Origin of the sequence: Rhodoplanes azumiensis (assembly GCF_042682915.1) — a bacterium.
GTDB classification, from domain to species: domain Bacteria; phylum Pseudomonadota; class Alphaproteobacteria; order Rhizobiales; family Xanthobacteraceae; genus Rhodoplanes; species Rhodoplanes azumiensis.
Map to the genome: position 1 here is coordinate 1 of NZ_JBHUIW010000004.1, position 57,015 is coordinate 57,015.

Consider the following 57,015-nt stretch of genomic DNA (forward strand, 5'->3'; position numbering starts at 1 on the left):
ATACTGCGCCCAGATCCTCGGACATCGGACGCGTTAACCTGGATTCGGAGCCCTGGCGCCGGATCCGGGATGCAGGAACCGCCGGACGGCGGCCAGCGCGGCGACGACGGCGCGGGTCGGACGGGCCGCAGGCTCCGCCCCGACCGGCACGAGCCCGCCCCCCGCCGGAGCGCGGGCACGCCTCCGGAGCGCGGGAACCCGTCCGGGGCCGGGCCACGCCCCGTGACGCGACGAGAGGCGCATCGGCGAACGGACGCGCGACGCCGAAACGAAATCGGCGTCATCGGCCTTGACGGTCGACGACGCCGGTCATCTCGCTCGACGCATGGCGGTCCGCCGCATCGCCGGCGGGCCGCCCGTGGGCGACCCGCATGGCCATGCTCAGAGTCTCACTTCGCCTTCGCCGGAGCGGCAGCGGCCGTCCGCGCCGGAGCCGGCCCGACCAGGATCGGATAATCCTTGATCATGCTGACGCCGTTGAGCGGCTTGGCGTTGCCCTCGTGGCAGGTGGCGCAGTTGGACTTCAACACGTCACCCATGGGCCCGAGCCGGTTCTCCGGGAACACCGGCTTCAGCGGCTCGAGGAACTCGTTGTTCAGGGCCCGGGTCATCCGGATCCCGTACCACGCGGTCGCCCGTTGCGGGGTGCTCTGATCCCAGGCCACGAACGAACGACTGTTGTGGCAGTAGGTGCAGTTGACGCCCAGCCCTTGCGAGACGTGCATCATGAACCCGTAGGTCGCTTCGGTCGCCTGCATGGAAGCCATGTCACGGCTGTGAAGCACGCGGGTGGCCGGCACGACGCGGAGATCCTCGGAGGCCTTCAGGAACGATCCGAAGGTCTCGTTCGGGAGCGACGAGAAGGCGGCCGTCTCCGACCCCTTGTTCTGGCTGATGCGCGTGCCGACGGTCCGGAACGCCCGCGGCGGCAGCGGCTCGGACCAGGTGTTCGCCGGCACCGGCTGGCCGCGATGGCACGCCCAGCAGGTGACGCCGGTGTCGGCCACGTGGATCTTCCAGCTGCCGTTGATGTAGCGGACCATCTCCAGCATGCGGCGGGAGACGATCTTGGTGTAGGGCCGATCCGCGGCGAGATCGTTCTCGTCGTGGCAGTAGGCGCAGCCCTGCTCGGGCGACACCCAGGTGGTGATGTCGGTCATCAGCCGCAGGAAGTCGTTGGCGTCCATGTCGCCGAGAACCTTCAGGTTCTTGTACTCCTGGGACGCCTTCCTGTTGGCCTTGTCCACCGCCGGAGCCGGCTCCGGCAGACGATTGGCGACCGCCTTGGCGGCGGCGGCGCGGGCCGTGATGTTCTCCTCCATGGCCAGGCCGCGGAAGCCGCGCTGAACCGACTGCACGGGCGAGAACTCGAAGGTGTTCACCACGAAGATCACCGCCAGGACAGCGGCGACGACCCCGATCAAACCGACCGTGAACTTGCTCATGGCAGGACTCCCGTCAGGGTGTTCGGATCCACGACGGGCGGGAACACTGCCGGGTAGGTCGGAACCAAGCCGTGCTTCACCCCCCACAGGAACCAGTTGTCAACCACGGTCCCCGAGAGGAGCATGCCGATGCCGCCGGTCAGCGGGCAAAGGACCGCGAACCACCACGCCCAGCGGTGAATGGACTCGGCCGTCGCGTTGAAGCCCATCGTCCACCGCCAGAACAACGCACCGCGCTCGTAGGCGGTGCCGCGGTCGACGATCTGCTCGACCTCCCGCTCGCCGCCGAAGTGACTCATCGCCAGAACGGTCGCGCCGTGCATCGCGAACAGCACGGCGGAGCCGTACAGGAACGCGATCGAGAGCATGTGGAAGGGGTTGTAGTACAGGTTGCCGTAGCGGATCGAGAACGCCGCCGTCCAGTCGAGATGCGGGAAGATCCCGAACGGCACGGCCTCGGCCCAGCTGCCCAGCAGAACCGGGCGGATGAAGCCGATGACGAGGTACAGCCAGATCGCCGAGGCGAACGCCCAGGCGAGATGCGTCCCCATCCCGAGCACCCGCGCCCGCTTGTAGACGTGCCACCACCACAGCAGGATCGACACCGTGAGGAAGAAGCCGGCGATCAGCCACCAGCCGCCCTCGTTGAGCGGCGGAATGCTGATGCCGTACTTGGGCGCCGGCGGCTCGAGCGCGAGCCACGGCAGCTGACGGACGAACTGGATCGGATCCCAGTTCACCGAGGCCCACATGTTGAGCCCGATGATCTCGATCGCCACCAGACCGCAGAGCACCGATGCCACCCCGGTCCATCCGAGATAGATCGGACCGATCTGCGCGTCGCCGATCTTGCCAAGCCAGTAGGAGAAGATCCCCTTTCCCGTCCTGGCGCCCAGGCTCCCGGGCAGCGGGACGCCGACATAGGCGGGCCCGCGGACCTGAACCTGGGTGAAGATGTTTTGATACTCGGCCATGAAATGCCCTCCTAACGCCAGATCGGGAGGTCAAGCCACCAGTTCCACCACTCCGGCCAGCCGCGCGACCAGAACGGACCACTGATGACGATGCAGACGGCGCTCCAGAACGCGGAACTGAGCGCCAGGAACAGGCCGAGCCGATGAATGCCGAGCGTTCCGACCGAGTAACCGATCGTGTCGCGGAAGATCGTATTCTCGTGCTCCGCGCCCTTGACGACCTCGCCCTCTCCGGGATTGGCAGCCGAGAGGATCAGAGATCCGTGCATCGCCAGCGCGAGCGTCGTCGTAAAGAAGAACGTTATCGCCAGCATATGCGCGGGGTTGTAATGGAAGTGCAGGTACTGGTATCCGATATTGGACACCCAATCGAGGTGGCTCATGATGCCGTAGGGGAAGCCGTGCCCCCAGGCGCCCATCAGCACCGGACGAATGACGACCAACGTGAAATACGCGAAGATCGCGAAGCCGAACGCGACCGGGATGTGATAGCCCATGCCGAGCTTACGTGCGATCTCGGCTTGCCGGAGCGCCCACGACACGAATGCGCCGAGAGCGCAGACCGTGATCAGCTGCCACAAGCCACCTTCCTTGAGCGGGGCGAGCTTGAGCCCGTAGCTCAGGTCCGGCGGTGCGATGTTGATCTGCCAAATGTTGAAGGTCGGCCCGAGGGCCGCGCCGTAGACGATCAAGAGGGTTCCGAGTGTCGCGAACAGGATCGTCGTCACTCCGAAGAAGCCGACATAGAACGGCCCCACCCAAAAATCGAAGAGATCCCCGCCGATCAACGTCCCCCCGCGGACGCGATACTTTCGTTCAAAGCTGAGCATGGCCATGCTCTGTCCTCCGCTCAGGTAGCGCCGCAAGCGCCGCCCCGTTTTCGATCCCGGCTACGGGCGGGGCGCGAGGTCGCGCCACCGCCCGCCGACCGGTCTTGCGGCTCAGGTCAGCAGATTCGGCGTCATGATCGACGCCGCCTTTGCCGGGACGTTCTGCGGGAACTCAAGCCAGTTGAGGCGCGAGGTGCCGAGCAGGATGAAGTGGATCAGCAGCGCCAGAATGGTGAGGAACGTGAACAGCGCCACCAGAACACGCCGCGGATCGAAAAGAAGCCAGATCTTCCACATGTCTAACTCTCCCCTTCCTTAGACCAGCGACGTCACGACGTCCTGCAGCATCACCCAGCCGGCAGGAGCCTTCGCGAGCCACGGACGGAAGTTCCACGCGAGGACGTGGGCGATCGCAGCGACGACGATGAAGCCGACGAAGCTGGAAACGAAGATGGCGTGGAATTCCTTCGCCTCAGCCTCGGACAAGCCTGACAAAGACGTATCAGCCATGGAGATAATCTCCGATGAATGGCCTTGCGGCCGTTACCGCGCCCATCCCGCGCGGCTTGGGAAGTCGTGGCGAGCCACGACGATCTGTCGCCCGGCAGCGTCGGGCGAAGCTCTTGGAACGCCGTCATCCCATGAAAGCGAACGGGACGTACTTGCAGGCCGCCGCGCGCGCCTCGGCGATGACGGACCGGTCACCGGACTCCTTGCTCATGCGCGACGCACGTTGAAGGAGCCGACGTCCGATGGCCTCCAGCAGGAAGGCCACGAAGGCCGCCGCGAAGATCAGGCGATAGTCCATCGCCTCCTTCGCCGAGTGGCCCGCCAAGAGGCGCTGCGACAGGCGCTCCGTTCTCTCAGCCATGAGCATACCCTCCTGTTGAATGACTGACCGCCGGCACCTGCGGCGCACGGCGTGAATCCGTTGATGAAAAAGCGAGGCGTGGGGCCGGACGCGGAAGCGGGGTCATACCGTCTCTCCCATCGCCGCGGCGTCGACGCCGAGAACATGTCGTTCCGTCACCCGCTCCTCGCCGGCCGCCCGGGCGCTGCGCTCGGCCGCGTCGCGCAGACGCTTGGCGGCCGAGATGCGCACCAGCACGGGCTGCCGCTCGACCAGACGGTCGAGCGCCCGCTTGGCGGCGTCGTCCCACGGCAGCTCGCGGTGCAGGCGCGACGGCGTCGCCTCGACGGCGTCGAGCGCACTGCCGAGCGGCAGAATGTGGAAGAGCGCGTCGAACAGCGAATTGCAGACCTCCTGGATCAGGTAGGTCGCACCCGCATAGCCCATGAACGGCGTGCCGGTGTGGCGCCGCACGATCGCGCCCGGGAACGAGGCCGGGATGAAGGCGGCGCGGCCGCCGATCTCGGCCAGATACATGCGCTCGTTATAAGACCCGAACAGGACGAGCGGCGTCTTCTCGTGGATCGCCCTGCGCACCGCCGCGTTGTCGGGCTTCACGCCGGCCGATCGGGCGACCGCGAAGTGACACGGCAGGCCCATCTCCTCCTCGAGGAAATGACGCACACCGCGGGCGTAGGTCTCGGTCGCGACGATGCCGAAGCTCGCCGTGCCGAAGAAGTCCTGGGTCACCGAGCGCCACAGATCCCACAGCGGCTTCACGGTGGTGTGCAGCTCGCGGGCGATGAACGGCTCCGGATCGAGACCGAGGAGCTCGCCCAGCGCACGCAGGAACTTGGTGGTCGAGTGCAGTCCGATCGGCGCCTGCAGATAGGGGCGCTCCAGCGTCTCGCACAGCAGCCGGCCGAACTCCCGGTACAGGCAGACGTTGACGTCGGCGTCGGCGAGCCGCGGGATGTCGGCGAGATGCGTGCCGAGCGGGAACACCAGGTTCACCTCGGCGCCGATGCCCTCGACCAGGCGTCGGATCTCGGCGAGGTCCGACGGCATGTTGAAGGTGCCGTAGCACGGGCCGACGATGTTGACGCGCGGCTTCTCGCCGGGCTGGCGCGGCTTGCGGTCCGGCACCTTCCTGGAGCCGTACTCGCTCCACAGCCACGCCATCGCACGGTTGGCGCTCTGCCACTGGTCCTCGTCGATGGTGCGCGGCAGGAAGCGCTTGATGCCGGTGCCCTCGGGCGTCACGCCACCGCCGATCATCTCGGCGATCGAGCCGGTGACCACCACGGACGGCAGGTCGGGATCCAGCACCTTGTGGGCGCGGTGCATGGCGCCTTCGGTGCCGTGCTTGCCGAGCTCTTCCTCGGACAGGCCGGTGACGACGACGGGCAGCTCGTGCGGCGGCAGCGCGTCGGTGTAGTGCAGCACCGCGGTGACCGGCAGGTTCTCGCAGCCGACCGGTCCGTCGATGATCACCTGCAGGCCCTTCACGGCCGTGAACACGTAGACCGAACCCCAGTAGCCGCCGGCGCGATCGTGATCGAGGAGGAGCATCAGATCATCTCCTCCGCCTTGCGCTTCTTGGCCTGCGCGGCGAGCTGGCGCCGCACCTTCTCGCGAAACTCCGGCCGCGCCTTCGGCACGTCCTCGTGGACGCCGGCCGTGTCGCCGATGCCGACGCCGCGGAACAGCTCGGTCATGGCGTCGAAGCGCGCCTTGTTGGCCATCGCGGTGTTGACCACGACGGCGAGCGAGCCGGCGCCGGCGACGCCCATCAGCGGGCGCGCCGAGATCAGATTGGTGAAGTAGAGGGCCGGGATGCCCTGCTGCTTGGCGTGCTGGACGACCGGCGTCGTGCCGATCGCGAGATCGGGCGCGAAGGCGTCGACGGCCGCGATGTCCTGCTCGAGCGAGGCGCGGTACTGCACCTTGACGCCCTTCGTCTCGAGCCACGTCCGGTCGCTCTCCGACCAGCGGGTGCGCGGGCAGGCCGTGCCGACATACGGAACCTCGGCGCCGCTCTCGATCAGCAGGCGGGCGACCAGGAGCTCGGAGCCCTCGTAGCCCGACACCGTGATGCGGCCGCGCACCGGATTGGCGGCGAGCGCACTCTTGATGGCCGGCAGCATCCGCGCCTTCGCGGCGTCGACCTTGTCGGCCGAGACGCCGCAGGCGACGCCGATCGCGTCGAGCCAGGCCGCCGTGCCGTCGACGCCGACCGGCGCCGAGCCGACGATCGGCCGGCCGGCCGTCTCGAACTCGCGCAGCGAGGCCGTGTAGAACGGATGAATGGCGGCCACCACGGCGCAATCCAGCGCCGCATAGAGCTCGCGCCATTCGCGGGTCGGCACCACCGGGCCGGCGGCGAGCCCCAGCGGCTCCAGCATCATGCCGATGCCGATCGGATCGGCCGGGAACATCTCGCCGAGCAGCGTGACGGTCGGCTTGTCGCTGCGGCCGCCGCGCGGCGCCTGCACGGGGCCCTGCTCGGCCTCGTTGCGCGCATAGGCGAGCATGGCGCCGGCCAGCACGTCCTTCGCCTCGGCATGGGTCGGCACGCCGAAGCCCGGCACGTCGATGCCGATGACGCGGACGTCGTTGATGGTCTTGGGCAGGAGCTGCAGCGGCACGCCCGACGCGGTCGGGACGCACAGATTGATGATCACGACGGCGTCGTGGCGGGCCGGATCGGCGAGCTTGAAGACGGCCTCGTGGATGTCCTCGAACAACTTGCCGGTGACCAGCGTCTCGGAGTTGAACGGAACGTAGCCGACGCTGCGCCGCGCGCCGTAGAAGTGCGACGTGAAGGTGAGCCCGTAGACGCAGCAAGCCGAGCCGGACAGCACCGTCGCGGTGCGCCGCATCCGCAGGCCGACGCGCAGGCTGCCGAAGGCCGGGCACATCGACTGCGGCTGGTCGTGCGGGCCGACCGGATAGTCGGCCGCGTAGCGATCGAGCGTCTCGGTCTTGCCGGCGGCGGCCGCCGCCTTGCGCATCTCGTCGACCCCGGCGTGACAGCCGCCCGCGGCCGAGCCGACGTCCCCCGGCGCCGCCTCGGCCGGCGCAGCGGAACCGGTCGTCGCCTGATCGAGCGTCACGGCCGCGGCGGTGTCGTACACCACCTCGGTGCTGGCGCTGGTCGCGACTGCGGTATCGGGTCGGCTCGACGTCATGATGAAACGCTAAGTCTCCGGTCCGGGCAACGTCTCAGACGGTGTCGTAAATCACTTCGAGCGACGGCTTCGGCGCGAAGCTGCCGCCGCGCATGTCTTCCTGGGTCGCCGGCATCAGCACGACGTCGCGGCCGACCGTGTCGCTCGAGAACAGGCCGAGCAGCGCGTCCTGCGACAGCGGCTTCGGCCGTTGCGGCGGCGCCTCGGCGACGTTGGTCGCGAGCTGCTCGAACAGCGGCGCCCACTCGGTGCCGGGCCGGCCGACGATCTGATAGGCGGCGCTCTTGCGGCGGATGTCCTCGTTGGCGGGAATCGCGGCGAGCACCGGGATCCCGGCCTTCTCGGCGAAGGCCTTCGCCTCGCCGGTGCCGTCGTCCTTGTTGATCACCATGCCGGCGACGCCGACATTGCCGCCGAGCTTGCGGAAATACTCCACGGCCGAGCAGACGTTGTTCGCGACATAGAGCGACTGCAGGTCGTTCGAGCCGACCACGATGACCTTCTGGCACATGTCGCGGGCGATCGGCAGGCCGAAGCCGCCGCACACCACGTCGCCCAGGAAGTCGAGCAGCACGTAGTCGAAGCCCCACTCGTGGAAGCCGAGCTTCTCCAGCGTCTCGAAGCCGTGGATGATGCCGCGCCCGCCGCAGCCGCGCCCGACCTCCGGGCCGCCGAGCTCCATGGCGAACACGCCGTCGCGCTTGAAGCAGACGTCGGAGATCGTGATCTCCTCGCCGGCCAGCTTCTTCCGCGACGAGGTCTCGATGATGGTCGGGGTGGCGCGGCCGCCGAACAGCAGCGAGGTGGTATCGCTCTTCGGGTCGCAGCCGATCAGCAGGACACGCTTGCCCTGCTGCGCCATCATGTAGCTGAGATTGGCGAGCGTGAAGCTCTTGCCGATGCCGCCCTTGCCGTAGATGGCGATGATCTGCGTCGCCTTCGACGACGACGTCGGCACCGGATCGGGCTCGATCGCGGCTTCGGCGCGCAGGTGGGCGGGGTCCATCGGCATCGGAGCGTTCATGCGTACCCTCTCCAGTCCAGGATCATCTTGAGGCAGGCCGGATCGGTGAACGCGGTGCGGTACGCGTCGGGCGCGTCCGCGGCGGCGCAACGATGGGTGATGAGACCGTCGAGGGACAGACGCCCCGTCTCGACCAGGCTCTTCACGGCGACGAGATCCGGCTCGCGCCATTCGGCGGCGACCCGGAGGGAGATCTCCCGCATGAAAGCGGGCGGGAAGGCGAAGCCGAGCGGCTCGCTGTAGAAGCCGGCGAGCACGATCTCGCCCTTCGGCGCGAGGCGCGCGATGAGCGTGTCGAGCAGCTTGGAGTCGCCCGAGACGTCGTAGATCGCCTTGTAATCACGTCGCGGATCGTCGGCCGGGTCGATCACCCGGTAGCCCTGCGCGCCCTTCGCGCGACCGGCGTCGCGCTCCCACACGGTCGGCGGCTCCCCGCCCGCCAGCACCGCCAGTCGGGCGAGGAGACGACCGAGGACGCCGTGCCCGACGATCAGGTCCGGAGGCGTCCGATCGGCCCCCGCCATGGCGTGATACGCGGTCGCGGCCAACGCCATGAGGACGCCCAGCTCGTTCAGATCGTCGGCGATGGGCATCGCCTTGGCGCCCGGGACCACGACCCGGCGCGCGGCGCCGCCGAACAGCCCGCGGACGTCACCGAAGCAGCGCGCGCCCGGCACGAACACGTGCTCGCCGACCCGCCGGCCCGAACGCTCGCCCGCCGACGTGATGCGACCCACCGATTCGTACCCGGGCACCAGAGGATAGCCGAGCCCCGGAAACGGCGGCATCCGCCCCGACCAGAGCAGACGCTCCGTACCGGTGCTGATCCCGCTCCAGTCGATGTCGACGACCACATCCTCGTCACCGGGATGCGTGAGGTCGAGTCGACTGAGGACGAGGCGTTCGGGTTCCTCTAGGACGACCGCAACTGTGTCCATGACGTCTCCGAGCCAGACCGCAAGGAGGCTAAAACACCGACTTGGAGTGTCAGCCTACGCTTACTGCCCCCTATGTCAAGTCGTATTGTCATATCGCTCCAAGGAACCTAGGCTTCGGCGACAATCAATTGAATTAAAACGGGATTTCTAGTTGTCACGAGACGTGGACGGTGGAAGCCGGCAGCTGTCAGGAGGGCGCACAACACCTCCGGCGTTCGCGGGCGGCCTCGCCCCATCGCCATCAGGTAGAACCCGAAATAGGCTTCGCCCAACGGCGCCGCGCCGGGCGCCCCGGACATCGGCTCGGCGACGATCACGCGCCCGCCGGCCGGCAGGGCGCGGTGCACGGCGGCGAGCAGGGCCCGTACCGTCGGCTCGTCGTGGTCGTGCAGGACACGCACCAGCGACACGGTGTCGGCGCCCTCGGGCAGCGGGTCGGCGCGGAAGTCGCCGGCCCGGATCGTGATCCGGTCGGCCAGGCCGGCCGCCAGGACGTTCGCCCGCGCCCGCTCGGCGACGGCCGGCAGGTCGAACAGCATCAGCGACAGGCCGGGATGGCGGGCCGCGACGGCGGTGAGGAACGCCCCCTCGCCGCCCCCGACGTCGAGCAGGCCGCGCCGGCCGGCGAGCGGCGCCGCGGCCAGAACCTCGTCGGCGATGAAGCCCTGCGTCGCCGCCATCAGGCGCGAATAGGAGGCGACGGCCTCGGGCGGGAGGGCGCCGGGCGCGCCACGGCCCGCATAGGCCCAGAAGCGGCCGAGCTCGGGGTCGGCCTCGCCGCGCAGGAGCGCCACCGGATCGGCCAAGTCCCGGTAGAACAGTGCGTGGTGCTCGATCATGTCGGGCAGGCCGGCATTGCCGCGCAGCGCGGCGCCGTGGCGACCGAGCGCGAAGCGATCGTCGCCGCACGGCTCGGTGAGATCGAGGGTGGCGGCGGCGGCCAGCAGCCTTCGGGCGGCGTCCTCGGACAGCCCGGTGCGGGCCGCGATCGCGGCGATCGAGAGCGGCCCGTCGGCCAAAAGGTCGAACACCTTCAGCCGCACACAGGCGAACAGGATCTGCGAGTAGACGAAGCCGGCCACGATATCGAACAGCGCCCGGGTGCGGGCGCGGGCGATCGGGCGGGTCAGCGGGAAGGCGGCAGCGAGCCGTTGGAAGCGGGGCGACGCGAGCACGCCGTTGCGCAGCGCCAGCCAGCGCTCGCGCCAGACCGAGGACGGATCCCGGGGCGTCGGGTCTTTCACGTCGCCACTCGCCTCTCACGCGCCACCTCTCCCCCGGCGGGGAGAGGTTCGGGTCTCGCGGGCCGTGGTCGCGCGGCGGATCAGGCCGCCGCGGCGGCGAGGCGCTTCGGCACCAGCCGCTTCGCCTCGGACATGATGAGGGCGCGCAGGTCGCCGGCGCCCTGGCAGGGCGGAATGCCGGCGATCGCCTCCTTCACCAGGGTCTCGAGCCGGTGCATGGCGCCGTCGATGCCGAGGTCGCGCACCGCGCTCGGGCGGCCGAGCGCCGCGTCGCGGCCGATCGGCTTGCCGAGCTCCTCCTCGTCGGAGGCGGCGTCGCGCAGGTCGTCGGCGACCTGGTAGGCGAGGCCGAGCTTCGCGCCGACCACCTTCCAGGGCTCCGGATCGTGACCGGCGGCCGCGGCACCCAGCATGGTCGCGGCCGAGAACAGCGCCCCGGTCTTCTGCTCGTGGTACTCGACGAGGTCGCAGAACGGCTCGCACTCCCAGGCCTGGCCGGCCGCGATGCCGCTCGGCATGCCGACCGACTGGCCGACGATGCGCATGACATGGGGCAGCCGCTCGGGCGAGCAGGCGACGTAGGAGAGCTGCTCGAACGCCAGCACGATCAGGGCGTCGCCCGCCAGCACCGCGATCCGCTCGCCATAGGCGACATGGACCGAGGGCTTGCCGCGCCGCAGCGGCGCGTCGTCGAAGCACGGCAGGTCGTCGTGGATCAGCGAGGCGCAGTGCAGCAGCTCGATCGACGCGGCGGCCGCCTCGGTGAGGGCCGGCTGATCGTCGCCACAGGCCGCCGCAGCGGCGAGGCAGAGGCGCGGGCGGACCCGGGCACCGCGCGGGAACACCGCGTACCGCATCGCCGAGGCGAGCTTGCTGGGAGCGGCGGGGGTTTCGACCCGGGCCAAGGCGGCGTTGAGAGCCTGCTCGATCCTCGTGCTACTATCCATGCGTTCAGCCCCTGATGGCGAGCAAAGATATGTAATGATCCATTGTCACGTCGAACTGTCACGCAGTATAGACACATGGACACCGAACTCAACGGTATTTCTCCGGATTGGTGAGCGTGGCGCGTGAGTCCGCGATCGTGGTGGGGGCCGGCGCGGGTGGACTCGCCGCCGCCATCGATTTGGCGCTCGCCGGGATCGCCGTGACGGTCGTCGAGGCCGCCGCGACCCCGGGCGGCAAGCTGCGCGAGGTCGTGGTCGACGGCCGCGGCATCGATGCGGGCCCGACCGTCTTCACCATGCGCTGGGTGTTCGAGGCGCTGTTCGGCGCCGCCGGCACCAGCCTCGACCGCGAGATCACGGTGACCCCGCTCGACGTCCTGGCCCGCCACGCCTGGGACGACGGCGCGCGGCTCGACCTCTATGCCGACAACGCCCGTTCGGCCGACGCCATCGGCGACTTCGCGGGCGCCGACGAGGCGAGGCGCTTCCTCGCGTTCTGCGACCGCGCCGCCCGCATCTACAAGACGCTCGAAGGCCCGTTCCTGCGCGCCCATCGCTGCCGCTCGCCGTTCGACCTGGCCCGGCGGCTCGGCCTCGCCCGGCTGCCCGAGCTCGCCGCGATCTCGCCCTTCGCCACCATGTGGAGCGCGCTCGGGCGCCACTTTCACGATCCGCGCCTGCGCCAGCTGTTCGGGCGCTACGCCACCTATTGCGGCTCGTCGCCCTTCCTCGCCCCGGCGACCCTGATGCTGGTCGCCCATGTCGAGCAGCAGGGCGTCTGGCTGATCGAGGGCGGCATGCGGCGGCTCGCCGACGCGCTGGTGCGCACCGCCGAGCGGCTCGGCGTGACGGTCCGGCTCGGCACGCCGGTCTCCGAGGTGGTGGTCGAGCGCGGCCGCGCCGCCGGCGTCGTGCTGGCGACCGGGGAGCGGCTCGATGCCGACAGCGTCGTGGTCAACGCCGACGTCGCCGCGCTCGCCGACGGGCGGCTCGGCATCGCGGCGCGCGGCGCCGTGACGGGCGTGCCGCCGAAGGCGCGCTCGCTCTCGGCCGTCACCTGGTGCGTGATGGCGGAACCCGAAGGCTTCCCGCTGCATCACCACACGGTGTTCTTCGCGCCCGACTACCGGGCCGAGTTCGACCGGCTGATGCGCGAGCGCCGCCTGCCCGCCGACCCGACCGTCTATGTCTGCGCCCAGGACCGCTGCCAAAATCGACCTCGGAATCGGCGGCGCGACGGCGACGTCGGCGACGCGACGAACGGCCGAGCGAACCGACCGGAGCCGCTGTTCGTACTCGTCAACGCGCCGCCGACCGGCGACACGGCGCCCCCGTCCGCCGCGGCGGTCGAGATCGCCCGGCATGCCGCCTTCGAACGGCTGCGGCGCTGCGGCCTCGCGTTGCGCCCGGCGGGCGACGCCGTCGTCACCACGCCGGAAGATTTTCACCGGCGCTTTCCGAGCACCGGAGGCGCGCTCTACGGAAGGGCTTCGCACGGATGGATGGCATCGTTCCGGCGGCCGGGATCGCGAACGCGGATTCCGGGGCTGTATCTGGCGGGCGGCAGCACGCATCCGGGACCGGGCGTCCCGATGGCGGCACTGTCGGGCCGGCTGGCGGCGGCCGCCGTGATCGCGGACCGCGCTTCGACGAGCCGGTCGCGCCCGGCGGATATCTCTGGTGGTATGTCGACGCGCTGAGCCAGGACGGCCGCCACGGGCTGACCATCATCGCCTTCGTCGGCAGCGTGTTCTCGCCCTACTACGCCTGGGCGCGCCGACGCACCCCGGGCGGTCTCGCCGACCCGCACGACCACTGCGCCATCAACGTCGCGCTCTACGGCGAGCCGCGGCGCTGGGCCATGACCGAGCGCGGCCGCGGCAAGCTGTCTCGCGACGCGACCACCCTGTCGATCGGTCCGAGCGCGCTCGCCTGGGACGGCGAGACGCTCGTGATCACGATCGACGAGACGACCGTGCCGGTGCCGTCGCGACTCTCCGGGACCGTGCGGGTGCGACCGGCGGCGCTCACCGGTGCGACCTTCGCGCTCGACGACGCCGGGCGTCACCTGTGGCGGCCGATCGCGCCCTGCTCCGACGTGGAGGTGGCGTTCTCGAGACCCGCGCTCGCCTGGCGCGGCCACGGCTATCTCGACAGCAATCGCGGCGAGACGCCGCTGGAGAGCGCCTTCGTGCGCTGGGACTGGTCGCGCGCCACGCTCGCGGACGGCGCCGCCGTGCTCTATCACGCGATCCGCCGCGGTGCGGACGGCCCGGGCGGCGAAGCCGGTCGTGATCACGACGGACGTGATCACGACGGCGTCGACGAGCGCGCGCTGGCGCTGCGCTTCGACCGCGCCGGCACGGTCACGCCCGTCGAGGTGCCGCACCGCGTGGTGCTTCCCGACACCCTGTGGCGGATGCCGCGCGAGACGCGCAGCGACGTCCCCGACGGCATGCGGGTCGCGGCGACCTTCGAGGACTCCCCCTTCTACACCCGCTCGCTGCTCACCGGCACGCTGCTGGACGAGGAGGTGTCGGCCATCCACGAGAGCCTGTCGCTCGATCGCTTCGTCGCGCCTTGGGTGCAGGCGATGCTGCCGTTCCGCATGCCGCGACTGCGATGACGGGCGGCCGAACGCGGGCGTCAGCGCCAGCGGATCTCGAACGTGCAGGCGGGGGCGCCCATGGCTTCGCAGGCCGTCTCGGTGACGGTCGCGTTCCGATGCACCAGGACGCGGAACAGGCGCTCGAAGGTGGCGCCGTAATAGTCGCAGACCGGCGCGTCGGCCGTCGCGCCGCGGCACACCGGATTGCCGGCGATGGCGAAGCGCACCGGATGACCGGCCGTGGCCGTGAACACGCCGGAGCCGGCGAAGGTCCAGGAATGCTTGCCGATCGCGCCGAGCAGGATGCGGGCCGAGAGCCCGGCCGGCAGGATCTTCAGGATCGGCTGGATCGCCCGCGGGATGCGGTTGGCGAGCAGATACTCGGCGGTCAATTCGCCGGCCCGCCGGCCCGCCGCCCTGGCGGCCGCGAGACTGAGGACGTCGCGCACGACCGTGTGGATCGCCACGACGTCGCGCTCGTCGACCATGTGGTCGGGGGCCTGGACCAGATGTCGCGAGAGGTCGGCGAGAGCGAACAGGCGCGCCGTCTCGGCCTCGCCGACCCGCTCGCGCAACGCCTCGATCATCCGGATGATGGCGTTCGGCCCGATGCGGGCGATGACGGTGTCCGAGGCGGGGGGATGATCACGGCCCGGAGCCGCGATCGAAAGAGGCTCGACGACGCTCGTCACGGTGGTCACGACCCCTGAAACATCGGCGCTCCGAAACGGTCATGGCCGGGCATGTCCCGGCCATCCGCGTCCTGCTGGTCCAAAGGCCCGCTCGTGGATGGCCGGGACGCGCCCGGCCATGACGAGTCGGCGAACGAGGAGGGCCTCAGCAGGCGCGCACGGCCTCGGGCTTCTCGTCCTTCTTCTTCTTGCGGCCCTTCGGGGCGGCCTGCAGCTCGGAGGCCTGGGCCTCGGTGATGGTGCGGGTCTCGTCGAAGCCGAAGTCGACCTTCTTGGACTGCGGCCCCCAGTAGCCGACGCGGCCGAGGTCGTAGAACTTCCGCTCGAACGAGCTCTTCAGATAGGCCTTCATGCAGCCCATCATGTAGCGGCGCTTCTCGCGGTCCCGGATGAACGGATACTCCAGGAACATCTTGCGCATGTAGAAGCGGCGGTAGTTGTGCATCACGCGGTCGAGCAGCTCGGGCCGCGTCATCGCGTCCGGCTTCATGATCGGCGTGACGAAGTTGTACTTCTCGAAGTCGAACACCTCGACCTTGTCGCCCATGTCCTGGAACAGGTCGGAGAACGGCCACGGCGTGAACATCGACCAGTTGGCCATGTCGCAACCCCAGTCGCGGGCCATCTGGTAGGTCTCTTCCAGCGTCTCGCGGGTCTCGTTCTCGAGGCCGACGATGAACTGCGCCTCGGAGACGATGCCGTGCTTGCGCAAGAGCTCGATGGCGCGCTTGTTCTGCGCCACCGTGGTCTCCTTGTTGAAGAGGTCGAGCTTGAGCTGTGCCGCCGCCTCGGTGCCGAGCGAGATGTGGATCAGGCCGGCCTTGCGGTAGAGCGGCAGCAATGCCTCGTCACGCAGCACGTCGGTGACCCGGGTGTTGATGCCCCACTGGACCGGCAGCTTGCGGGCGACCAGCTCCTCGCACAGGGCGACGAACTTCTTGCGATGGATGGTCGGCTCCTCGTCGGCCAGGATGAAGAAGCCGACGCCGTGCTCCTTCACCAGCACCTCGATCTCGTCGACCACCTTGACCGGGCTGCGGACCCGGTAGGTGCGCCAGAACTTCCATTGCGAGCAGAACGAGCAGGTGAACGGGCAGCCGCGGGCGAAGTTCGGCACCGCGAGGCGCGTGTTCAGCGGGATGTAGATGTACTTGTTCCAGTCGAGAATGCCCCAGTCCGGGCTGAGGACGTCGAGGTTCTCGATCGGCGGGGCGGCGGCCGTGGCGACGATGGCGGCGCCGTCCGAATAGGCGATGCCTTTGACGTTTTCCGGGTTCTTCTTGAACTCGCCGGAATCGACCGCGCGCACCAGGTCGAGCAGGATCTGCTCCCCCTCGCCGCGGATGACCACGTCGATCCAGGGCGCCTCGGCCAGCACCTGCTTGTACATGAAGGTCGCGTGGATGCCGCCGATCGCCGTCACGGCGTTCGGGCACTCCTCGCGGGCGATCTGCAGAGCCCGCTCGGCCTTGTAGATCGCCGGCGTGATCGCGGTGGCACCGATCAAGTCCGGCTTCACGCGACGAAACTCGGCCCGGAGCTGATCCTCCGTGAGATTGTCCGTCATCGCGTCGACGAAGGTGACGTCGGTGTAACCGTTGGCCTTCAGGGTGCCGGCCAGATAGGCGACCCAGGCCGGCGGCCAGTTGCCGGCGATTTCCGCTCCGCCCGAGTGATAATTGGGATGCAGGAGCAAAATACGCATGGCGGACCTCCCGGGGCGTTGGACGCGCGTGCTGTTGCCGATGGCGCGCGGATCAATGCGAGTGATCGTCAATCACTATTAGACAGCAGGGACTGACAATCGAAATTGACAATTGTCATGCGGAGCCGTTTCGCGGGGCTGCCGCGGTTCAGGTTTCGAGACGCACGAAGCGCCCGCCGCGGTTATCGGCAGCGGCGCTCATCTCGCGCTGACCGAGGCGCTCGAACAGGTCGAGCACCCAGGCGATGCGGCGATCGAGATTCCACCACGGGGCGCGGGCGGGATCCGGGCGGGTGCGGCCGAGCGGGTGGGCCTCGACCGCCTCGACCAGGAAGCGGGTCTCGGGCAGCGGGTCGTTCGGCGCCGCCTTGGACACCAGCGGCGCCGTCGCGAACGCGCGGGCGAGCAGCTCGAGCTTGCGGCGGCCCGGCACATAGGCGCGTCGCGACACGGAATCGAGGCCGTTCGCCTCGATCACCCGGCCGATCTCGGCATACATGATGCGGGCCGCGAGGATGCCGGGGCGGCAGCCGAGCGGCAGCCGGGCGATGCCGGCCTCGGCACGCGTATAGAGCACGTCGGCGGCGGCGAGCAGGCGGGAGACGATCCGGGCGACGCGCTCGTCGAACACCGGATCGGCCAGCCAGGCGTCGGGATCGAGCCCCTCCGCGCGCATCCAGGCGAGCGGCATGTAGATGCGGCCCATCCGGGCGTCCTCGCCGATGTCGCGGCAGATGTTGGTGATCTGCATGGCGACGCCGAGGTCGCAGGCACGCGCCAGCGTGGTCGAGTCGCGCACGCCCATCAGCAGCGTCATCATGGCGCCGACCGTGGCGGCGACCCGCGCCGAGTAGGCGACGACGCCGGAAAGATCCTCGTAGCGGCGGCCCTCGGTGTCCCAGGCGAGGCCTTCGAGCAGCGCCTCGGGGATCGCCCGCGGGATCGCGTAGCGGGCCACCATGTCGGCGAAGGCGCGGTCGGTCGCCGTGGGCAGCGGCCGGCCGTCGTAGGCGAGCGCGAGGCGCTCGCGCAGGCGCTCGACCGCACCCTTCTCGCGGCCCTCGCCGTCGACCTCGTCGTCGGCGAAGCGGCAGAAGGCATAGAGCGTGTAGGCGGGCGAGCGCACCGCGCAGGGCAGCAGCAGCGAGGCCGCGAAGAAGGTGCGCGACCCCTGCCGGATCATCGCCCGGCAGGCCGCGACGTCGTCGTCGGAGGCTTTAGGATTCTCGAGCCAGATCGGCACCATGGGGCACCACGCAGTCGAGCACGCGGGCGGACGACAGGACGCCGGGCAGGCCGGCGCCCGGATGGGTGCCGGCACCGACCAGGAACAGCCGGTCGACCTCCTCGCTGCGGTTGTGGGGACGGAACCACGCGCTCTGGGTGAACACGGGCTCGAAGCTGAACGCGGCCCCGAGAACGGAACGGAGTCGCGTCTGGAAATCCTGCGGCGTGACGATGCGGGACGTGACGATGGCGTCTTCCAGCCCGGGCAGCACGGTGCGGCCCAGGAACTCGGCGATGGCGCGGCGATACGGCTCGGCGGCGTGCGCCCAATCGATCCCGCTGGCGAGGTTCGGCACCGGCGACAAGACATAGAAGCCGTCGCACCCCTCCGGGGCGAGTGACGGATCGGTCGCGGTCGGGTGATGCAGGTAGAGGCTGAAGTCCGGCGCCAGCACCTTGCGGTCGAAGATGTCGCGCAGGAGCTCCTTGTAGCGCGGCCCGAGCAGGATCGTGTGGTGCGGAACGCCGCGATACTGTCGCTTCGTCCCGAAATACCAGACGAACAGGCTCATCGAGTAGCGCGCATTCTCGAGCTTCTTGTCGGTCCAGCGGCGCCGCACCTCGGCCGGCAGGAGCTTGCCGTAGGTCCAGGCGGCATCGGCATTGGAGACGACGATGTCGGCGGCGAGCGTCTCGCCCGAGACGAGCCGCACGCCGGTGGCGCGGCCGCCCTCGACCGTGATGGCCGAAACCTCCGAATTATAACGGATGCTGTTGCCCTGGCCCTCGATCAGCCCGACCAAGCCCTTGACCAACGCGCCGGTGCCGCCGCGCGGGAACCAGACGCCGAACTTCGACTGCAGATAGGTGATCAGGCAGTAGATCGAGGTGACGGCGAACGGATTGCCGCCGATGAACAGCGGATGGAAGGACAGCGCGATGCGCAGCCGCGGATCCTTCACGTAGCGCGCGGCGAGGCCGTGCACGCTGCGCCAGCTCTGCAGCCGGATGAACTCCGGCAGCACCTTGGCCATCGAGGCGAGCGAGCCGAACGGCACGTTGGACAGCTTCTCGAAGCCGACCTCGTAGATGTCCTTGCTCTTGGCGAGGAACCGCTCCCAGCCCTCGACGTCGCCGGGGGCGAGGCGGGCGATCTCGCGCCGCATGGCGTCGAGGTCGCTGCATTCCGTGTAGGTCTCGCCGTCGTCGAAACGGATCCGATAGAACGGATCGATCGGCTCGAGCGTGATGTCGTCGGAGAACTTCTTGCCGGCGACCGACCACAGCTCCTCGAACACCTTCGGGAGCGTGACGATGGTCGGCCCGGCGTCGAACGTGAAGCCGTCCTGGCGGAACACGGAGGCGCGGCCGCCCGGCTGGTCGAGCTTCTCCAGCACGGTGACGCGGTAGCCGCGCGCACCGAGCCGGACGGCGGCGGCCAGGCCCCCGAACCCGCTCCCGATCACGATGGCATGTGGCGCGCGAACCCCCGGTCCGACCACGGGCGAAGGCGGCCTATCGAGTGTCAAGCTGGACATCACGGTCGACTGTAACAGCTAATTGACAGTCGAGCTAGGCCGGAGGCGGGCCAAACGCGGTATTCGTGCTTCTACGCATGCGTCATCGTGAACGCATTCCGACCGGGCCGGAGGCCCGGCCGACCAGGCGCGTCGGCCCGGCCCCGGCCCCGGGGCGGAAAGCCCCGGGGCGGAAAGCCCCGGGCCGGAGAAAGAAAACGGCGCCGTCGGGCGCCGTCAGGGGGTCGGCGCGGCCGTCTTCCGCGGCCGCGGTTACTCGTCCGACGCGCCCGCCCGGTCAGGCCGGGATCTGCTTCTGCTCGGCGGCGCGCTTCGCCTTGATCGCCTTCAGCACCTTCTCAGAGGTCGCCGGCAGCGACGTGATGCGCACGCCGACCGCGTCGTAGATGGCGTTGGTGACGGCCGCCGCGGTCGGCACCAGGCTCGGCTCGCCGACCGCCTTGGCACCGAACGGCCCCGTCTCGTCGAAGTTCTCGACGATGTCCTCGTCGATCTCCGGCATGTCGAGCGAGGTCGGCAGGATGTAGTTGGTCAGGTTGCAGTTCACTTGGCGGCCGGTCTTGTCGAACAGGATCTCCTCGTAGAGCCCGAAGCCGAGCCCCATGTAGACGCCGCCGTCGATCTGGCCTTCGACCAGCATCGGGTTCACGGCGGTGCCGCAGTCGTGCGACGCCGTGATGCGCAGCACCTCGACCTCCCCGGTCTCGTCGTCGACGTCGACCTCGGCGATCTGGGTCGCGTAGACATAGGTGCCGAACGGCTTGCCCTGCCCCTCGGCGTCCATCGGCACCATCGGCGGATCCCAGGTGGCGCTGCCGATCGGCGGCGTGCCGACGCCGTTGTAGGCGCGGGTGCAGACGTCGGCCAGCGCCGCGGCGCGGCTCGGGAACCCCTTCACCTGGATCTTGCGATCCTTCGCCTCGAGCTGGTCGGGCTTCACGCCGAGCATGCCCGACGCGACCTGGAACAGCGTGTCGCGCGCCATCTCGGCGGCGAGCCGCACCGCGTTGCCGGTGATGTAGGTGGTGCGGCTGGCGATCGCGCCGGTGTCCATCGGGCAGGTGTCGGTGTCGCCCGAGACGATGTGGATGTCGTTCGGCGCGATGCCGAGCGCCTCGGCGGCGATCTGGCTCAGTGCGCCGAGCGAGCCCTGCCCGGTCTCCACCGTGCCGGTGAGGACGACGGCGCTGCCGTCCTCGTTGAGCTTCACCACCGCGCCGCTCGGGTTCGAGTAGCCGGTGAAGCCGACCGGATACCACATGCTGGCGATGCCGCGTCCCCGGTGCTTCATCAGCGCGCCTCCCATCCGAATCGTCGCGCCGCATTCTGCAGCGACTCGATCACCTTGACGCTGTGCAGCACCTGGCCCGTCGCCGACATCGAGCCCTCGCGGAAGAAGTTCTTCAGGCGAATCTCGATCGGATCGATGCCGAGATCACGAGCGATCTCGTCCATCTGGGACTCGTAGGCGAAGCACACCTGCGGGGCGCCGAAGCCGCGCATCGAGCCGGACGTCGTCTTGTTGGTGTAGACGACGCAGCCTTCGACGTGGATGTTCTCGATCTGATATGGCCCCGGCGCCAGGATCGAGGCCTTGCCGAGCGTCGTCTCCGAGAACGAGCAGTAGGCGCCGCCGTCCAGCACCATGCGGATCTGGCGGGCGAGGAGCTTGCCCTCCTTCGACACGCCGGTCTTGTAGTCCATGATCATCGGGTGCCGGATCGTCGAGGCGACGAACTCCTCGACCCGGGTGAAGCGGCCCTTCACCGGGCGCCCCGCCTTCTTCGAGAGGAGCGCCAGCACCGGCTCGTGACGGATCTCGTTCTTGCCGCCGAAATTGCCGCCCACCACGGTGCCGATCACCCGGATGCGGCTGATCGGGATGCGCAGCGTCTTCGCGAGATCGACGCGCGCCAGCGTGATGCGGCCGATGGTGGCGTAGACGGTGAGGCGGCCGTTGGCGTCCCAGTCGGCGATCGACGTGAACGGCTCCATCGGCGCGTGCTCGATGCCGGGCGTCGTGTAGCGGTTCTCGTAGACCCGGTAGGACTGGGCGAAGCCCTTCTCGACGTCGCCGCGGCGGATCAGCTTCTTGAAGTAGATGTTGGTGTCGCCGCCGTGCACCTTGGGCGCGTCCGGCTTCAGCGCCTCGATGGGGTCGTAGACGCCGGGCAGCGGCTCGTACTCCACCTCGATCGCGTCGATCGCGGCCTGGGCGATCTGCTCGGTGACGGCCGCGACCGCCGCGACCCCGTCGCCGGCGTGGCGGACGATCTCGTCGACCAGGAGCGGCTGGTCGACGATCGAGGTGCCGAACAGGTTGAGCGGGATCTCGCGGCCGAGCAACACGGCCTCGACGCCCGGCATCGCCTCGGCCTTCGAGACGTCGATACGCTTGATCCGCGCCGACGAGATACCGGCCCGCTTGATCTTGGCGTAGAGCATGCCCGGCAGGGCGATGTCGTCGATGTAGCGGGTCAGCCCGAGGCCGTGATTGCGGCTGTCGGGGCGCTGCGCCCGCAGGCCGACGGCGCGGGTCTGCTCGCCCACCTGCGGGACGAGCGGCGGCTCCAGCGGCAGGGTCGTCGGCGGGGCGACGGCGGGCAGCCGCAGGTTCTCGTCCGAGCGCCGCAGCACCTCGACGGGTGCGACACGCGTCTTCTCCAGAACGTCCGGCGCGCCGGCGGCGGATTCGCGTTCCAACAGATCCTCGGCCATGCGTCTCACCTCTGCTGCGGCGCTGCCAGCGCGGGGGTCTCGGGCGACTGCAACATGCGGGCGGCCTCGTGGACGCCGTCGATCATCTTCACGTAGCCGGTGCAGCGGCACAGGTTGCCGGCGAGCGCCGTGCGGATCTCCTGCGTGGTCGGGCTCGGGTTCTCGTCGAGCAGCGCCTTGGCGGTCATGATCACGCCGGGGCCGCAGAAGCCGCATTGCAGGGCGCCGTTCTCCTCGAACACCTTCTGCAGCGGATGCAGGCCGTCGCGGGTGGCGAGTCCCTCGATGGTCGTGACGGTGCGACCGTCCGCCTGGGCGGCCAGCATCAGGCAGGCGTTCACGGCGAGGCCGTCGACGATCACGGTGCAGGCGCCGCAGTCGCCGATGTCGCAGCCGGTCTTCGCGCCGGTCAGCAGGAAGTGCTCGCGCAGCAGCACGAGCAGCGTCGTCTCGGGCGGCACCGAGGCGGAGCGAAGCTCGCCGTTGACGGTCAGGGTCACGTTCACGATGCGAGATCCTTCTGGTTCGGCGTGACGCGGGCGAGGCTGCCGGCGAGCGCGCGCTTGACCAGCACGGCGATCAGGTCGAGCCGGTACTCGGCGCTGGCGCGGAAGTCGGTGATCGGCTTCGCCTCGGTCGCGGCGATGCGGCCGGCCTCGGCCATCGCCTCCTCGCTGATCGGGCGGCCGGCGAGATACGCCTCCGCCTTGGGGGCGCGGATGACGGTGGGCGCGACGGCGCCGAGCGCGATCGCCGGCTCGGCGAACACGCCCTCGCCGCCCCAGAAAGCCGCGGCGGCGTTGACCAGCGCCAGCGCCTGGCCCTTGCGCAGCCCGAATTTTTGAAAGGCGCTCGGCTTGCCGACGTTCCGCTTCGGAATCACGATCTCGACCAGCAGCTCGTCGGGCGCGAGGCTGGTCTTGCGCGGACCGACGAACAGCGCCGCGAGCGGGATGGTGCGGCGGCCGGCGGGGCCGAGGATCGTCACCTGCGCATCGAGCGCGAGCAGGGTCGGCCCCGAGTCCATCGACGGGACGCAAGTGATCAGGTTACCGCCGATGGTGCCGAGATTGCGGGTCTGCACGGCGCCGATCACCACGGCGGCCTCGGCGAGCGCCGGCAGCGTCTGCGCGACCAGGGGCGACTCGACGATCTCGGTGTGGGTCGTGAGCGCGCCGATGCGAAGCCCGGCGTCGGTCAGCGCGATGCCCTTCAGGTCGGTGGCGCGCGAGATGTCGACCATCACGTCGGGCGGCGGGTGCGGCGAGTTCTTCAGGTCGGCGAGCAGATCGGTGCCGCCGGCCAGCACCTTGGCGCCCTTGCCGTACTCGGCCAGCAGGGCGACCGCGTGCTCGGCGCTCTTCGCCGCGACATATCCGAACGGTTTCATGTGTCACGTGCCTCGGCGGTGGGCCGGACGGCTCCGGTGCCGGCGGACACGTCGCGCCCCCTGGGTCCATCATGGACCGCGGACGAGGCGCGGCGGGGCGCGGCACGAGGCAGAGACGAACCGGCTGAACGACTTGCGAGCTGAACGCTGCAAAACGTGCATGCTTCCGATCGAGCCGACAACCCCGGGAATCACGGGCCACATCGTCGCGGGGCGCAGAACTGGCGGGCTCGGGCTCTACTGGGTGCTTCCGACGGAGCCTAATAATCGAAGCTTTTCAGAATCGTTCCGGTGTTCGCAGCAACTCGTGACGGCCCGGACGCGAATCTATTCCGGCGACGACGAGAATACCGCAATGATCTCATTGCGTTGCAACATGAGACACGACGCCGTGCTGCGGCGCAAAACGATTCGGCTCCGTCATGGCCGGGCTCGTCCCGGCCAGCCACGCTCTGCTGTGCGGTCGCTCAGGACGGCGTGGATGCCCGGCACGAGGCCGGGCATGACGACGTCGGGGACTGCCGCACGTCGTGCGCCGAACTGATCACGACACGAAGGCGCACTTCGAGGCCGGCGTGCGGGTGTCCATGTCGCGGCCGCGGTTCATGTGGTCGTCGGCCTCGGCCGCGCAGCCGAGCATGCGGGCGTAGAGGAAGATCGTGAAGGCCGCGGTCTCCAGCCGGTCGCGGCCGATCTCGCCGGCCCGGAACGGCGCCCAAAGAAGCTTCAGCAGCAGCGCGGAGAGGAGCGCGTCGACGTTCACGCAATAGACGTTGCGTGACACGCCCGCCTCGAACAGCGCCTGCACGACGGCGTGATAGAAGGCGTGGAACACGTTGTACTCGCCGCGCTTCTCGGCGAGTTCGCGGACATAGGCCTCGCGCGGGTCGGTGTTGACCGGCTTGTCCTTGAACACCGGGTGATTGACGCCCGGGATCTTCTGGAAGGAGGCGTTGCCGGCCTCCTTCTTCTCCGCCTTGTAGTCCTTGTAGGCGGCCGCGTAGCTCTTGGCGAGCGCCGCGAGGTCGATGCCGTGATTCCGATCGCCCGGATCGGCGAGGCCGGTCGCTTCGAAGCGATCGATCAGGAAGGCGATGCCCTCGTAGCCGTTGCCGCCGTGGGCGTAGCCGCAATGCGTCAGGAAGCCGAGCATCGCCTTGTTGAGCTGCACCCGCTCGGGCGACTCCGGTCCGTCCGACGACACCGCACCCTTGGCGCCCTGCGCCGTGATGGTGCCGGGGCCGTTGGAGAGCAGGAGCCCGATCAGCATCTGGAACGCGAACAGCGAGTCGGGATCGCCGTCGCGGCCGGTGAGCGCCGTATAGGCGACGGCGCCGAGCGACGCCTCGCGGATCAGCGTCTCGTTGGGGATCCCGCAGAAGGACTCGGGCGCGTGCGCAGCGGCGTCGACCGAGGCGCCGATCATCACGCCGAACAGGTGCATCCACCACGGCAACGCCTCGGCGGTGAGCGGCGAGATGCGCTTGCGCATCAGCGGCCCCCAGGCAAGCGAGGCGGCGATGGCGGCGCGCACCGCGTCGCGCGTCGGATGGCCGGGCAGTGTCTTCAGCCAGCGCACGAAGGGCGCCTGGGCGCCGCGCGCCTCGACGCCCGCGATCAGCGCGGCCGCGCGCGGGTCGGGAATGTCGGAGACGAACAGGGCGCGGTTCTCGGCGCTCGCCTGCACGCTCGCGAGATCGAAGCCGTCGTCGAGCACGCTGGTCAGACCGGCGTGGACGAACTCCTCGAGCAGCAGCCGCACCAGCCGGCGCGTGCCCTCGAACGCCTTCGGTCCGGCGATGCTGACGGCGGCCGCCAGCACGGCGTTCGGCGCGTTGCCGGCCTCGCGGGCGGCTTGCGCCGCAGCGAGCATCGGCGTGCCGTGGAGGTTGAGGCTCTCGCCGACCAGCGTGTTGATCAGCGCGCGGTCGTTCGGTCCGCCGACCTGGCGGAGCAGCGCCAGCGCGACGTTCGCCTCGAACGGATGCTGGGCGGCGTCGAGCACCGAGACGCCGTTGAGCGTCGTCACCTGGGTCGCCGGATCCATCTGCGAGGCACCCGAGGCATCCTTCATGGACTGGCGCGGGAAGGCGGCGCCGAGCTGGCGGTTCAGCCGCGCGATCTCGCGCCCGTAGGGCGCCATCGCCTCGACGACGGGCAGATCCAGCGCCTCGGGGAGCGTCAGCCCCATGTTGGAGCCGAACCACGGCTTGAGCCGCAGATTGCCCTCGGGCGCGAAGTCCGGCAGGCAGGCGTTCGCCTGCATCACGGCGGTGAGCGCATGCGTGATGTGGGCGATGTTGGTGACCACGGCGCCGCGCCGCGAGAAGATCGGCCGCTCCGGCGTGAACACGCCGTCGACCTCGAACTTCTCCATGAACCAGCGCTCCTTGGCGCCGGCGTCGTCATCGCCGCCCGACATCGCGCCGGCGTGGCCGACCGGCCTTGTGAGCTTCGACTTCCAGCGGCCGACCACGCAGGCCACCACCGGCTTGGTGAAGGTCGCCTCCAGCTCGTAATGGCCGCCCGGCTCGACATAGAGAACCGCGGCCTTGGTGCGCATGTCGTTGGCGAGGCAGTAGGCGAACTCCGGCGCGGCGAAATGGATGTAGAGATCCTTGCCGGACGAGATCAGCGTCGTGGTGCCCCATCCGGCCATGCGCAGATAGGTCGCCATCGTGGTGGTGAAGTTGCCGGAGTTCGAGAAGATCGCGATCGAGCCGCGGCGCAGCGCCTCGCGCGGATTGTCGCCGCCGAGCGCGCCGCCGATGCGCACCTCGTTCCACGAGTCGGCGACGCCGAGGCTGTTGCCGCCGAAGATGTCGATGCCGTGCTGCTGACCCATCGCGCGGATCTCGCGCGAGTCGTGCACCGACATCTTCTCGGTCACGATGAAGATCTTGCGCAGCTCGGGATTGACCCGGATCAGCTCGGCGACGCCGTCGCGGGCGCCCGACGGCGGCAGATAGATGACGCCGCAGTTGAAGCGGTGGCCGTTCTCCAGGCCCTCGCGCACGTCGTTGTAGACCGGGATGCCGCCGAGCGAGGTCTTGAGCCACTGCCCCGAGCGCCCCGGCGAAGTGCCGAACACCACGTTGCCGCCCGAGTAGACGTGGCCGACCGGCGTCACGTCCTTCGACTCGCCGCCCAGCACGTTGAGCACGCAGACGCGGTCGTGCCGCGAGGCGATCTGGTCGAGCGACGAGATGCCGACGAAGTACTTGAAGGGGCCGATGCCGTCCTTGTGCATGGTCGTGTCCGCTCGTGACGTCGCAGTTATGGCCGGCGCGATTTTCGGGCCGCTCGCCCCTGTCCCGTCATCCCGAGGTGCTCGCGCAGCGAGCCTCGAAGGATCGACGGCCCGGGAGCATCCGGATCGGCGGCCGCGCCGATCCGGAGATCGTCGAAGCCGTCTCGGGCAAGCCCGAGACGGCTGCCCGTCGCCCTTCGAGGCCCGGCTGCGCCGGGCAGCTCAGGGTGACGGATCGAGACATGCTCATCTCACGCCGCCGTCGGCGAGGCGATCTTCAGGCTCTCGGCGACGAGGGCGCGGCCGCCCTCGCGCATCCAGGCGTCGGCGCGCTTGGCGTAGCCGATCACCTCGCTGATGTCGGAATCGAAGCCGAAGATCCGGTACGGCAGGCCGAGCGCCTCGACGGTGTCGCGCAGCGCCCCGAAACCGCGGATCAGGTTCGGCCCGCCGCGCGCCGCGACGACGAAGAGCGGCGTCGGCCCGTTCTTGGAGAAGTACTCGCGCAGCGCGTCGGCGATCGCCCGCAGCGTCTCGAAGATGTCGGTGTTGTTCGCCTTGCCGCCGACGATGAACAGCACGTTGGACTGCGCGAGCCAGTGCTTGAAGCAGATCGCCGCCACCTCGCGCATCTTGGCGTAGGGCGGGTTGCCGCCGAAGTCGGACGAGATGATCGCGAGGTCGCCGAGAATCTCCGAGACCAGCGAGTTGGCGCCGCCCCCGAAGGTCGGCGCCAGGATCGTGCCGTGCGGGTTGATCACGTAGACGTCGCTCTGCCCCTGGTAGGTGCGAAGCTGGTTGATCTCCTGCTCGAAGTCCGAGTAGTCGACGGCGAACAGCTCGGCCGGCAGGCCGAGCCGCAGCCAGCGGCTGTCGTCGCGGTCGAAGCCGCACTTGAAGTCGCAGGCGACGGGCGTGAGCCGGCCCTCGCGATCGGGGCGCATGCGGATCGGGTTCAGCTCCAGCGTTGTCATGCCGTAGCCGTGATAGAGCTCCCACAGCCGCGGCAGGGTCTGCACAAGAGGCGAGATGATGGCGTTCGGGGCGTGCAGCGAGGAGAGCGCGTTCGCCACCACGAAGGCCTTCAGGCCGGTGAGCGAATCGAAGGGGATCTGCGCCACCCGGCTCTTGTCGAGCTCCTCGATGTCGACGCCGCCCTCGTGGGTCAACGTCATGGTCGGGGCGCGAAAGCGCGTCGCGTCGGTGATCGAGAAGTAGACCTCGTGCTCGGCCGGCACCAGGCCCTCGAAGGTGACGCCGTTCGCCTTGAAGCGGAAGCCGCCGGATTCGAGCTCGGCGAAATAGAGCCGCTCCTTCTCCTTCAGGGCGGTCTTGAGGTCGCGGGCGATGCCGATCAGGCCGGCCTTGCCCTTCTTGCCGACGCCGCCCTTGAACACCGGCTTGATGACGATGCCGCCGTGGCGGTCGATGAGGCTCTTGATCTCGGCCTCGCTGGCCCCCGGCCCGAGCACCTCGGAGGTGGGGAAGCCCGCGAACTGCAGGAGCTTCGCGCCGTAGAGCATGCCGGTGATCTGCATCGATCGCATCCCACGGTCCGCCGCGGTCGCCCGATCGACCGCGGTTCCAAGATACCGACACGATACCGAACCGCCGGCCCCGCTTCTAGGTGCCGCGGGGGCTCGCGTCGATCCGGTGATCCCCTGGTCGGCGCATCAAATTGCCGCGCCGGGCCCTTTTTCTGCACCGCCGCGCCGGCGTTATTGCGCGGCGCGGAACAAATCATGCGCGCCGCAAAACAAACGGCCGGGGCATGGCCCCGGCCGTCGACGCGAATCACATGTGGATCGCGGCTCAGTCGGCGTACTGGCCGGCCGCCTTGATGATCGGCGCCCAGCGGTCGATCTCGCTGATCAGCATCTGCTGATGCACCTCCGGGGTCGCGCGCTCGGGCTTCACCGGGTCGGTGGTGATGTCACGGAAACGCTTGGCCAGCTCGGGATCCTTCATGGCCGCGACGATCGCGTCGGAGAGCTTCTTGACGATCTCGGGCGGCGTGCCCTTGGGGGCGTAGACGCCGTGCCAGACGCTGATCTCGAAGCCCGGCAGGCCGGCCTCGTCGGCGGTCGGCAGATCCGGGAAGGTCGACACCCGCGTCTTGGTCGTCACCGCGTAGGCCTTCACCTGCTTGGAGGTGATCGGGCCCGTGGTGTTGGTCGCCTGGTCGCAGGTCATGTCGACCTGCTTGCCGAGCAGATCGTTCATGATCGGGCCGTTGCCCTTGTAGGGCACGGTGGTGACCTGGGTCTGCAGCGCCGTCTGGATGAGCATGCCGCAGAGCTGCGAGGCGGCGCCGAGCCCGGCATGGGCGTAGGAGACCTTCTCCTTGTTGGCCTTGATGTAGTCGATCAGCTCCTTGAGCGTGTTCGGCGCGAAGTCCGGCCGCGCGATGATGGTCTGCGGCGATTCGGTGACGAGGCCGAGCGGCACGAACGCGGTCTTGGTGTCGTAGGGCAACTTGCGGTAGAGCGTCGCCGCGGTCGACAGACCGACGTGATGGATCAGCAGCGTGTAGCCGTCCGGCGCGGCGCGCGCCACGCGGGCCGAGCCGATGGTGCCGCCGGCCCCGACCGCGTTCTCGATGATGATCTGCTGGCCGAGCGACTTCTGCATGCTCGCGGCCGTGATCCGCGCGATCGTGTCGGTCGGGCCGCCGGCCGCGAAGGGGACCACCATGGTGATCGGCCGGTCGGGATAGGTCTGCGCCATCGCCGGGCTCACAATGAACGCCAGGACAGCGGCAATCGTCGTCAAACGCATCTGCAACGTCCTCCTTGCCCATCTTTCCGGAAGGGTCGAGCGGGCCGGAACCGGCCGCCGGGTCTGCAGGCTGGCGACCCGTGATACCACGCGTTGCGGCCGCACGCATGTGCGCTCGCGTCCGACCAAACCCTTACGGGACAAAACGGTATCGCGGTCCCGCCCGCACCATCTCGCGGTGCAGCGACGCCGCGTCTACCCGCCGGTGGCGAAACCCGGATAGCAGGTCATGCCGCCGTCCACGAACAGCGTGATCCCGTTGATGTAGTCGGCCATGTCGGAGGCCAGGAACACGGCCGCGGCGGCGATGTCCTGCGGCTCGCCGATGCGCCGATAGGGCACCAGCGTCATCAGCTTCGCGTAGGCCTCCGGCGTTTCCCAGGCGGCCGTGTTGATCGGCGTGCGGATGGCGCCGGGACCGATGGCGTTGACCCGGATGCGATGCGGGGCCAGCTCCTGGGCGAGACTCTTCATCATCATCTGGATGCCGCCCTTGGAGGAGGCGTAGTTGACGTGGCCGGCCCACGGGATGACCTCGTGCACCGAGCTCATGCAGACGATCTTGCCGGCCGCGACCGAGACCTCGCGGCGCACGCCGCGGCGCAGGAACTCCTTGGCCGCCTCGCGGGCACAGAGGAACTGGCCGGTGAGGTTGACGCCGATCACCTTGTTCCACTCGGCGAGCGTCATCTCGGTCACCGCCGCGTCGCGCTGCAGGCCGGCATTCGCCACCATGATGTCGAGCGTGCCGAAGGTCTTCACGGCCTCGCCCACCATGGCGACGACCTGATCCTCCTGGGACACGTCGGCCTTCACGGCGAGCGCCTTGCGGCCGGTTTTCTCGATCGCCGCGACGACCGCGTCGGCGGAGCCGGCGACGTAGTTGACGACCACGTCGGCGCCGGCCTGCGCCATGCCGATCGCCACGGCCTGGCCGATGCCGGAATTGGCGCCGGTGACCAGCGCGACCTGCCCGGTCAACAGTTGCGGCATGCGGTCGTAGGCCGGCAGGTCGGTGTCGAACGCGTTCGGCGAGACGGCGGGGGTCGAGGTCGTCATGCGGGGCTCCGGTTTCGTGACAAGGGACGTGGCGAGTGTCGTGGTGCGGTGTCGATCGACGGCAACAACGTTCGGAACAGGCGATCTCAGGGACGCGTCGTTCCGGGGCGGCGCAACGCGCCGAACCCGGAATCCCACCACGAGCTCCGACCAGATCGCTGGATTCCAGGTTCGCACCTCCGGTGCACCCCGGAATGACGGCTCGTCAGCGGCCCTCCCGGGCGAGCTCGTCGATCAGGTTGGCGACCAGCGCGGTCCAGCCGGTCTGGTGCGAGGCGCCGACGCCGCGCCCGCTGTCGCCGTCGAAATACTCGTGGAACACGAGATGATCCCGAAAGTGCGGATCGTCCTGCAGCTTGGGATGGTCGCCGAACACGGCGCGCCGGCCGGCCGCGTCGCGCAGGAACAGCCGCGTGAGCCGCCGGCGCAGCTCGTCGGCGACCGCGGCGAGGCTCATCGTCACGCCGGATCCCGTCGGGCACTCGATTCGGAAATCCTCGCCGTAGAACAGCGCGAACTTGTCCAGGCTCTCGACGATCAGATAGTTCACCGGCATCCACACCGGACCGCGCCAGTTCGAGTTGCCGCCGAACAGGCCGGTGTCGGACTCGCCCGGCGTGTAGCGCACCTCGGCCCGGTAGCCGTCGCGCACGAACACGTAAGGGTGGTCGCGGTGGACGCGCGACACCGCCCGGATGCCGTGATCGGAGAGGAACTCGGTCTCGTCGAGCATGCGGGCCAGCACCGCCTTCATGCGAAACGCGCGGGCGACCGCGAGCAGGCGACGGCCGCCGGCGCCCGGCGTCTGCGGCCGCGACACCAGTGCGGCGAGCTCGGGCCGATGCGCGAGATACCATTCCATCCGGCGCACGAAGACGGGCGACCGTGCGAGCAGATCCTCGTCCAGCACCTCGACGGCGAACAGCGGGATCAGTCCCACCATCGAGCGCAGCCGCAGCGGCATCTTCTCGCCCGACTCGAGCAGCAGCCAGTCGTAATAGAAGCCGTCGCGGTCGTCCCACAGGCCGAGCCCTTCGTCGGCCAGGTTGGTCATGGCGCCGCCGATCAGCAGGAAGTGCTCGAAGAACTTGGAGGCGATGTCCTGATAGGCGGCGTCCTCGCGGGCGAGCTCGAGCGCGATCCTCAGCATGTTCAGGCAGAACATCGCCATCCACGAGGTGCCGTCGGACTGGGTCAGCGTGCCGCCGACCGGCAGGGGCCGCGAGCGATCGAACACGCCGATATTGTCGAGCCCGAGAAAGCCGCCCTGGAAGACGTTGCGGCCGCCCCTGTCCTTGCGGTTCACCCACCAGGTGAAGTTCAGGAGCAGCTTGATGAACACGGCCTCGAGAAACACGCGGTCGCCGATGCCGCGGCGCGCCTTCTCGGCCGTGTAGATGCGCAGCGCCGCCCAGGCGTGCACGGGCGGGTTCACGTCCGAGAAGTTCCACTCGTAGGCGGGGAGCTGACCGTTGGGATGCATCATCCAGGGCTGGCACAGCAGCAGGAGCTGATCCTTGGCGAAGCGCGTGTCGACCAGGGCCATGGTCACGAGATGGAACGCCCAGTCCCACGCGGCGAACCACGGATATTCCCACTTGTCCGGCATGGCGACGACGCTCGCCGTGACGAGATGCGGCCAGTCGCTGTTGCGCCCGCGGCGTCGCTGCGGCGGGGGCGCCGGCTGGGCCGGATCGCCGCGCAGCCACTCCGTCACGTCGAAGGCGTAGAACTGCTTCGACCACAGGAGGCCGGCGATCGCCTGGCGCTGCACGGCCCGCATGTCCGGATCGTCGATCCGCCGCTGCAGAGCGGCGAAGTACTCGTCGGCTTCGGCGATCCGCGTCGAAAAAACGGCATCGAAGTCGGAGAACGCGTCGGCACGCCGCTCGCCGGGCGAGAGCCGCGCGCGCAGCACGACGCTGCCGCCGGACGGCACGTCGATCGCGTGCAGGGCCGCCGCCTTGGTGCCGATGCGGCCCGGGTTCACGGCGCCCCGGAAGCCGCTCACCACATGGTCGCCGATGCCGTCCTTGAAGAAGCCCGGCACGACCGGCGTGCCGAACAGGCGGTGCGCGTTGGTCTCGTTCTCGCAGAACAGGAGATCGTCGGGGGCCTCGAGATGCAGCGTGAAGATGCCGAGCAGCGCGTGCGCGGCCCGGATCGCGGCGCCGCCGTCCGCGCTGAGCACCGGCTTCTCCGCGTCTCCCGCCCATGACCAGGTGTTGCGGAACCAGATCTGCGGGAGCACGGCGAGCCGCGCCGGGCGGTCGCCGCGATTGGTGACGGTGATGCGCCACAGGGTGTCGTTCGGGTCCGCCTTGGCGTACTCGATCGTCACGTCGAAATAGCGGTCCTGGTCGAACACGCCGGTGTCGAGCAGCTCGAACTCGCGATCGACGCGACCGCGGCGGCGGTTCTCGGCGACGAGCCAGCCATACGGGAACGAGCCTTGCGGATACTTGTACAGCATCCGCGCATAAGAGTGCGTCGGCGTGGCGTCGAGATGGTGCCAGATCTCCTTGACGTCCTCGCCGTGATTGCCCTCGGCGTTGGTGAGCCCGAAGAAGCGCTCCTTCAGGATCGGGTCGGCGCCGTTCCACAGCGCGAGGCCGAGGCAAAGATGCTGGGCGGCGTCGCACCAGCCGCCGATCGCGTCCTCGCCCCAGCGATAGGCGCGGCTGCGCGCCGCGTCGTGGGTCAGGTAGGACCAGGCGTCGCCGGAGGCCGAATAGTCCTCGCGCACCGTGCCCCACTGGCGATCGCTCACATAGGGGCCGAAGCGCCGCCATTGGGCCGCGCCGGCATTCGCCTCGGCGAGGCGGCGCCCCTCGGCCGTCGGCGCGAGCGGATCGCTCACCGCGGCCCCGCGGGAGCGCCGGATCCGGCCGGCGGGGCGGGCGTCGTCGCGGGCGGCTTGCTCTCGGGCGCCTTGGGATCGCCGGGCTTGGTGTCGGCGGACTTGGTGTCGGCGGACTTGGCGGCGGCGAGCTTCTCGACGGTCGCCTGCAGGGTGGCGACCGTCGCCTTCAGGACCGCGATCTCGGCGGCGGCGGCGGCGAGGCGCTGATTGGCGAGCGTGGCGTTGCGGGCGATGACCGCGTGCAGATACTCGACATTGGCCTGCAGACAGCCGGTGCGCCGATCCATCTGCGATTCGCGGCCGCACGCCTCGAGGCCGCGCACGTCCTGCGCCGCCGCCGGTGGCGCGGGCCAGGCCGAGACGACCCATGCGACGGCGGCCGTCCTGACGAGCGCCGGAGCGACGCGACCTGCGATCCCGATCATGACCGGCCCTCGTTACGAGAACGGCGACGCTAGCGCGCGAATCTTAACGGGGTTTGTCGACCCGCGCGAGCGGCGCGACGCCTGGACCGGCGGAACCGCGGTCAGCCCGCCTCGCGGGCCGCGGCGAGGTTTCGGCGCAGGATCGGCTGATCGGCGAGCGCCAGCGCCTGCTCGAACACGGCCGCCGCCGCGGCGTGGTCGCGAGCATGGTTCATCAAGAGCGTGCCGAGATTGTTGAGGGCGACGAAGTCGGTCGGGTCGGCCGCGGCGGCACGCCGGAACGCGGCCAGCGCCGCGTCCTTGTCGCCGGCGGCGAGCTTGGCATTGCCCTCGGCGAAGTCGCGCTTGCCGACGACGGCGCGGGCATAGGCGTCGGCGTCCTCGCACAGCGCGGCGCGGCGGGCGAGCAGCGAGTGGTCCCGGCAGTCGGGATCGGCGAGCGCGGCGGCGAGGCGGGCGCGCGCGTTGTCGCGGTCGCCCGACAGATAGGCCGCCTCGGCGCGCACCCGCAGCACCTCCGGGCTCTCGCCGTGCCGATCGGCGAGACGCGCCAGCAGCGCCTCGGCGCCGGCGAAGTCGGCCTGCGCGAGCCGCGCCAGCGCCAGATTGTGCAGCACCCGCCGGGTCTCGCCCTCGATCGCCTGGATGCGGCGGAGCCAGCGCTCGGCCTTGGCGTAGTCGCCTGAGGCGAGCCCGTTGAGGGCGAGCCGCTCGTAGGCGCGCAGCAGCAGCGATTTGAGCATGGGCCTCTCCGTCGTCATGGCCGAGCTCGTCCCGGCCACCCACGACTCCACGGCGAGCGTCGTCGAAGACGTGAATGCCCGTGACGAGCACCGGCATGACGGAGTGGGGACGGTGCATGCCGCCCCCACCGAAGCGTCAGCCGCCGGTCAGACGACCAGCGACAGCAACCAGGCGAACAGGAACGCCACCAGGCCGACCACCAGGGTCGCCGTGGTGTAGAGCTTGTAGGCGACGTTCACGGGCATGTTGGAGAACTGCGACACGACCCAGAAGTAGGAGTCGTTCGCGTGCGACACCACCATGGCGCCGGCGCCGATGACCACGGCCGTGATGGCCGGATCGAGCCCGAGCGTGCCCATCAGCGGCGCCATGATGGCCGCCGTGGTGATGATCGCGACCGTCGACGAGCCCTGCGCGGTCTTCAGCGCCGCCGAGATGGCGAAGGGCAGGAACAGGCCGAGTGGCAGATGCGCCATGTTGGTGCCGATGAAGTCCTTCATCGGCGAGGCGGCCAGCACCCGGCCGAACGAACCGCCGGCGCCCGTGATGGCGAGGATGATGGCGGCGTCCTTGATGCCCTGCCCCATCCAGGAGTCGACCGCGACCGAGAGCTCCTTGCGCGGCACCAGGAACAGGCTGGCGACCACGCCGAGCATCAGCGCCGTCACCGGGTCGCCGATGAAGTCGAAGAACACCCGCACGACGCCGTCACCGAACGGCCGGGTCGGGAAGTCGGCGAGCGACTTCAGCAGGATCAGGACGATCGGCAGGACCAGCGGCAGGAAGCTCATGAAGGTGGACGGCAGCGTGCCGTACTTCGCCATGAGATCGCCGTAGCTTTCCTCGACGCCGGGCGAGATGTCGTACTTGCGGCCCATCACGCTCGCCCAGGCGAGGCCGGCGAGCGACGACGGGATCGCGACGATCATGCCGTACAGGATGACGAGGCCGAGGTCGGCCTTCAGGGTCGCGGCGGCGGCGAGCGGGCCGGGCGTCGGCGGCACCATCGTGTGCGTGGCGTAGAGGCCGGTGGCGAGCGCCACCGCCATCACGCCCATCGAGGTCTTGGTCTCGGCCGCGAGCGCCTTGTTGAGGGGCGTGAGAATCACGTAGCCCGAATCGCAGAACACCGGGATCGACACGACGTAGCCCGCGATGTTCATGGCGAGCGGCGCCCGCGACCGCCCGACCAGCCGCAGGATCGCCTGCGTCATCACCAGGGCCGCGCCGGTCTTCTCCAGGATGTAGCCCATGATCGTGCCGGCCACGATCACGATGCCGATGTAGGTGAGCGTCCCGCCGAAGCCCTCGCGCACCGCCTTGACGACGTCGAGCGCCGGCATGCCGATCGCCAGGCCGTAGGCGAAGGCGATCACGATCAGGACGACGAATGCATTGACCTTCCACTTGCCGGTGGCGATCACGATCAGCACGACCGCGAGCGCCAGCAAGAGGATCGATACCGATCCTGATACCATTTTTGGAATCCCCCTCCGGCCCGGGATGAGACAGACGGCCGGATGGTGTTCGGCTATACGCCGCCTGATCGGACGCGGGAATCAGGGGTCTTGCGCACGTGGCGATGTGCAACCGGGCCTGGGGCGCAGGTCACCGCGCCACGGCGACCGCCGTGTCGAGCGGCGGCAGCGCCGCGGCGGCGTGGGACGTGGCGATGCGCTCCGGGCTAGGCGTCCCGTACAGGGTGGTGCGCTGGCGCGGCGTGCGGCCAGCGCCGCGGATCAGCGCCTCGAGCGCGGCCGGCGTCATCTCCTGGCCGTGCGAGGCGCCGGCGGCGCGCGTGATGCTCTCGTTCATCAGCGTTCCGCCGACGTCGTTCGCGCCGGCGTTCAGGCAGACCCGAGCGCCTTCGGCGCCCATCTTCACCCACGAGGTCTGGATGTTATCCACCAGCCCGTGCAGCACCAGCCGCCCGACCGCATGCATCAGCACCGACTCGCGGAACGTGGGGCCGAGCCGCGACCGCCCGCGCAGGTTGATGGGCGCCTCCATGGCGACGAAGGGCAGCGGCACGAACTCGGTGATGCCGCCGGTGCGGCTCTGCAACCGGCGCAGATGGAGGAGATGCCGGGCCCAGTGCAGCGGCGTGTCGACATGGCCGAACATGATGGTCGCGGTGGTGCGCAGGCCGATGCGGTGCGCCGCCTCGACCACCTCGAGCCACTGGGCGACCGTCACCTTGTCAGGGCAGATGATGGCGCGCACCTCGGGGTCGAGCACCTCGGCCGCCGTGCCGGGCAGCGTGCCGAGCCCGGCATCGCGCAGCATGGGGAGAAACTCCGCCGGCGTCAGGCCGAGCGTCTTCGCCCCCTGGAACGTCTCCAGCGGCGAGAAGGCGTGGATGTGCAGGTCAGGCAGCTCCGCCTTGATGGCGCGGCACAGCGCGACATAGAAGTCGCCCGTGTAGTCGGGATGGATGCCGCCCTGCAGGCAGACCTCGACGGCGCCGCGCTCCCATGCCTCGCGGCAGCGCGCGACGACGTCCGGAATCGTCAGCTCGTAGGGCTTGCCGCGCAGATGCTCGGTCGTCTTCCCCTTCGAGAAGGCGCAGAAGCTGCACCGATACGAGCAGATGTTGGTGTAGTTGACGTTGCGGGTGACGACGTAGCTCACCGTGTCGCCGGCGACGTCGCGGCGCAGCGCGTCGGCGGTGCGACACACCTCGTCGAACGCCACGCCGCGCGCCGAAAACAGCGCGACGATCTCGGCTTCCGTCAGCTCCTCGCCGCGCGTCGCGCGAGCGAGGATCGGCGACAGCGAGCCGGGCCGCGGGCCGATCGCAGGCATCGCCGGCAGCGCCGCGCAGGCGCCGGGGGTCCAGGTCTCGACACGGGCGAAGCCTTCGGAGTCGGAGGCCCGCAGCACCGCGGTGTGCAGGCCCTCGTCGATCCAGCGCCCGCGGTCGGCGAGGTAACGGCGATGCACGGGGAGGCGCGGCACCAGCACCTTGCCGGCCGCCGCGGTGTCGCGCGCCAGCGCCTCGAGATGCGGCCACGGCTTCTCGGGATTGACGTGATCGGGCGTGACGGGCGAGACGCCGCCCCAGTCGTCGATGCCGGCGGCGATCAGGCTCTTCAGATAACCCGAGCCGAGATTGGGAGGCGCCTGGATGGTCACGTCGGGCGGCATGATCAGGCGCGCGACGGCGACGCTCCACAGATGCTCGGCCGCGTCGGGCTCGGGATGGTCAGCCATCCGGGTGCCGGGCTTGGCGCGGAAATTCTGGACGATGATCTCCTGGAGATGCCCGTGCGTCTCGTGCAGGGCGCGCAGCGCCAAGAGGCTGTCGATGCGCTCCTCGCGCGTCTCGCCGATACCGACGAGAATGCCCGACGTGAACGGCACGTTCGCCTCGCCCGCCGCCGCGATGGTGGCGAGCCGCACCTCGGGCTGCTTGTCGGGCGAGCCGAAATGCGCGAGGCCGCGCTGCATCAGGCGGTCCGTGACGGTCTCCAGCATCAGGCCCTGCGACACCGAGACGGTACGCAGTCTCGCGACGTCGCCCGCCGTCATCACGCCGGCGTTGAGATGCGGCAGCAGGCCGGTCTCGCGCCGCACGAGATCCGCCATGGCGACCAGATAGTCGAGCGTGGTGGCATGGCCGAGCCGGTCGAGCTCCTCGCGGGCGACGCGGTAGCGCAATTCCGGCTTATCGCCGAGCGTGAAAAGCGCCTCCCGGCAGCCGGCCGCGGCACCGGCGCGTGCGATGCCCAGAACCTCCTCGGGGCTCAGATAGGCCGCCTCGCCGCGCCGCGGCGGATGCGCGAATGTGCAGTAATGGCAGCTGTCGCGGCACAGCTGGGTGAGCGGGATGAAGACCTTTCGCGAGTAGGTGACGCGGTCCCCGAAGACGGCGTCGCGCACCGCCGCGGCGGCCCGCATCAAGGCCGGCCCGGGCTCGATCGCGACGAGCAGACGCGCCTCGTCGGCGGCGAGCGGCCGCGGCGCGCGGGCGAGCGCCAAGAGATCGAGCGCCGTATCGTGAACAACGGGATCGCGCCCCTCGGGACCGAGAGTCTGGCTCATTCTCCCGCCTCCATGCCGGTCGGTGCCGCGCGCTCCAGATGGACCGCGAGTCGCGCGGAGAAGTCCGGGCCGAGCGCGGCGACCAGCCGGCCGGCCCGCGTCGGCGCGTTCGTGATCAGGAAATCCGCGAGGTCGTGCGGCTCGTCGATGTCGAAGCCGATGCCGGGCACCTCGACCACGGTCGGCGTGATGCCGGCGTTCCGGGCGGCGTCGAGATGCGGATAGAAGCTGTTGGACCCGAAGCGCAGCGGCACCGCGTCGGCCGGCGTCATCAGGATCGCGTTGGAGCCTTGGAAATCGCGCGCCGGTGAAATGGTGAAGCCGGGCCGGCCGTCCGCGCAGGCGGCGCGATGCGCCGCGATCACCCGGCTCACGTCGGCGGGCGCCAGCAACGGCAGGTCGCCCGGCAACGTGATCAGCGCGACGCCTTCGCGGGCGAGCCGTCGCGCCCCGCCCGTCACGGCGCCGGTGTGGCCCTCGCTCGCCTGCACGTCCGTGACCTCGGCCCCGTAGTTCCGCGCGAGCGCCGCGGCCGTCGCGTCCGCCGTCACCACCAGAACGCGAAACAGCTCCGGCACCGCCGACAGAACCTCGAGCACGTCCTCGGCCATCGCCAGGGCCAGCGCACTGCGGGTCTCGGCATCGAGCACCGCGGCGAGGCGCTGCTTGGCGCCGACCACGCCCTTGATCGGCACGACCGCGCAGATCCTGTCCGCGCAGATGCGATCCGCGCGGCTCATGCGGACACTCGCAGCCGGTCGGCGAAGGCCAGCACGTCGGCGGCGAGCCGCTCGCGGTCGGCCAGCGTGATCATCAGGGTGCGGGTCGCGATCGCCGGGACGTCGAGCTGCTTCACGGCGGCGTGGTCGACCTCGTCCACCACGTACCCGTCGATCAGATCACGATAGCGCGCGGCGACGGCGGCCGCGGTCGCGACGTCGCCGAGATCGGTCAGCATCGCGGCGGTCGGTCCCTTCACGGCGCGGCCCCCGATCAGCGGCGACACGGCGACGACGGGGGCCTTGCGGGCGACGAGCGCCTCGCGCACCCCCGGCACGGCGAGGATCGGCTCGATGCTGATCAGCGGGTTCGACGGGCAGATCACGACCGCGCGCAATTCGGGATCGGCGAGCGCGTCGCGAACGGCCGGCAGCGGCCGCGCCGCGTCGGCGCCGTCGAACAGGATCTCCCGCACGGTGAGCGACGCGCGATGGCCGACGAACCAGTCCTGGAAGTCGAGCCAGCCCTGGTCGGTGCGCACGCGCGTGCGCAAGCGATCATCGGTGACGGGCAGGATCGTCGTCGCGATGCGCAGCGCCGCGCAGACCTCGGCCGTCACCTGCGACAGCGGCACGCCTTGGCCGAGCTTGTGGGTGCGCAGCACATGCATGGCGAGATCGCCGTCGCCGAGCCGGAACCAGCTCGGGCCGCCGAGCGCGGCCAGCGCCGACATGAAGCTCCAGGTCTCGCCCGCCCGCCCCCAGCCCTGCTGCGGATCGGCGAGGCCGGCGAGCGTGTAGACCAGCGTGTCGATGTCGGGCGAGACGTGAAGGCCGAGATGAGAAAAATCGTCGCCGACATTGGCGATCACGGTCAGGGCGCCCGGCGGGAGCTTGCGCGACAGGCCGAGCGCCAGCTTGGCGCCGCCGATCCCGCCCGAGAGCGCGACGACTGATCCCGGCGCGGCCATCAGCGGAACAGATCCTCGCCCGGGCCGCGAATCAGATCCGCGGCAGGGCGCGACACAGCATCATATACGAGGCCGCGGACCAGAACGGCGGGCCGGCCTTCTGCACCCTGCCCCATCAGGAGCGACGCGGCGGCGGCGATCTCGTCGGCAAAGCCGGTCTCGGTGACGCGCAGCGGGCGGCCGTAGAGATCGGGCGCGCCGCGCAGATCGCGCAGCGCCGGCAGCCCGGCGGCGCCGAGCGCGACGCCGACCGTGCCCTGCCGCCACGGCCGGCCGAAGCTGTCGCTGATCACGACCGCGAGCGGCACGCCGGAGCGCGCCGAGAGTGCTGCGTGCAGACGTGCGGCCGAAGCGTCGGCGTCCTGCGGCAGCAGCAGCACCGGATCGCCGCCTTCGACCGGATCGACGTTGGAGCGGTCGATGCCGGCGTTCGCCATCACGAAGCCGCAGCGGTGCTCGACGATCAGCACGCGCTTCGAGTGGCGCACGACGCGGCGCGACTCCGACAGGATCACCTCGACGAGCCGCGGATCCTTGTCGGTCTCGACGGCGAGCCGCTCCGCCTCGGCCGACGGCGTCACGGTCGCGAGATCGACATAGCGGCCCTCGGCCTTGGAGACGATCTTCTGGGCCAGCACCAGCACGTCGCCGCGCTCGACGCCGCCGACCGCCGCGAGACCGCGGGCGAGGAGATCGGCGAGGTCGTCGCCCGGCCGCACCAGCGGCAGCCCCGGCAGCGCGATCAGCGCGAGCCGGCTCGCGGCGGCGTCCGGCGCCGGCGCGGCCTCGGCGGCGGGCGCGGCCACGCCGGTGGCGGGGCGGGCGCGCGTGGGCGAGGTGGTGCTCATCGGGTCGGAGGCCGTGGTCTGGGCCGTTCGCGGCGACGCGGTCGGGGGTTCGGGGTCCGGTCGACCGTTATCGACCCTCGCGCCGCGCAATGCAAACGGCCGCAGCGTGCCGCGTGTTCCGCCCGTCAACCAGCGGACGAGACCGCCGGCCGGGGCCGTGGCACCGCGAGGAGCGCCGAAACGCCGGTCAGCGCCGCCGGCACGGCCCACCAGGCGTAGCGGAAATCCGCCGCGACGCCGAGCAGCGCGAAGCTCGCCACGTAGACGATGGCGGAGCCCGGCACCACGAGGGCGAAGGCGCCGCAGGGCGTTCCGCGGTATCGCCACGCGAAACCGGCGATCACGACGCAGGCGGCGAGCCAGACGCCGGCGCGGAACAACGGCGTCGGCTTCAGCACGTCGTGCACGGCCAGCATGGCGCCGAAGGCGCGATCGTCGGGCAGCGCGCGGCGCGACTTGTCGTCGAGGTCGAGCACCCAGATCGTGAAGTTCGGCTCGACCAGGAACTGCGTCGTGAAGGCGAGGCGGTGGCGAAGCCAGGCGAGCGGATGCGCCATGATCGCGGCGCTCCAGGCGGCCGTGAGCGCCGGCGTGCCGAACACGCCGTCGCGCTTCTCCAGCCGATCCATCACGAAGGCGCAGGGGCGGCCGTACCAGTAGGCGTCCCACAGATAGGGGTCGTAGCAATCGGAGACGAGGCGGCGTCGCTGCTCGGGCGTCCAGTCGCCGGGTAGGCGCACCTCGCCGGAAAAATGCGTGATGCCGCCGAGGTCGAACACGGCGAGCGAGTGCTGCGGGAACTCGCGCTTGGCGCCGAGCGCGCCGTAATAGACGAGCTGCAGGAGGACGAAGAGCGCGACGCCGGTCGGTATAAAAAGAAGCGCGAGGCGCTTCAGGTGGAACTGCGCCGGCCACAGCGCATAGGCGACCAGCACGGGCGCGGCGAGCATCGCGTTCGGACGCAGCAGCACGCCGAGGACGATCAGGGCGAGGGAGGCGACCTGCAAGCCGATGCGCAGGCCTCCGCCCCTCTCCCTGAGGGAGAGGGTCGGGCGCGGGCGAAGCACGCGACCGGGGTGAGGGTTTACGGCGCCTGTTGGTTGGCTCGGCACCCCCTCACCCGGACCGCTTCGCGGTCCGACCTCTCCCCGCTGGGGAGAGGTGAAGGCCGACGCGAACGCCAGCGCCGCGGCGAGGAGCCAGACGCAACCGAACAGGATGTCGCGCCAGATGATGCCGAGGAACATGAAGCCGGGCGGCGCGAAGCCGAGCAGCACCGTGACGACCCCGAGCCACGGCGCACGCCGCGCCAGCACGGCGCCGACGATCGAAAAACCGCTCCAGTAGAGCGCCGCGGTGACGAGCAGCATGCCGGGTGGACCGGGCACCAGGAGATCGATCTGCCGCCACGCCCAGGCCATCACGGGGGACTGCCAGTCGCCGTAGACGCCGGCGCGCGCCGCTACCAGCACGTAGCGGGCGTCGTAGGTCATCACGCCGGGCCAGAACACCGCGAGCGTGAGGCCGAAGCCGGCGAGCGCGATCAGCGCGACGGCGATCTGTGGCGCGAAACAGGCCGCGCGCGACGGCGCGAGCGCGGCGGCCGGCACCGCGAGGCTCAGGCCGAAGGCGCCGCGCCGCTCAGCGGATCGCATAGACGTCGCCGGAGTTCGCCGCGTGCGGCAGGCCGAGGATCCAGGATCGGATCTCCTCGGCGCTCCGCCAGGCGCCGTGTTCGAACCGGTGCGACTCGCCGAGCGACGCCTCGAATTTATCGTAGCCGAGCGCGACGCAGCGATCGAGCGCGGCCAGCGCGACGTCGCGTTGGATCGTGGTGAACTCGAACGACAGCGCCGCGACCTCGTGAGACAGTCCGAGCAGCGCCTCGGCCTCGAACCCTTCGACGTCGATCTTGATGAAGGCCGGGACACCGTGGCGGGCGATCAGCGCGTCGAGCGTCGTCATCGGAACGGTGAGCCGCTCGGTCCAGCACTCCTCGGCCCAGCCCGGCGCGCCGGCCGCCGCCGCGACGAACTGCTCCGACACGGTCGAGACGGTCGGGTTGTCGCGGTTGATCAGCAGCTCGGCCGTGCCCTCGCTGCGGCCGACCACCACGGGCTCGATCGTCACGCCGGGATCGCGCCGGAACAGCACGTCGAGCACCGTCACGAGATGCGGCTGCGGCTCGACGGCCACGACCCGGGCGCCGCGTCGGCGGAACGCCGCGGTGCGATCGCCGACATGGGCGCCGATGTCGAACACGAGGTCGCCGGGCGCGACGAAGTCGGCATACAGCCGGTCGAGCCCGGCCCGGTGGGTGCGGCGGCCGTGATAGGTCCGCAGCGAGCCGAGGATGCCCGTCAATGCGCGCAGGCGCCCGAACATCACGGCGATTCGGCGGGCTGAGGAATCACGACGGTGGCGGACGTCGGCCCGGAGACCGCCGCGGGCTGCGGCGCGGCGGTCGGGGACGGCGGCGCCGTGACGAGACGCAGGATCGGCGGCGGGTCGCGCTCCTCGGGCAGGCGACAGAGAGCGGCCTTCTGCATGAACCGTCCGAGCCCGGGCGACGCGGTCGCGACCGCGAGCGGCACGGCGAGCGCCGGCCCGAGCGCCAGCACGGCCGCGTAGGGGAGCGCGGCAGGCACGGTCGTGGCGACCAGCAGCAGCACGGCGAGACCCAGCACGGTCTGCGGCCACAGCAGCCGCAGCGCGAGGCCGACCGGCACGGCGTGATCGTCGCGCGCCTGAGCGCCCCAGCCGATGCCGCGCCCGAGCGCCAGCCGCACCAGGAACAGCGTGTGGGCGAGCCACAGGATCGGCACCAGGAGCTGCATGAAGGTCATGGCGACCAGGGCGTTGGAGACGAGCACGCCCGGCCCGCCGAACGGCGCGGCGCCGCGCGGCCGCGTCACCAGGGCGAGCACGGTCGCGATCTGCGGCGCGAACCACATCGGCAGCAGGATCCAGAACAAAGCGAGGCCGAGGGCCGGCGCGATCGCCGGGGCGTCGCCCGCCCCGAGCGCGGCGACGAGCGGGATCAGCACGGTGAGGCCCACCCAGGCCGGCGAGCCGAAGAACATCAGGATGGCGAAGACGAGCTGATAGCGGCTGATCGGCTTCAGGCCCGGCAGGCCGAGGAAGCGCCAATACTGCATGTTGCCCTGGCACCAGCGCAGATCGCGCCGCACGAACTCCATCAAGGTCGGCGGGTTCTCCTCGAAGCCGAGCGTCTCCTCGGGCAGCACCCGCACCTCGAAGCCGGCGCGGCGCATCAGCACGGCCTCGATCTGATCGTGGCTCAGCACATGCCCGCCGAGCGGCCCGGTGCCGGGCAGCGCCGACAGCTCGCAATGCGCGATGAAGGGCTTCAGGCGCAGCACCGCGTTGTGGCCCCAATAGGGGCCGCAGTCGGCCTGCCACCACGCGCTGCCGAACGTGTAGGAGCGCATCGAAAGCCGCATGCTGTACTGGAACAGCCGGGCGAAGGCGCTGGTCGCCGGGCGACCAATCACGAGGCCCTGGAGAATGCCGAGCTTCGGGTCCGCCTCGACGATCCGCACCATCCGCAGCACCGCCTCGGCCGGCATGACGCTGTCGGCGTCGAGCGTCACGGCGTAGTCGTGCAGGTGGCCGAAGGCGTTGCAGAACGCGGCGATGTTGCCGGCCTTGAAGCCGGCATTGTCGGTGCGCCGCCGATAGGTGAGCGCGATGCGCCCGGCGAATTCGGCGGTGAGCGCGGCGAAGGCGGCCTCCTCGGCGGCCGTGATGGCGGGGTCGCTGGTGTCGCTCAGCACATAGGCGTGGAACCGGTCGGCCTGCGGCGTCTCGGCGAGGCCGCCGAGGAGCGGCCGGAGGTTGCGAACGATGCGGTCCGGCGCCTCGTTGCGCACGCACACCAGGATGGCCGTGGACCCGATGATCGGCGCCGTCGGCGCCACCCGTGCCGCCACCGGCAGCACGGCCGCGACCGGATCGGCGGCGAAGCGCAGGATCAGGAAGCCGATGACGGCGTTCCAGAAGCCGATGACGGTCCACGGCAGCGTGACGCCGAACAGCACGAGGAGGAGGAGATCGAGGCCCGACGGCCCGCCCGGCGCCAGCGCCGCGGCGGCGAGCGCCAGGAGGCCCGCCATGGTGATCAGCACCAGCCCGGCGAACAGCGCGCGCCGCGCGCCGGCCGGGAGGGTTCGTTGCGGAACCGTCTGTCGATCCTGCGTGGGGTCCGCCGCAGCCGCCTGCCCCGACATCAGCTCCCCCTGCCCTGCCGCATCCGACGCGGGTATAGCGATGGGGCGGTTCCCCGGTCCAATAACGGATAAGCGAGTGACACGCCCATCTCGGTCCCCCTCCGCGCCGCCCGGCGCTCTCCATGCCGACGCCCTGTGGACGGTCGCCCCCGGCCGGGCCGAGATCCGCCACGAAGCCCTGACCCCGCCCGCGCCCGACGAGGTTCTGGTCCGGGCCCGGCACGGCGCGGTCAGCCGCGGCACCGAGCGCCTCGTGCTGGACGGCCGCGTGCCGGTCGCCGAGCACCACCGCATGCGGGCGCCGTTCATGTCCGGCGACTTTCCGTTCCCGGTCAAATACGGCTATTCGACGGTGGGTTACGTCGAGGCGGGGCGGCCGGATCTGGTCGGGCGCACCGTCTTCGCCCTGTTCCCGCACCAGACCCGCTTCGTTCTGCCGGCCGAGGCCGTGGTGCCGGTGCCGGACGGCGTGCCGGCGCGCCGCGCCGTGCTGGCCGCCAACATGGAGACGGCGCTCAACGCCGTGTGGGACACGTCGGCCGGCCCGGCCGACCGGATCGCCGTGGTCGGGGCCGGCGTGGTCGGGCTTCTGGTCGCCTATCTGTGTGCCCGGCTGCCCGGCGCCGAGGTGACGCTCGTCGACATCGCGCCGGATCGCGCCGCGACGGCGGCAGCGCTCGGGGTGCGGTTCGCGACGCCCGATCAGGCGCTGGAGCATCGTGGCGACGGCTGCGACCTGGTGATCCACGCGAGCGCCAGCGCGGCGGGGCTCACGACGGCGCTGGCGCTCGCCGGGCTCGAGGCGACCGTGCTGGAGCTGAGCTGGTACGGCGAGGGCAGCGTCGCGGCGCCGCTCGGCGGCGCCTTCCACAGCCGGCGGCTGACGCTCCGATCGTCGCAGGTCGGACAGGTGTCGCCGTCGCACCGGCCGCGCTGGACGCACCGGCGCCGGCTCGCGGCGGCCCTCGCTCTCCTCGCCGACGATCGTCTCGACGCCCTGCTCGCTCCGGCCGTGCCGTTTCACGACCTGCCGGACCGACTCGGCCACATGGTGTCGCCAGAAAGCGGCATCTTGTGCCCGCTGATCGACTATCCGGCGCCGTGACGCCGACCATCCGATCAGGCCGCAGTTTCAGACCGGGGGGCAGGCCGGCGCGTGGCAGACGAGCTCGATGTTGTGGCCCTCGGGATCGCGCACGAAGGCGGCGGAACAGCTCGAATGATCGTGCGGCCGCAGGCCCGGCCCACCGTTGTCGCGGCCGCCGGCCGCCAGCGCCGCGGCATGGAAGGCCTCGACGGTCGCGCGATCGGACGCCGAGAGCGCGACATGCAGCACGCCGGTGAGCCCTTCCTCGCCGCCGATCCAGAGGTCCGGCTCGCCGTCGCGCCAGAAGCCGGCGGCGGCGGGGTCCATGTCGGTCGCGTCCGGGCCGAACTCCATGATCCCCGAACAACCGAGCGGCGCCAGCGCGGCCGCAAAGAAGGCGCGCGAGCGGGGAATGTCGGACACCGGGGCGCCGACCCGATCGATCATGATCTGTTCTTCAAAAAAGCTCCGGGACGGCCCGAGAGCCGCCCCGGAGAAACACCGCAACGATCGATCGCGGTCAGGCCACGACCGTCAGGTCTTCTGGCGCTCGATCATCAGCTTCTTCAGCTCGGCGATCGCCTTGGCCGGGTTGAGGCCCTTCGGGCACGCCTTCGAGCAGTTCATGATGGTGACGCAGCGATAGAGGCGGAACGGATCCTCGAGCTCGTCGAGCCGCTCGCCGGTCGCCTCGTCGCGGCTGTCGATCACCCAGCGATAGGCGTGCAGGAGCGCGGCGGGACCGAGATAGCGATCCGGGTTCCACCAGTATTCCGGGCACGAGGTCGAGCAGCAGGCGCAGAGGATGCACTCGTAGAGACCGTCGAGCATCTCGCGGTCGTGCTTGCTCTGGATCCACTCCTTCTCGGGCGCCGGCGTCGCCGTCTGCAGCCAGGGCTGCACCAGCGCGTGCTGGGCGAAGAAATTGGTCAGATCCGGAACCAGATCCTTGACCACCGGCTGGTGCGGCAGCGGCAGCACCTTCACGGCACCCTTGATCTCGCCCATGTCCTTGGTGCAGGCGAGCGTGTTGACGCCGTCGATGTTCATGGCGCAGGAGCCGCAGATGCCCTCGCGGCAGGAGCGCCGGAACGTCAGCGTCGGATCGACCTTGTTCTTGATCCACAACAGCGCGTCGAGGACCATCGGCCCGCAGTCGTCGAGATCGACCGTGAAGGTGTCGATCCGCGGGTTCTTCCCGTCGTCGGGATTCCAGCGGTAGACGCGGAACTCGCGCGTGTTCGACGCGCCGTCCGGCTTCGGCCACACCTTGCCGTCGCCGACCCGCGAGTTCTTTGGCAGGGTGAATTCGACCATGTCAGTAAACCCTCGCCTTCGGCTCGATGTACGAGACGTCGTTCGTCATCGTGTAGGTGTGCACCGGGCGGTAGTCGATCGTCACCTTGCGGCTCTGCGGATCGAGCCACGCCAGCGTGTGCTTCATCCACTCCTTGTCGTCGCGCTCCGGGAAGTCCTCGCGGGCGTGCGCGCCGCGGCTTTCCTTGCGGTTGGCGGCGGAGTTCATGGTCACGACCGCCTGGGCGATCAGATTGTCGAACTCGAGCGTCTCGATCAGGTCGGTGTTCCAGATCAGCGAGCGGTCCGACACCTTCACGTCGGCCGAGCCGGCCAGCACCTCGTCGATCAGCTTGACGCCCTCGGTCAAGACCTCGCCGGTGCGGAACACGGCGCAGTTCGACTGCATCACCCGCTGCATGCGGGCGCGCAGCTCGGCCGTCGGGGTCGAGCCGTTGGCGTTGCGGAAGCGGTCGAGGCGGGCGAGCGCCTTGTCGGTCTCGGCCGCCGAGAGGGACGGCTGGCTGGCGCCGGGCTCGAGGATCTCGGCGCAGCGCAGTGCCGCGGCGCGGCCGAACACCACGAGATCGATCAGCGAGTTGGAGCCGAGCCGGTTGGCCCCGTGCACCGACACGCAGGCGGCCTCGCCGAGCGCCATCAGGCCGGGGACGATGTAGTCGGGATTGCCGTCCCGCTTGATCACCGCCTCGCCGTGATAGTTCGTGGCGATGCCGCCCATGTTGTAGTGGACGGTCGGGATGACCGGGATCGGCTCCTTGGTCACGTCGACGCCGGCGAAGATCTTCGCACTCTCCGAGATGCCGGGCAGGCGCTCGTGCAGGATCTTCGGATCGAGATGGTCGAGGTGCAGGAAGATGTGGTCCTTGTTGCGGCCGACGCCACGACCCTCGCGGATCTCGATCGTCATGGCGCGCGAGACGACATCGCGCGAAGCCAGATCCTTGGCGGAGGGTGCGTAGCGCTCCATGAAGCGCTCGCCCTCGGAGTTGACGAGGTAGCCACCCTCGCCGCGCGAGCCTTCGGTGATCAGGCAGCCCGAGCCGTAGATGCCGGTCGGGTGGAACTGGACGAACTCCATGTCCTGCAGCGGCAGGCCGGCGCGCAGCACCATGGCGTTGCCGTCGCCGGTCTGGGTGTGGGCGCCCGTGCAGGACAGATAGGCGCGGCCGTAGCCGCCGGTCGCCAGGATGGTCATCTGGGCGCGGAAGCGGTGCAGCGTCCCGTCGTCCATGTTGAGCGCGATGACGCCGCGGCAAGCGCCCTCGTCGTCCATGATCAGGTCGAGGACGAAATACTCGACCAGGAACTCGGCCGAGTGCTTCAGCGCGGCGCCGTACAAGGTGTGCAGCATCGCGTGGCCGGTGCGGTCGGCCGCCGCGCAGGTGCGCTGGGCGATGCCCTGGCCGTAGTTCGTCGTCATGCCGCCGAACGGCCGCTGGTAGATCTTGCCGTCCTCGGTGCGGGAGAAGGGCACGCCCCAGTGCTCGAGCTCGTAGACGGCGGCCGGCGCGTTGCGGCACATGTACTCGATGGTGTCCTGATCGCCGAGCCAGTCCGACCCCTTGACGGTGTCGTACATGTGCCAGCGCCAGTCGTCCGGGCCCATGTTGCCCAGCGCCGCCGAGATGCCGCCCTGCGCCGCGACCGTGTGCGAGCGGGTCGGGAACACCTTGGTCAGGCAGGCGGTGCGCAGCCCCGCCTCGCTGCAGCCGACGACGGCCCGCAGGCCCGCGCCGCCGGCGCCCACCACCACCACGTCGTAGGTGTGGTCCTCCAGCGGATAGGCCCGGCCGTTCACCGCCGGCGCGCCGCCGTTTCCGGATCCGTTGACGGCCATCGATCAGACTCCGAAGGAAAGCTTGAGGATCGCGTAGGTGCAGGCCAGCCAGACCACGATGGTGAGGAACGTGTTGGCGATCAGCAGGCCGGTCTTCATCGCCTTGCCGTGGACGTAGTCCTCGATCACCGACTGCAGGCCGAGGCGCATGTGCAGCGTGACCGTGTAGACCCACAGCAGCATGGTGATGGCGACGAGGGGCGATCCGAGAATCTGGACGACGGCGGCGTGGTTGCGGCCGATCAGCGAGATCACGATGACGATCGCGGCCAGCGTCAGCGGCAGGAGCGCGATCGAGGTGAGCCGCATCTCCCACCAGTGCTCGGTCCCGGACTTGGCCGAGCCGAGGCCGCGCACCTTGCCGATCGGGGTGCGGATGCTGGTCGACTTCATCGCAGGCCTCCCATCACGAAGCCGCCGATGATCCAGGCGAGCAGGGTGAGCGAGATCGAGCCGATCAGGGTCATGCGGGCGAGCCACTCGCGCTCGTTGGGCGCGAAGCCGCGGCCGGTGTCCCAGATCAGATGGCGGACGCCGCCGAGCGAGTGGTGGATCAGGCCCCACGAGAAGCCGAGCAGCACCAGCCGGCCGATCCAGGTGCTCATGAACCACTGGATCCAGGCATAGGCGTTCGGCCCCGTGGCGGCGGCGAGCAGCCACCACACGACGAGGAGGAAGCCGACATACAAAACGATCCCGGTGACCCGGTGGAAGCCGGACATCAGGAACGTGAAGGTCAGACGATAGATTTGGAGGTGCGGCGAAAGCGGCCGCTCGACCCGCGCCGGGCGTTCAGCCATGGAATTGCTCCAATGAAGGCCAGTCCCTTGAAGCAGAAGCGCGTCTTTTGTGCAATGCCCAATCGACGGCCTGCGGTGGATGTCGGGGTCATTATGATTGCATGCCGGGGCGTGACCGAACAGCCCGGCCGGCGACGATCGACTGTGCCGCACCGCGACGCGAATTCAATGCGGGGAAACCCGCGCCGGCGACGCGGGACATCGGCGTCGTGCGTCCCTCGCGACCGGCCGGGTGGCCCGCCGGAACGAGCCGCCGCTCAGCGCGGAATCAGCGCCCAATAGTCGAGGTCGAGGATGACGCCCGGCTCGTAGTCGTGGCCGGCCCGCAGCGGGTGGTCCTCGCAGGTGCGGTCCTTGGTCGCGACGAGCCGCAGGCGCAGCGCCCCGACGTCGCCGCGGCCGGGCAGCTCCGCCTTGCCGAGCACCTTCGACCAGGCGAACACGGTGTCGCCGGCGAACAGGGGTGCGACATGGGCGCCGCTGTTGATCGCCGCGACGTGGAAGACGTTGGCGAGGCCGTTGTAGGACAGCGCACGGGCGAGCGAGATGACGTGCCCGCCATAGATCAGCCGGCGGCCGATCCGGGTGCGCACCTGGGCGAAGTGGTTGAAGTGGACCTTGGCCGTATTCTGGTACAGGCGTGTCGACAGTTGATGCTCGGCGTCCTCGACCGTCATGCCGTCGACATGGTCGATCTTCTCGCCGATCGCATAGTCGTCGAACCGATCGGGCGCGCCGGAGAGGCCGAAATCCCAGCCCGCGGCATGGATCGACGGGCAGGCGGCGCCGAGGCTCGCCGGATCGACCGTCGTGGCCAGCTCGGGCACCAGCTCGGTGTGGGGCTTGGCCGCCTCGTCGCGCTTGTTGACCATCACCCAGCGCACGTATTCGAGAACCTTGGTCCCGTCCTGACGCCAGCCGGTCGACCGGACATAGACGACGCCGGTGCGTCGGCTCGAGTTCTCCTTGAGGCCGATCACCTCGGAGGTCGCGGTCAGCGTGTCGCCCGGATAGACGGTGGCGAGGAAGCGGCCCTCGGCGTAGCCGAGATTGGCGACGGCGTTGAGCGAGATATCCGGCACGGTCTTGCCGAACACGACGTGGAAGACGAGGAGGTCGTCGATCGGCGACCGTGGGTAGCCGATCGCCTGGGCGAAGGCGTCGGAGCTCTGCACCGCGAAACGCGGGCCGTAGAGGGCCGTGTAGAGCGCCACGTCGCCGGTCGTGACGGTGCGTGGCACGGCATGCCGGATGACGTCACCGATGCGAAAGTCTTCGAAGTAACGTCCCGCGCTGGTCTTGGCCATCGGACGAGGCCCCGGGGGGTCGGTGGCGGTTTTTGTGTCGGCTGGGATGTCGGCTCGGGATTGCCCGAGTCGTAGCGCGTCGCCTCGGGGCATGCAATTGGCCGAAAGGCGAGAGGCCCGGGTCGACGCCGCACGCTCCCCGGTCCCGCGACAGCGGACCCCCGAAGCGGCACGGCGGTCCCTGTCGCCGGCTCACGCCGGGACGAGCCGGACGGCCGTCATCGCCGCGGCGCGCGGCCTCACGCCGGCCAGGCGAAGGCGATCTTGTCGAGCGTCTTGGTGCCGAAGGTCTCGGACGAGCGCGCCACCGGACGGCCACCGAGCGCGCGATAGAAGTCCAGCGCCGGCTCGTTGTCGGACAGTGCCCACACCACGAGGCTCTTCATGCCGTTCTGCGCGAGGTCGCGCCGCGCCGCCGTGAACAGGCGGCGACCGAAGCCGAGCCCCTGGAACTCCGGCCGCATGTAGAGCTCGTAGACCTCGCCCTCGTAGGCGAGGCTGCGGGCGCGGTTACGGCCGTAGTTGGAGTAGCCCGCGATCTGATCGCCGAAGCAGAACAGCGAGACGCGGCTGCCCTTGCGGATGGCACCGTCCCACCAGGCCGGACCGCGCCGTTGCACCAGCTTCTCCAGCTCGGCGCCCGGGATGATGCCGCGATAGGCGGTCCGCCAAGCCTCGTCGTGGGCCGCTGCGACCGACGTCGCATCGGATACCTTGGCACGGCGAATCTCGATCAGGACGGTGCTCATGGCTCGATTAGAGCCAACGCGCCGACCTGCATCAAGAGGGCGCAGATACGTATTCTTCACCGTATTCGCGACTGTTGCGCCGTGGACACATGCGGGTCTTCGTGGCCACGCCGGCCGTCCGGCGCGCCCGATCGGCGATTCACGATCGTTGCCACATCGTCGCCACGTCGCGCTCCTCATGCGCCTTCCCTACGCCGACGCACGCGCTCGCGCGCCGCGTTCCGGCGAACGAAGATGCGTCGCGCGCGCAGCGCAGCCGAGCAGCCCCGGCCCGGCGCCGACGACGAGCGGATGCAGCGCGGCACGCCCAAGCCGCGATCGCCCCCGGGCGACGGCCCGACGGAAACCAAAGCGCACCTCGACGTCGTCGCGACCGAGCGCCCGGTCAGCCCCACACCTCGCGGGAGATCTCGACGATCATCGCGAGCTTCGCCCACTGCTCCTGATCGGCCAGGATGTTCCCCTCCTCGGTGGAGGCGAAGCCGCATTGCGGGCTGAGCGCGAGCTGGTCGAGCGGCGCGAACTTCGCCGCCTCCTCGATGCGGCGCTTGACCGCGTCGGGGTTCTCGAGCGTGCCGGTCTTCGAGGTGACGAGGCCGAGCACGACGATCTTCTTGCCCTTGGGCAGGAAGCGCAGCGGCTCGAAGCCGCCGGCCCGCTCGGTGTCGTATTCGAGAAAGTAGCCGTCGTAGTCGATCTCGCCGAGCAGGCGCTCGGCGACCGGCTCGTAACCGCCCTCGCTGATCCAGGTCGAGCGAAAGTTGCCGCGGCACACATGCGTGGTGATCACCATGTCGTGCGGCCGGTCGGAGATCGCGTGATTGATCACGTCGGCATAGATGCGCGGCAGCTTCTCGACCTCCTCGCCGCGCTCGCGGGCGAGCTGCAGCTGCTCCTTGGAGCAGAGATAGGCCCACACGGTGTCGTCGAACTGCAGGTAGCGGCAGCCGGCGTCGTAGAACGCTTTCACGGCCGTCTTGTAGGCGCGGCCGAGGTCGTCGAAGAAGGCGTCGAGGTCCGGATAGATCGAGGCGCTGATCTCCTTGCGGCCACCGCGGAAGTGCAGCAGCGTCGGCGACGGGATCGTCATCTTCGGCACGACCTTGGTGTTGGCCGCCAAAAACTTGAAGTGCTCCAGCATCGGATGTCCCGAGAAGCCGACCCGGCCGGTCACCCGCACGCCCTCGGCCCGCGTCTGCACGCCGTGGAACTGGATGCCGGACTGCGCCTCGAAGCCCTCGACGCCGTCGAGCTTCTTCAGAAAGTCGAAATGCCACCACGAGCGGCGAAACTCGCCGTCGGTGACGGCCTGGAGCCCGATGTCCTCCTGGGCGCGGATGACGCGGCGGATCTCCTCGTCCTCGACGCGGTGGAGCTCCTCGGCCGGGATCTCGCCGGCCTGGAAGCGGGCGCGGGCCTGCTTCAGTGCAGCCGGACGCAAGAGACTGCCGACCTGGTCGGCCCGGAACGGCGGACGATTGCGCGACATGTGCTTCTCCTCCCTGGCGGCGCGGGGCCGCATGTGTCGATGCTCCTCGCCGAACGCTCCGTCGTGGCCGGGCGCATCCCGACCATCCACGTCGTCGCGGACGGCGGCCGTGTTCGTGGATGCCCGCGACGAGCGCGGACATGACGCGGCAGAGCCGCGAAGGCGTCACCCGCCCGCGACGTGATGACGTGCCGCAGCACCCGTCACCGCCCGCTTCGGGCCGCCGTGGCTGACGCCGAGGAAGCCTTCCAGCACGGCGCGGTCGGCCTTGAGCGCGGCGCTGTCGCCGGCATGGACGACACTGCCGCGTTCCAGCACCACGGCCTGGTCGGTGACGCCGAGGATCTTCTGCGCGTTCTGCTCGACGACGATGGCGGACAGGCCCTCGTCGCGGGTGATGCGGGCGAGCGCCGCGATCAGCTCCTCGACGATGATCGGGGCGAGACCTTCGGTCGGCTCGTCGAGCAGCATCAGGCGCGGATTGAGCACCAGGGCGCGACCGACCGCCAGCATCTGCTGCTCGCCGCCGGAGAGCTGGTTGCCGAGATTGCCGCGCCGCTCGGCCAGCCGCGGGAACATCCCGTAGACCTTGGCGGGCGACCACGGCCCCGGGCGCGCCACCGCGGTGAGGTTCTCGTGCACGGTGAGCGACTTGAAGATGTTGCGCTCCTGCGGCACCCAGCCGATGCCGGCATGCGCGCGCTGGTCGGGGCGCAGTCTCGTGATGTCGCGGCCGGCGAGCCGGATGGTGCCGCCACGCCAGCGCGTCACCCCGACGATGGTGTTGACCAGCGTCGTCTTGCCCATGCCGTTGCGGCCGAGCAGTGCGAGCGAGCGCCCTTCGGCGAGCGTGAGCGAGATCTCGTTCAGCACCACGGCCTCGCCGTAGCCGGCGGAGAGGCGCTCGATCTCCAGAAGCTCAGGCATCGACCGGCTCCCCGGATTCAAGCGACTCACCGAGATAGACGGCCTTGACCCGCGGGTCGCGCGCGACCTCGTCGGGCGTGCCCTCGACGAAGAGCTGGCCGTTGACCAGCACCGAGATGCGATCCGCGAAGGTGAAGACGATGTCCATGTCGTGCTCGATCAGGAGCACCGTGACGTCCGCGGGCAGGCCGGCGACGGCGGCCAGGATCTCGTGGCGCTCCGCCTCCGGCACGCCGGCGGCCGGCTCGTCGAGCAGCAGCACGCGCGGCCGGCACGCGAAGGCGAGCGCGATCTCCAGGAGCCGCTGCTTGCCGTAGGGCAGCACGCCGGTGCGCTCGTGCATCACGTCGGCGAGGCCGAAGCGCTCCAGCAGCGCGGCGATCTCGTCGACCACCTCGGGCCGCGTGCCCGGCACCCGCCAGAAATGCGTTCCGGTGCCGAGCCGCTCGGAGATCGCGAGACCCAGCGTCTCGACCGGCGTGAGGTCGGCGAAGAGCTGATTGATCTGGAACGTGCGGGCGATGCCGAGCCGCACGCGCTGGTGCGGATCGAGCATCGTGATCTCCTTGCCGTCGAGCAGGATCTCGCCGCCCGACGGCTTGAGCACACCGGTCAGCATGTTCACGAGCGTCGTCTTGCCGGCACCGTTGGGTCCGATCAGCGCATGACGGGCGCCGCGCGCGATCGACAGGTTCACGTCGTTGGAGGCGACGATGCCGCCGAAGCGTTTTTCCAGGCGGCGCGTCTCCAGGACCGGGACGGGGGACATCGTCATCACGAGCGCCCTCCCTCGTCCGGCACGGGCGCGGCGCGGCGCGAGGAGCCCCGCCAGGCGCGCCAGTCGGACAGGCGGTCGGCGAGCCGACGCAGCGGCGCGAACCAGCCGCCGATACGCTCGCGGCCGACCAGCACGATCAGCACCAGGAACAGGCCGATCCAGAACTGCCAGTATTGCGGCGTCGCCGCCGCGATCCAGTCCTGGGCGAAGCGGAACACGACGGCGCCGATCAGCCCGCCGTAGAGATGGCCGGTGCCGCCGATGATCAGCACGAGGAGCGCGTCGGCGGAGCGGTCGAACGAGAGCGACTCGAGCGACGTGAAGGCGGTGGTCTGCGTGAGCAGCGCGCCCGCGATGCCGGCATAGGCGGCCGCCATGGTGTAGATGCCGACCAGCCGCCAGGTCTGGCCGATGCCGACCGCCGAGGCGCGCAACGGGTTGCCCTTGATCGCCTGCAAGGCGAGGCCGAAAGGCGAGCCGACGACGCGACGGGCGATCACGAACAGCACGAACAGCACGATCAGGCTGTAGACATAGGCCGTGTGGCCGTAGAGATCGAAACGGAACAGGCCGAGCACCGGCTCCATCGAGATGCCCTGCAGGCCGTCGGCGCCACCGGTGAGCCAGGCGGCCCGGTTGGCGACCTCGCGCACCAGAAGGGCGACGCCGAGCGTGACCATCAGGCGGGTGAGATCGGTGCCGCGCAGCACCAGGAAGCTGGTGACGAAGCCGAACAGGCCGCCGGCGAGGCCGGCGACCAGAAGGCCGAGCACCGGCTCGGTCACCAGCGCATGCTTGGCGAGCAGGCCGGCCGTGTAGGCGCCGACCCCGAAGAACGCGGCGTGGCCGAGCGAGATGATGCCGGCGTAGCCGAGGATCAGATCGAGCGACAGCGCGAGCAGCGCCCAGATGACGATCTCGGTGAGGATCAGGTGGTGCTCGGGCAGCACCCAGATGGTCGCCGCGGCGACCAGCCAGAACGCCACCTCGAGCGGCGTCCAGCGGGCGCGAGCCGTGAATTGCGCCGAAATGGCGTTCGCGAGCTTCGCCGAGGTCGACACGTCGGGCCCCCTCATCGCGCACCCTTCCGGACGAAGAGGCCCTGCGGCCGCAGGATCAGCACCACGATCATGATCGTGTAGATGACGAAGGCCCCGAGCTGCGGCACGTAGTACTTGCCGGCGACGTCGGCGATGCCGAGCAGCAGCGAGGCGAGGAACGGACCCGTGATCGAGGAGGTTCCGCCCACCGTCACGACGATCAGGAAGTAGATCATGTATTTGAGCGGGAAGATCGGATCGAGGCCGAGAATCTCGGCGCCGAGCGCCCCGCCGAGCCCGGCGAGGCCGGATCCCAACGCAAACGTGAGGCCGAACACGGCGCCGACGTTGATGCCGAGCCCGCGCGCCACCCGCTGGTCGTCGACGGCGGCGCGCAGCCGGCTGCCGAAAC

50 protein-coding genes (1 of these 50 only partly in view) are annotated in these 57,015 nt (G+C 69.9%); 3 read left to right on the forward strand and 47 right to left on the reverse strand.

The window, feature by feature from the left end; all coding sequences use genetic code 11:
- Positions 1-389: 389 nt before the first annotated feature.
- The 12 genes from pufC to ACFSOX_RS05235 all read right to left on the reverse strand — a co-directional run bounded on the left by pufC (position 390) and on the right by ACFSOX_RS05235 (position 11,443).
- Positions 390-1,445: a photosynthetic reaction center cytochrome PufC gene (gene pufC, locus ACFSOX_RS05180; protein ID WP_378476729.1), complete on the reverse strand. Its 1,056-nt coding sequence runs from the start codon at positions 1,443-1,445 to the stop codon at positions 390-392.
- A complete protein-coding gene (gene pufM, locus ACFSOX_RS05185) occupies positions 1,442-2,419 on the reverse strand; it encodes a photosynthetic reaction center subunit M (protein WP_378476730.1) in 978 nt (325 codons plus the stop codon). Before pufM ends, pufC begins: the two co-directional genes overlap by 4 nt.
- Before the next feature lie 11 nt (positions 2,420-2,430).
- Positions 2,431-3,255, reverse strand: coding sequence for a photosynthetic reaction center subunit L (gene pufL / locus ACFSOX_RS05190; RefSeq protein WP_378476731.1), 825 nt, complete (start codon positions 3,253-3,255; stop codon positions 2,431-2,433).
- 105 nt (positions 3,256-3,360) lie between these two features.
- Complete coding sequence (pufA, locus tag ACFSOX_RS05195) at positions 3,361-3,546, reverse strand: light-harvesting antenna LH1, alpha subunit (RefSeq protein WP_378476732.1); 186 nt, start codon at positions 3,544-3,546, stop codon at positions 3,361-3,363.
- A gap of 18 nt (positions 3,547-3,564) precedes the next feature.
- Entirely contained in the window at positions 3,565-3,759 is a 195-nt protein-coding gene (gene pufB, locus ACFSOX_RS05200; protein WP_378476733.1) for a light-harvesting antenna LH1, beta subunit, read from the reverse strand.
- A 124-nt stretch (positions 3,760-3,883) separates the two neighbouring features.
- Complete coding sequence (locus tag ACFSOX_RS05205) at positions 3,884-4,120, reverse strand: hypothetical protein (RefSeq protein WP_378476734.1); 237 nt, start codon at positions 4,118-4,120, stop codon at positions 3,884-3,886.
- 102 nt (positions 4,121-4,222) lie between these two features.
- Positions 4,223-5,671, reverse strand: a complete 1,449-nt coding sequence (bchZ, locus tag ACFSOX_RS05210; RefSeq protein WP_378476735.1) for a chlorophyllide a reductase subunit Z — start codon at positions 5,669-5,671, stop codon at positions 4,223-4,225.
- On the reverse strand, positions 5,671-7,290 hold the full coding sequence (bchY, locus tag ACFSOX_RS05215; protein ID WP_378476736.1) for a chlorophyllide a reductase subunit Y: 1,620 nt from the start codon (positions 7,288-7,290) through the stop codon (positions 5,671-5,673). The genes bchZ and bchY overlap by 1 nt, the downstream gene beginning before the upstream one ends.
- 34 nt (positions 7,291-7,324) lie before the next feature.
- Positions 7,325-8,314, reverse strand: coding sequence for a chlorophyllide a reductase iron protein subunit X (locus ACFSOX_RS05220; RefSeq protein WP_378476737.1), 990 nt, complete (start codon positions 8,312-8,314; stop codon positions 7,325-7,327).
- Positions 8,311-9,252, reverse strand: coding sequence for a chlorophyll synthesis pathway protein BchC (gene bchC, locus ACFSOX_RS05225; protein ID WP_378476738.1), 942 nt, complete (start codon positions 9,250-9,252; stop codon positions 8,311-8,313). The genes ACFSOX_RS05220 and bchC overlap by 4 nt, the downstream gene beginning before the upstream one ends.
- A gap of 107 nt (positions 9,253-9,359) precedes the next feature.
- On the reverse strand, positions 9,360-10,496 hold the full coding sequence (locus ACFSOX_RS05230; protein ID WP_378476739.1) for a methyltransferase: 1,137 nt from the start codon (positions 10,494-10,496) through the stop codon (positions 9,360-9,362).
- A gap of 80 nt (positions 10,497-10,576) precedes the next feature.
- The gene (locus ACFSOX_RS05235; RefSeq protein ID WP_378476740.1) at positions 10,577-11,443 is read right to left on the reverse strand and encodes a polyprenyl synthetase family protein; all 867 of its coding nucleotides are present in this window, start codon (positions 11,441-11,443) and stop codon (positions 10,577-10,579) included.
- 116 nt (positions 11,444-11,559) lie between these two features.
- Here ACFSOX_RS05235 and crtD point away from each other — a divergent pair, with 116 nt between their 5' ends.
- Positions 11,560-13,143 (forward strand): 1-hydroxycarotenoid 3,4-desaturase CrtD, encoded by a 1,584-nt coding sequence (gene crtD, locus ACFSOX_RS05240; protein WP_378476741.1) that lies wholly within the window; start codon positions 11,560-11,562, stop codon positions 13,141-13,143.
- Positions 13,144-13,190: 47 nt separating this feature from the next.
- Positions 13,191-14,069, forward strand: coding sequence for a carotenoid 1,2-hydratase (locus ACFSOX_RS05245; protein WP_378476742.1), 879 nt, complete (start codon positions 13,191-13,193; stop codon positions 14,067-14,069).
- Between the two features lie 20 nt (positions 14,070-14,089).
- Here ACFSOX_RS05245 and bchJ read toward each other — a convergent pair whose 3' ends face one another.
- From bchJ to mdoH, 23 genes are all read right to left on the reverse strand, one after another.
- Entirely contained in the window at positions 14,090-14,752 is a 663-nt protein-coding gene (gene bchJ / locus ACFSOX_RS05250; protein WP_378476743.1) for a bacteriochlorophyll 4-vinyl reductase, read from the reverse strand.
- Positions 14,753-14,888: 136 nt separating this feature from the next.
- Positions 14,889-16,448, reverse strand: coding sequence for a magnesium-protoporphyrin IX monomethyl ester anaerobic oxidative cyclase (gene bchE, locus ACFSOX_RS05255; RefSeq protein WP_378476744.1), 1,560 nt, complete (start codon positions 16,446-16,448; stop codon positions 14,889-14,891).
- 148 nt (positions 16,449-16,596) lie between these two features.
- The gene (locus ACFSOX_RS05260) at positions 16,597-17,694 is read right to left on the reverse strand and encodes a phytoene/squalene synthase family protein (protein WP_378476745.1); all 1,098 of its coding nucleotides are present in this window, start codon (positions 17,692-17,694) and stop codon (positions 16,597-16,599) included.
- Entirely contained in the window at positions 17,666-19,213 is a 1,548-nt protein-coding gene (locus ACFSOX_RS05265) for a phytoene desaturase (RefSeq protein ID WP_378476746.1), read from the reverse strand. The genes ACFSOX_RS05260 and ACFSOX_RS05265 overlap by 29 nt, the downstream gene beginning before the upstream one ends.
- Positions 19,214-19,490: 277 nt before the next feature.
- On the reverse strand, positions 19,491-20,504 hold the full coding sequence (locus tag ACFSOX_RS05270; RefSeq protein WP_378476747.1) for a xanthine dehydrogenase family protein molybdopterin-binding subunit: 1,014 nt from the start codon (positions 20,502-20,504) through the stop codon (positions 19,491-19,493).
- Positions 20,504-21,931 (reverse strand): xanthine dehydrogenase family protein molybdopterin-binding subunit, encoded by a 1,428-nt coding sequence (locus tag ACFSOX_RS05275; protein ID WP_378476748.1) that lies wholly within the window; start codon positions 21,929-21,931, stop codon positions 20,504-20,506. Before ACFSOX_RS05275 ends, ACFSOX_RS05270 begins: the two co-directional genes overlap by 1 nt.
- A 5-nt stretch (positions 21,932-21,936) precedes the next feature.
- Positions 21,937-22,437, reverse strand: coding sequence for a (2Fe-2S)-binding protein (locus ACFSOX_RS05280; RefSeq protein ID WP_378476749.1), 501 nt, complete (start codon positions 22,435-22,437; stop codon positions 21,937-21,939).
- Positions 22,434-23,321 carry an FAD binding domain-containing protein gene (locus ACFSOX_RS05285; RefSeq protein WP_378476750.1) on the reverse strand — a complete coding sequence of 296 codons (888 nt, stop codon included), beginning with the start codon at positions 23,319-23,321 and terminating at the stop codon, positions 22,434-22,436. The genes ACFSOX_RS05280 and ACFSOX_RS05285 overlap by 4 nt, the downstream gene beginning before the upstream one ends.
- A gap of 544 nt (positions 23,322-23,865) precedes the next feature.
- Positions 23,866-26,571: a CoA-binding protein gene (locus ACFSOX_RS05290; protein WP_378476751.1), complete on the reverse strand. Its 2,706-nt coding sequence runs from the start codon at positions 26,569-26,571 to the stop codon at positions 23,866-23,868.
- A 251-nt stretch (positions 26,572-26,822) separates the two neighbouring features.
- Complete coding sequence (locus ACFSOX_RS05295) at positions 26,823-28,118, reverse strand: ATP citrate lyase citrate-binding domain-containing protein (protein ID WP_378476752.1); 1,296 nt, start codon at positions 28,116-28,118, stop codon at positions 26,823-26,825.
- A gap of 265 nt (positions 28,119-28,383) precedes the next feature.
- On the reverse strand, positions 28,384-29,349 hold the full coding sequence (locus ACFSOX_RS05300; protein WP_378476753.1) for a tripartite tricarboxylate transporter substrate-binding protein: 966 nt from the start codon (positions 29,347-29,349) through the stop codon (positions 28,384-28,386).
- A gap of 195 nt (positions 29,350-29,544) precedes the next feature.
- Positions 29,545-30,408 carry an SDR family oxidoreductase gene (locus ACFSOX_RS05305; RefSeq protein ID WP_378476754.1) on the reverse strand — a complete coding sequence of 288 codons (864 nt, stop codon included), beginning with the start codon at positions 30,406-30,408 and terminating at the stop codon, positions 29,545-29,547.
- A 205-nt stretch (positions 30,409-30,613) separates the two neighbouring features.
- Positions 30,614-33,268 (reverse strand): MGH1-like glycoside hydrolase domain-containing protein, encoded by a 2,655-nt coding sequence (locus ACFSOX_RS05310; RefSeq protein ID WP_378476755.1) that lies wholly within the window; start codon positions 33,266-33,268, stop codon positions 30,614-30,616.
- Positions 33,265-33,696 carry a hypothetical protein gene (locus ACFSOX_RS05315; protein WP_378476756.1) on the reverse strand — a complete coding sequence of 144 codons (432 nt, stop codon included), beginning with the start codon at positions 33,694-33,696 and terminating at the stop codon, positions 33,265-33,267. The genes ACFSOX_RS05310 and ACFSOX_RS05315 overlap by 4 nt, the downstream gene beginning before the upstream one ends.
- 101 nt (positions 33,697-33,797) lie before the next feature.
- Positions 33,798-34,439, reverse strand: a complete 642-nt coding sequence (locus ACFSOX_RS05320; RefSeq protein ID WP_378476757.1) for a tetratricopeptide repeat protein — start codon at positions 34,437-34,439, stop codon at positions 33,798-33,800.
- A gap of 147 nt (positions 34,440-34,586) precedes the next feature.
- The gene (locus tag ACFSOX_RS05325; RefSeq protein ID WP_378476758.1) at positions 34,587-35,918 is read right to left on the reverse strand and encodes a GntP family permease; all 1,332 of its coding nucleotides are present in this window, start codon (positions 35,916-35,918) and stop codon (positions 34,587-34,589) included.
- Positions 35,919-36,048: 130 nt separating this feature from the next.
- Complete coding sequence (gene cofH, locus ACFSOX_RS05330; RefSeq protein ID WP_378476759.1) at positions 36,049-38,484, reverse strand: 5-amino-6-(D-ribitylamino)uracil--L-tyrosine 4-hydroxyphenyl transferase CofH; 2,436 nt, start codon at positions 38,482-38,484, stop codon at positions 36,049-36,051.
- Entirely contained in the window at positions 38,481-39,224 is a 744-nt protein-coding gene (gene cofC, locus ACFSOX_RS05335) for a 2-phospho-L-lactate guanylyltransferase (RefSeq protein ID WP_378476760.1), read from the reverse strand. Before cofC ends, cofH begins: the two co-directional genes overlap by 4 nt.
- Positions 39,221-40,174: a 2-phospho-L-lactate transferase gene (cofD, locus tag ACFSOX_RS05340; RefSeq protein ID WP_378476761.1), complete on the reverse strand. Its 954-nt coding sequence runs from the start codon at positions 40,172-40,174 to the stop codon at positions 39,221-39,223. The genes cofC and cofD overlap by 4 nt, the downstream gene beginning before the upstream one ends.
- Positions 40,174-41,022: a coenzyme F420-0:L-glutamate ligase gene (gene cofE, locus ACFSOX_RS05345; RefSeq protein WP_378476762.1), complete on the reverse strand. Its 849-nt coding sequence runs from the start codon at positions 41,020-41,022 to the stop codon at positions 40,174-40,176. The genes cofD and cofE overlap by 1 nt, the downstream gene beginning before the upstream one ends.
- 125 nt (positions 41,023-41,147) lie before the next feature.
- Positions 41,148-42,677 (reverse strand): hypothetical protein, encoded by a 1,530-nt coding sequence (locus ACFSOX_RS05350; protein WP_378476763.1) that lies wholly within the window; start codon positions 42,675-42,677, stop codon positions 41,148-41,150.
- Positions 42,664-43,407: an FkbM family methyltransferase gene (locus tag ACFSOX_RS05355; RefSeq protein WP_378476764.1), complete on the reverse strand. Its 744-nt coding sequence runs from the start codon at positions 43,405-43,407 to the stop codon at positions 42,664-42,666. The genes ACFSOX_RS05350 and ACFSOX_RS05355 overlap by 14 nt, the downstream gene beginning before the upstream one ends.
- Positions 43,407-45,272 carry a glucans biosynthesis glucosyltransferase MdoH gene (mdoH, locus tag ACFSOX_RS05360; protein WP_378476765.1) on the reverse strand — a complete coding sequence of 622 codons (1,866 nt, stop codon included), beginning with the start codon at positions 45,270-45,272 and terminating at the stop codon, positions 43,407-43,409. The genes ACFSOX_RS05355 and mdoH overlap by 1 nt, the downstream gene beginning before the upstream one ends.
- A 76-nt stretch (positions 45,273-45,348) precedes the next feature.
- Here mdoH and ACFSOX_RS05365 point away from each other — a divergent pair, with 76 nt between their 5' ends.
- The gene (locus ACFSOX_RS05365; protein WP_378476766.1) at positions 45,349-46,377 is read left to right on the forward strand and encodes a zinc-dependent alcohol dehydrogenase; all 1,029 of its coding nucleotides are present in this window, start codon (positions 45,349-45,351) and stop codon (positions 46,375-46,377) included.
- Between the two features lie 27 nt (positions 46,378-46,404).
- On the opposite strand, the gene ACFSOX_RS05370 is transcribed toward ACFSOX_RS05365, so the two are convergent.
- The 12 genes from ACFSOX_RS05370 to ACFSOX_RS05425 form a co-directional block, all read right to left on the reverse strand.
- The gene (locus ACFSOX_RS05370) at positions 46,405-46,806 is read right to left on the reverse strand and encodes a VOC family protein (protein WP_378476767.1); all 402 of its coding nucleotides are present in this window, start codon (positions 46,804-46,806) and stop codon (positions 46,405-46,407) included.
- Positions 46,807-46,893: 87 nt separating this feature from the next.
- Positions 46,894-47,676: a succinate dehydrogenase iron-sulfur subunit gene (locus tag ACFSOX_RS05375; RefSeq protein ID WP_378476768.1), complete on the reverse strand. Its 783-nt coding sequence runs from the start codon at positions 47,674-47,676 to the stop codon at positions 46,894-46,896.
- Between the two features lies 1 nt (position 47,677).
- Positions 47,678-49,513, reverse strand: coding sequence for a succinate dehydrogenase flavoprotein subunit (sdhA, locus tag ACFSOX_RS05380; protein ID WP_378476769.1), 1,836 nt, complete (start codon positions 49,511-49,513; stop codon positions 47,678-47,680).
- A gap of 3 nt (positions 49,514-49,516) precedes the next feature.
- Entirely contained in the window at positions 49,517-49,906 is a 390-nt protein-coding gene (sdhD, locus tag ACFSOX_RS05385) for a succinate dehydrogenase, hydrophobic membrane anchor protein (RefSeq protein WP_378476770.1), read from the reverse strand.
- On the reverse strand, positions 49,903-50,313 hold the full coding sequence (sdhC, locus tag ACFSOX_RS05390; protein WP_378476771.1) for a succinate dehydrogenase, cytochrome b556 subunit: 411 nt from the start codon (positions 50,311-50,313) through the stop codon (positions 49,903-49,905). Before sdhC ends, sdhD begins: the two co-directional genes overlap by 4 nt.
- 257 nt (positions 50,314-50,570) lie before the next feature.
- Positions 50,571-51,620: a MaoC family dehydratase gene (locus ACFSOX_RS05395; RefSeq protein ID WP_378476772.1), complete on the reverse strand. Its 1,050-nt coding sequence runs from the start codon at positions 51,618-51,620 to the stop codon at positions 50,571-50,573.
- A gap of 239 nt (positions 51,621-51,859) precedes the next feature.
- A complete protein-coding gene (locus ACFSOX_RS05400; protein WP_378476773.1) occupies positions 51,860-52,369 on the reverse strand; it encodes a GNAT family N-acetyltransferase in 510 nt (169 codons plus the stop codon).
- 385 nt (positions 52,370-52,754) lie between these two features.
- On the reverse strand, positions 52,755-53,858 hold the full coding sequence (locus tag ACFSOX_RS05405; RefSeq protein WP_378476774.1) for a cobalamin-independent methionine synthase II family protein: 1,104 nt from the start codon (positions 53,856-53,858) through the stop codon (positions 52,755-52,757).
- A 165-nt stretch (positions 53,859-54,023) separates the two neighbouring features.
- Positions 54,024-54,785, reverse strand: coding sequence for an ABC transporter ATP-binding protein (locus ACFSOX_RS05410; RefSeq protein WP_378476775.1), 762 nt, complete (start codon positions 54,783-54,785; stop codon positions 54,024-54,026).
- A complete protein-coding gene (locus ACFSOX_RS05415) occupies positions 54,778-55,554 on the reverse strand; it encodes an ABC transporter ATP-binding protein (RefSeq protein WP_378476955.1) in 777 nt (258 codons plus the stop codon). Before ACFSOX_RS05415 ends, ACFSOX_RS05410 begins: the two co-directional genes overlap by 8 nt.
- A 5-nt stretch (positions 55,555-55,559) precedes the next feature.
- Positions 55,560-56,639 carry a branched-chain amino acid ABC transporter permease gene (locus ACFSOX_RS05420; protein ID WP_378476776.1) on the reverse strand — a complete coding sequence of 360 codons (1,080 nt, stop codon included), beginning with the start codon at positions 56,637-56,639 and terminating at the stop codon, positions 55,560-55,562.
- A protein-coding gene (locus ACFSOX_RS05425) for a branched-chain amino acid ABC transporter permease (RefSeq protein WP_378476777.1) crosses the window boundary here: on the reverse strand, positions 56,636-57,015 show its 3' end. The gene runs 481 nt beyond the window's last position; 380 of the gene's 861 nt are visible here — the last part of the coding sequence; the start codon falls outside the window, past its right edge; it ends in the stop codon at positions 56,636-56,638. Before ACFSOX_RS05425 ends, ACFSOX_RS05420 begins: the two co-directional genes overlap by 4 nt.

Bases quoted from the DNA above. Each gene is read 5' to 3' on its own strand.
- pufC (WP_378476729.1), bottom strand. From the start codon at position 1,445: ATGAGCAAGTTCACGGTCGGTTTGATCGGGGTCGTCGCCGCTGTCCTG.
- pufM (WP_378476730.1), bottom strand. From the start codon at position 2,419: ATGGCCGAGTATCAAAACATCTTCACCCAGGTTCAGGTCCGCGGGCCC.
- pufL (WP_378476731.1), bottom strand. From the start codon at position 3,255: ATGGCCATGCTCAGCTTTGAACGAAAGTATCGCGTCCGCGGGGGGACG.
- pufA (WP_378476732.1), bottom strand. From the start codon at position 3,546: ATGTGGAAGATCTGGCTTCTTTTCGATCCGCGGCGTGTTCTGGTGGCG.
- pufB (WP_378476733.1), bottom strand. From the start codon at position 3,759: ATGGCTGATACGTCTTTGTCAGGCTTGTCCGAGGCTGAGGCGAAGGAA.
- ACFSOX_RS05205 (WP_378476734.1), bottom strand. From the start codon at position 4,120: ATGGCTGAGAGAACGGAGCGCCTGTCGCAGCGCCTCTTGGCGGGCCAC.
- bchZ (WP_378476735.1), bottom strand. From the start codon at position 5,671: ATGCTCCTCCTCGATCACGATCGCGCCGGCGGCTACTGGGGTTCGGTC.
- bchY (WP_378476736.1), bottom strand. From the start codon at position 7,290: ATGACGTCGAGCCGACCCGATACCGCAGTCGCGACCAGCGCCAGCACC.
- ACFSOX_RS05220 (WP_378476737.1), bottom strand. From the start codon at position 8,314: ATGAACGCTCCGATGCCGATGGACCCCGCCCACCTGCGCGCCGAAGCC.
- bchC (WP_378476738.1), bottom strand. From the start codon at position 9,252: ATGGACACAGTTGCGGTCGTCCTAGAGGAACCCGAACGCCTCGTCCTC.
- ACFSOX_RS05235 (WP_378476740.1), bottom strand. From the start codon at position 11,443: ATGGATAGTAGCACGAGGATCGAGCAGGCTCTCAACGCCGCCTTGGCC.
- bchE (WP_378476744.1), bottom strand. From the start codon at position 16,448: ATGCGTATTTTGCTCCTGCATCCCAATTATCACTCGGGCGGAGCGGAA.
- ACFSOX_RS05260 (WP_378476745.1), bottom strand. From the start codon at position 17,694: ATGGTGCCGATCTGGCTCGAGAATCCTAAAGCCTCCGACGACGACGTC.
- ACFSOX_RS05265 (WP_378476746.1), bottom strand. From the start codon at position 19,213: ATGTCCAGCTTGACACTCGATAGGCCGCCTTCGCCCGTGGTCGGACCG.
- ACFSOX_RS05270 (WP_378476747.1), bottom strand. From the start codon at position 20,504: ATGAAGCACCGGGGACGCGGCATCGCCAGCATGTGGTATCCGGTCGGC.
- ACFSOX_RS05275 (WP_378476748.1), bottom strand. From the start codon at position 21,931: ATGGCCGAGGATCTGTTGGAACGCGAATCCGCCGCCGGCGCGCCGGAC.
- ACFSOX_RS05285 (WP_378476750.1), bottom strand. From the start codon at position 23,321: ATGAAACCGTTCGGATATGTCGCGGCGAAGAGCGCCGAGCACGCGGTC.
- ACFSOX_RS05290 (WP_378476751.1), bottom strand. From the start codon at position 26,571: ATGCACAAGGACGGCATCGGCCCCTTCAAGTACTTCGTCGGCATCTCG.
- ACFSOX_RS05295 (WP_378476752.1), bottom strand. From the start codon at position 28,118: ATGCGATCGATGCAGATCACCGGCATGCTCTACGGCGCGAAGCTCCTG.
- ACFSOX_RS05300 (WP_378476753.1), bottom strand. From the start codon at position 29,349: ATGCGTTTGACGACGATTGCCGCTGTCCTGGCGTTCATTGTGAGCCCG.
- ACFSOX_RS05305 (WP_378476754.1), bottom strand. From the start codon at position 30,408: ATGACGACCTCGACCCCCGCCGTCTCGCCGAACGCGTTCGACACCGAC.
- ACFSOX_RS05315 (WP_378476756.1), bottom strand. From the start codon at position 33,696: ATGATCGGGATCGCAGGTCGCGTCGCTCCGGCGCTCGTCAGGACGGCC.
- ACFSOX_RS05320 (WP_378476757.1), bottom strand. From the start codon at position 34,439: ATGCTCAAATCGCTGCTGCTGCGCGCCTACGAGCGGCTCGCCCTCAAC.
- ACFSOX_RS05325 (WP_378476758.1), bottom strand. From the start codon at position 35,918: ATGGTATCAGGATCGGTATCGATCCTCTTGCTGGCGCTCGCGGTCGTG.
- cofH (WP_378476759.1), bottom strand. From the start codon at position 38,484: ATGAGCCAGACTCTCGGTCCCGAGGGGCGCGATCCCGTTGTTCACGAT.
- cofC (WP_378476760.1), bottom strand. From the start codon at position 39,224: ATGAGCCGCGCGGATCGCATCTGCGCGGACAGGATCTGCGCGGTCGTG.
- cofD (WP_378476761.1), bottom strand. From the start codon at position 40,174: ATGGCCGCGCCGGGATCAGTCGTCGCGCTCTCGGGCGGGATCGGCGGC.
- cofE (WP_378476762.1), bottom strand. From the start codon at position 41,022: ATGAGCACCACCTCGCCCACGCGCGCCCGCCCCGCCACCGGCGTGGCC.
- ACFSOX_RS05350 (WP_378476763.1), bottom strand. From the start codon at position 42,677: ATGCGATCCGCTGAGCGGCGCGGCGCCTTCGGCCTGAGCCTCGCGGTG.
- ACFSOX_RS05355 (WP_378476764.1), bottom strand. From the start codon at position 43,407: ATGTTCGGGCGCCTGCGCGCATTGACGGGCATCCTCGGCTCGCTGCGG.
- mdoH (WP_378476765.1), bottom strand. From the start codon at position 45,272: ATGTCGGGGCAGGCGGCTGCGGCGGACCCCACGCAGGATCGACAGACG.
- ACFSOX_RS05370 (WP_378476767.1), bottom strand. From the start codon at position 46,806: ATGATCGATCGGGTCGGCGCCCCGGTGTCCGACATTCCCCGCTCGCGC.
- ACFSOX_RS05375 (WP_378476768.1), bottom strand. From the start codon at position 47,676: ATGGTCGAATTCACCCTGCCAAAGAACTCGCGGGTCGGCGACGGCAAG.
- sdhA (WP_378476769.1), bottom strand. From the start codon at position 49,513: ATGGCCGTCAACGGATCCGGAAACGGCGGCGCGCCGGCGGTGAACGGC.
- sdhD (WP_378476770.1), bottom strand. From the start codon at position 49,906: ATGAAGTCGACCAGCATCCGCACCCCGATCGGCAAGGTGCGCGGCCTC.
- sdhC (WP_378476771.1), bottom strand. From the start codon at position 50,313: ATGGCTGAACGCCCGGCGCGGGTCGAGCGGCCGCTTTCGCCGCACCTC.
- ACFSOX_RS05395 (WP_378476772.1), bottom strand. From the start codon at position 51,620: ATGGCCAAGACCAGCGCGGGACGTTACTTCGAAGACTTTCGCATCGGT.
- ACFSOX_RS05400 (WP_378476773.1), bottom strand. From the start codon at position 52,369: ATGAGCACCGTCCTGATCGAGATTCGCCGTGCCAAGGTATCCGATGCG.
- ACFSOX_RS05405 (WP_378476774.1), bottom strand. From the start codon at position 53,858: ATGTCGCGCAATCGTCCGCCGTTCCGGGCCGACCAGGTCGGCAGTCTC.
- ACFSOX_RS05410 (WP_378476775.1), bottom strand. From the start codon at position 54,785: ATGCCTGAGCTTCTGGAGATCGAGCGCCTCTCCGCCGGCTACGGCGAG.
- ACFSOX_RS05415 (WP_378476955.1), bottom strand. From the start codon at position 55,554: ATGTCCCCCGTCCCGGTCCTGGAGACGCGCCGCCTGGAAAAACGCTTC.
- ACFSOX_RS05420 (WP_378476776.1), bottom strand. From the start codon at position 56,639: ATGAGGGGGCCCGACGTGTCGACCTCGGCGAAGCTCGCGAACGCCATT.